35 protein-coding genes, 4 tRNA genes and 1 riboswitch are annotated in these 42439 nt (G+C 36.8%); of the genes, 28 read left to right on the plus strand and 11 right to left on the minus strand.

Going from position 1 to position 42439, the window contains the following annotated elements:
* Window positions 1–204 precede the first annotated feature (204 nt).
* Window positions 205–981, minus strand: coding sequence for an enoyl-ACP reductase FabI (gene fabI, locus SPD89_RS15360; protein ID WP_336262834.1), 777 nt, complete (start codon window positions 979–981; stop codon window positions 205–207).
* Between the two features lie 166 nt (window positions 982–1147).
* Between fabI and SPD89_RS15365 the strand changes: the two genes are divergently transcribed.
* The 12 genes from SPD89_RS15365 (at window position 1148) to glmM (ending at window position 12597) form a co-directional block, all read left to right on the plus strand.
* Window positions 1148–1219: transfer RNA gene (locus tag SPD89_RS15365), tRNA-Glu, on the plus strand.
* A gap of 9 nt (window positions 1220–1228) precedes the next feature.
* Window positions 1229–1301 (plus strand) — tRNA-Thr (locus SPD89_RS15370).
* Window positions 1302–1346: 45 nt separating this feature from the next.
* Window positions 1347–1428: transfer RNA gene (locus SPD89_RS15375), tRNA-Tyr, on the plus strand.
* Between the two features lie 22 nt (window positions 1429–1450).
* A tRNA-Gln gene (locus SPD89_RS15380) sits at window positions 1451–1522 on the plus strand.
* A 249-nt stretch (window positions 1523–1771) separates the two neighbouring features.
* A complete protein-coding gene (locus tag SPD89_RS15385; RefSeq protein ID WP_336262835.1) occupies window positions 1772–3061 on the plus strand; it encodes a hydroxymethylglutaryl-CoA reductase, degradative in 1290 nt (429 codons plus the stop codon).
* The gene (gene mvk, locus SPD89_RS15390) at window positions 3058–4023 is read left to right on the plus strand and encodes a mevalonate kinase (protein ID WP_336262836.1); all 966 of its coding nucleotides are present in this window, start codon (window positions 3058–3060) and stop codon (window positions 4021–4023) included. Before SPD89_RS15385 ends, mvk begins: the two co-directional genes overlap by 4 nt.
* A 646-nt stretch (window positions 4024–4669) precedes the next feature.
* Window positions 4670–5647, plus strand: coding sequence for a diphosphomevalonate decarboxylase (gene mvaD / locus SPD89_RS15395; RefSeq protein WP_336262837.1), 978 nt, complete (start codon window positions 4670–4672; stop codon window positions 5645–5647).
* Between the two features lie 13 nt (window positions 5648–5660).
* Window positions 5661–6764 (plus strand): phosphomevalonate kinase, encoded by a 1104-nt coding sequence (locus SPD89_RS15400; protein WP_336262838.1) that lies wholly within the window; start codon window positions 5661–5663, stop codon window positions 6762–6764.
* Window positions 6765–6843: 79 nt separating this feature from the next.
* Window positions 6844–7746, plus strand: coding sequence for an arginase (gene rocF, locus SPD89_RS15405; RefSeq protein ID WP_336262839.1), 903 nt, complete (start codon window positions 6844–6846; stop codon window positions 7744–7746).
* A gap of 1417 nt (window positions 7747–9163) precedes the next feature.
* Window positions 9164–9985, plus strand: coding sequence for a diadenylate cyclase CdaA (gene cdaA, locus SPD89_RS15410; protein WP_336262840.1), 822 nt, complete (start codon window positions 9164–9166; stop codon window positions 9983–9985).
* The gene (locus SPD89_RS15415) at window positions 9978–11198 is read left to right on the plus strand and encodes a CdaR family protein (protein ID WP_336262841.1); all 1221 of its coding nucleotides are present in this window, start codon (window positions 9978–9980) and stop codon (window positions 11196–11198) included. The genes cdaA and SPD89_RS15415 overlap by 8 nt, the downstream gene beginning before the upstream one ends.
* A 61-nt stretch (window positions 11199–11259) precedes the next feature.
* Window positions 11260–12597 carry a phosphoglucosamine mutase gene (gene glmM / locus SPD89_RS15420; RefSeq protein ID WP_336262842.1) on the plus strand — a complete coding sequence of 446 codons (1338 nt, stop codon included), beginning with the start codon at window positions 11260–11262 and terminating at the stop codon, window positions 12595–12597.
* Window positions 12598–12615: 18 nt separating this feature from the next.
* On the opposite strand, the gene SPD89_RS15425 is transcribed toward glmM, so the two are convergent.
* Window positions 12616–13503, minus strand: coding sequence for a TetR/AcrR family transcriptional regulator (locus tag SPD89_RS15425; RefSeq protein WP_336262843.1), 888 nt, complete (start codon window positions 13501–13503; stop codon window positions 12616–12618).
* A 158-nt stretch (window positions 13504–13661) separates the two neighbouring features.
* Between SPD89_RS15425 and SPD89_RS15430 the strand changes: the two genes are divergently transcribed.
* Both SPD89_RS15430 and SPD89_RS15435 read left to right on the plus strand, forming a co-directional pair.
* The gene (locus SPD89_RS15430) at window positions 13662–15128 is read left to right on the plus strand and encodes a DHA2 family efflux MFS transporter permease subunit (RefSeq protein WP_336262844.1); all 1467 of its coding nucleotides are present in this window, start codon (window positions 13662–13664) and stop codon (window positions 15126–15128) included.
* Window positions 15129–15428: 300 nt separating this feature from the next.
* Window positions 15429–16151, plus strand: coding sequence for a polysaccharide deacetylase family protein (locus tag SPD89_RS15435; protein WP_336262845.1), 723 nt, complete (start codon window positions 15429–15431; stop codon window positions 16149–16151).
* 70 nt (window positions 16152–16221) lie between these two features.
* Here the strand turns inward: SPD89_RS15435 and SPD89_RS15440 are convergent, their stop codons facing one another.
* Window positions 16222–16440, minus strand: a complete 219-nt coding sequence (locus SPD89_RS15440; RefSeq protein WP_442961180.1) for a CDGSH iron-sulfur domain-containing protein — start codon at window positions 16438–16440, stop codon at window positions 16222–16224.
* A 110-nt stretch (window positions 16441–16550) separates the two neighbouring features.
* On the opposite strand from SPD89_RS15440, the gene SPD89_RS15445 reads away from it, so the two are divergent.
* Entirely contained in the window at window positions 16551–17957 is a 1407-nt protein-coding gene (locus SPD89_RS15445) for a LysM peptidoglycan-binding domain-containing protein (RefSeq protein ID WP_336262846.1), read from the plus strand.
* 671 nt (window positions 17958–18628) lie between these two features.
* Window positions 18629–19219 (plus strand): lysophospholipid acyltransferase family protein, encoded by a 591-nt coding sequence (locus SPD89_RS15450; RefSeq protein WP_336262847.1) that lies wholly within the window; start codon window positions 18629–18631, stop codon window positions 19217–19219.
* A 226-nt stretch (window positions 19220–19445) separates the two neighbouring features.
* Here the strand turns inward: SPD89_RS15450 and SPD89_RS15455 are convergent, their stop codons facing one another.
* Complete coding sequence (locus tag SPD89_RS15455) at window positions 19446–20198, minus strand: DUF3891 family protein (protein WP_336262848.1); 753 nt, start codon at window positions 20196–20198, stop codon at window positions 19446–19448.
* Between the two features lie 613 nt (window positions 20199–20811).
* On the opposite strand from SPD89_RS15455, the gene SPD89_RS15460 reads away from it, so the two are divergent.
* The 4 genes from SPD89_RS15460 (at window position 20812) to moaA (ending at window position 24201) form a co-directional block, all read left to right on the plus strand.
* The gene (locus tag SPD89_RS15460) at window positions 20812–22062 is read left to right on the plus strand and encodes a molybdopterin molybdotransferase MoeA (protein ID WP_336262849.1); all 1251 of its coding nucleotides are present in this window, start codon (window positions 20812–20814) and stop codon (window positions 22060–22062) included.
* Window positions 22050–22547, plus strand: coding sequence for a molybdopterin-guanine dinucleotide biosynthesis protein B (gene mobB, locus SPD89_RS15465; RefSeq protein WP_336262850.1), 498 nt, complete (start codon window positions 22050–22052; stop codon window positions 22545–22547). The genes SPD89_RS15460 and mobB overlap by 13 nt, the downstream gene beginning before the upstream one ends.
* A gap of 68 nt (window positions 22548–22615) precedes the next feature.
* Window positions 22616–23206 carry a molybdenum cofactor guanylyltransferase gene (locus SPD89_RS15470; protein ID WP_336262851.1) on the plus strand — a complete coding sequence of 197 codons (591 nt, stop codon included), beginning with the start codon at window positions 22616–22618 and terminating at the stop codon, window positions 23204–23206.
* Window positions 23191–24201, plus strand: coding sequence for a GTP 3',8-cyclase MoaA (moaA, locus tag SPD89_RS15475; protein WP_336262852.1), 1011 nt, complete (start codon window positions 23191–23193; stop codon window positions 24199–24201). Before SPD89_RS15470 ends, moaA begins: the two co-directional genes overlap by 16 nt.
* A 257-nt stretch (window positions 24202–24458) precedes the next feature.
* Here moaA and SPD89_RS15480 read toward each other — a convergent pair whose 3' ends face one another.
* Together SPD89_RS15480 and SPD89_RS15485 are read right to left on the minus strand one after the other, a co-directional pair.
* Window positions 24459–24890, minus strand: coding sequence for a hypothetical protein (locus tag SPD89_RS15480; protein WP_336262853.1), 432 nt, complete (start codon window positions 24888–24890; stop codon window positions 24459–24461).
* A gap of 14 nt (window positions 24891–24904) precedes the next feature.
* Window positions 24905–25207 carry a PadR family transcriptional regulator gene (locus tag SPD89_RS15485; protein ID WP_336262854.1) on the minus strand — a complete coding sequence of 101 codons (303 nt, stop codon included), beginning with the start codon at window positions 25205–25207 and terminating at the stop codon, window positions 24905–24907.
* Between the two features lie 313 nt (window positions 25208–25520).
* Here SPD89_RS15485 and SPD89_RS15490 point away from each other — a divergent pair, with 313 nt between their 5' ends.
* Window positions 25521–26399, plus strand: a complete 879-nt coding sequence (locus tag SPD89_RS15490; protein ID WP_336262855.1) for a GNAT family N-acetyltransferase — start codon at window positions 25521–25523, stop codon at window positions 26397–26399.
* 294 nt (window positions 26400–26693) lie between these two features.
* On the opposite strand, the gene SPD89_RS15495 is transcribed toward SPD89_RS15490, so the two are convergent.
* Together SPD89_RS15495 and SPD89_RS15500 are read right to left on the minus strand one after the other, a co-directional pair.
* Window positions 26694–27821 carry a trans-sulfuration enzyme family protein gene (locus tag SPD89_RS15495; protein ID WP_336262856.1) on the minus strand — a complete coding sequence of 376 codons (1128 nt, stop codon included), beginning with the start codon at window positions 27819–27821 and terminating at the stop codon, window positions 26694–26696.
* An 85-nt stretch (window positions 27822–27906) separates the two neighbouring features.
* Complete coding sequence (locus SPD89_RS15500; RefSeq protein WP_336262857.1) at window positions 27907–28530, minus strand: FMN-binding negative transcriptional regulator; 624 nt, start codon at window positions 28528–28530, stop codon at window positions 27907–27909.
* Between the two features lie 126 nt (window positions 28531–28656).
* Between SPD89_RS15500 and pdxR the strand changes: the two genes are divergently transcribed.
* Window positions 28657–30036, plus strand: coding sequence for a MocR-like pyridoxine biosynthesis transcription factor PdxR (pdxR, locus tag SPD89_RS15505; RefSeq protein WP_336262858.1), 1380 nt, complete (start codon window positions 28657–28659; stop codon window positions 30034–30036).
* A gap of 472 nt (window positions 30037–30508) precedes the next feature.
* On the opposite strand, the gene fdhD is transcribed toward pdxR, so the two are convergent.
* Together fdhD and SPD89_RS15515 are read right to left on the minus strand one after the other, a co-directional pair.
* Window positions 30509–31321 (minus strand): formate dehydrogenase accessory sulfurtransferase FdhD, encoded by an 813-nt coding sequence (gene fdhD / locus SPD89_RS15510; protein WP_336262859.1) that lies wholly within the window; start codon window positions 31319–31321, stop codon window positions 30509–30511.
* A 12-nt stretch (window positions 31322–31333) separates the two neighbouring features.
* A complete protein-coding gene (locus SPD89_RS15515) occupies window positions 31334–33685 on the minus strand; it encodes an FdhF/YdeP family oxidoreductase (RefSeq protein ID WP_336262860.1) in 2352 nt (783 codons plus the stop codon).
* Window positions 33686–34606: 921 nt separating this feature from the next.
* On the opposite strand from SPD89_RS15515, the gene SPD89_RS15520 reads away from it, so the two are divergent.
* The 6 genes from SPD89_RS15520 (at window position 34607) to fdhA (ending at window position 40760) form a co-directional block, all read left to right on the plus strand.
* Entirely contained in the window at window positions 34607–35434 is an 828-nt protein-coding gene (locus tag SPD89_RS15520; protein ID WP_336262861.1) for an MIP/aquaporin family protein, read from the plus strand.
* A 25-nt stretch (window positions 35435–35459) separates the two neighbouring features.
* Entirely contained in the window at window positions 35460–36953 is a 1494-nt protein-coding gene (gene glpK, locus SPD89_RS15525) for a glycerol kinase GlpK (RefSeq protein WP_336262862.1), read from the plus strand.
* Window positions 36954–37056: 103 nt separating this feature from the next.
* Entirely contained in the window at window positions 37057–38055 is a 999-nt protein-coding gene (dhaK, locus tag SPD89_RS15530) for a dihydroxyacetone kinase subunit DhaK (protein ID WP_336262863.1), read from the plus strand.
* Window positions 38056–38070: 15 nt separating this feature from the next.
* Entirely contained in the window at window positions 38071–38694 is a 624-nt protein-coding gene (dhaL, locus tag SPD89_RS15535; protein WP_336262864.1) for a dihydroxyacetone kinase subunit DhaL, read from the plus strand.
* Complete coding sequence (gene dhaM / locus SPD89_RS15540; RefSeq protein ID WP_336262865.1) at window positions 38695–39066, plus strand: dihydroxyacetone kinase phosphoryl donor subunit DhaM; 372 nt, start codon at window positions 38695–38697, stop codon at window positions 39064–39066.
* Between the two features lie 482 nt (window positions 39067–39548).
* Window positions 39549–40760: a formaldehyde dehydrogenase, glutathione-independent gene (gene fdhA, locus SPD89_RS15545; protein WP_336262866.1), complete on the plus strand. Its 1212-nt coding sequence runs from the start codon at window positions 39549–39551 to the stop codon at window positions 40758–40760.
* Window positions 40761–40969: 209 nt separating this feature from the next.
* On the opposite strand, the gene SPD89_RS15550 is transcribed toward fdhA, so the two are convergent.
* Window positions 40970–41458: a QueT transporter family protein gene (locus SPD89_RS15550; RefSeq protein WP_336262867.1), complete on the minus strand. Its 489-nt coding sequence runs from the start codon at window positions 41456–41458 to the stop codon at window positions 40970–40972.
* Between the two features lie 8 nt (window positions 41459–41466).
* Window positions 41467–41511: riboswitch (PreQ1 riboswitch) on the minus strand.
* Window positions 41512–42439: the final 928 nt, after the last annotated feature.

A 42439-nucleotide genomic window follows, 5' to 3' on the forward strand; every position in this document is an offset into this window, starting at 1 on the left:
AAAAAGGGCAAGTAAGATTTACCTCGCTCGCCCCATTTCAGATAAAAGTTGGTTTAAAGGAAATATAGTGTTATCTCACGTGCTTTTTAGGGTGAAAGGAATCCAAAAGATAACTCGAGCATCCCCCAAGGGTACAAAAATGATATATGTCTTTGAAAAAAATTTTCTTAAAAGATCTTTTCCATACCCCGATAATTGTAGACTTTAAAGTCCCATAATATGAAATCCAGAATCGACATGGATCACTTCGCCAGTAATTCCACGTGCAAGATCACTTAATAAAAACATCGTTGCATCTCCTACCTGCTCTTGATCGATATTTCTTCTAAGTGGAGCTTTTTCTTCAATAATAGAGTGGATTTCATTCAAACCAGATACCCCTTTAGCAGATAATGTACGGATCGGTCCTGCTGATATCGCATTTACACGGATATCGTTCTTACCTACATCTTCGGCCAAATATCTAACGCTTGCTTCTAGAGATGCTTTAGCTACTCCCATAACGTTATAATTTTTTACAACTCTTTCCGCACCTAGATAAGATTGTGTAACAATGCTTCCACCTTCAGTCATTAATTTTCTTACTTCGTTTGCAACTGCTACTAAGGAGTAGGCACTTATTTCTTGTGCAAGTAAGAATCCGTCTCTAGATGTTTCCGCATATTTGCCTTGTAGTTCTTCACGATTTGCAAATGCAACTGAATGGACAAGACCGTGAATCGTCCCTACTTTTTCTTTAATTTCTTTAAAAGCAGCTTTAATACTTTCATCACTAGCTACATCACAAGAAACTAATAGTTTGGCTTCGATATTATTTTCAACTAATAACTTTTGAAGTTTTTGATAAGAACGTTCTTGTCTATTTGTAAAAATAAGGTTTGCTCCTTCGCGGTGAAGGGATTTAGCAATGCCCCATGCAATACTTCGTTGATTTGCAACTCCCATTACAATAATATTTTTTCCATTTAATAAACCTGACATTAATGGCACCTCCAAAATATGTACTTTCTTTATTATAACGATTTCACAATTTGTTTCATACTACAACCATTTTCATTATTATAATAAAAAAGTTTAACAAAACTCTTTACAAAAAAATAAAGCTTGTATATAATAAAATCTGTTGGCTTTTGAGCTGCTTACTTTTGGCCCGTTGGTCAAGTGGTTAAGACACCGCCCTTTCACGGCGGTAACACGGGTTCGAATCCCGTACGGGTCATTACCTAATGCCGGCCTAGCTCAATTGGTAGAGCAACTGACTTGTAATCAGTAGGTTGGGGGTTCAAGTCCTCTGGCCGGCATTTTTAATTGTTAGGAATAATTTTCTCCTAGACTGTAAATTATATGGAGGGGTAGCGAAGTGGCTAAACGCGGCGGACTGTAAATCCGCTCCCATCGGGTTCGGCAGTTCGAATCTGCCCCCCTCCATTTATATATAGATAAATTTGATTGGGCTATAGCCAAGCGGTAAGGCAACGGATTTTGGTTCCGTCACTCCTAGGTTCGAATCCTAGTAGCCCAGCTATATTTATAATATTTAATCTTGAAATTAGACAAAGATAAACAAGGGAGTGTAATAAACACCTTGTTTATTTGCATTTTTGTTAGGTTTTTCACATAATAGAGTCAATTATATGAATAAAAGTAAATAAACAAGCAATTTATAGGTGGTTTTTGGTATAATTATATAGTAGATTACGTTTATTATGTAATATATATTTCTTATTTAATATAATCGCATTATTGATAACACTTTCTAAGGGTGAATTGGATGGAGATATCTTCTAGAGTTCCTGGCTTTTATAAAATGTCGATTGAAGAGAGAAAGCAATATATTATTGATCTATACGATCTATCTGAAGAAGATGCGGTACAATTACTAGATCAAGTTTCCTTACCGGAGGAAACAGCGGATAAGATGATAGAAAATGTCGTTGGAACTTTTTCGCTACCTCTCGGTTTGGGGCTGAATTTCTTGATAGATGGAAAAGATTATATTATTCCAATGGCTGTGGAAGAACCTTCTATCGTAGCCTCTGCAAGTTATATTGCCAAAATTGTACGAGAAGCCGGTGGTTTCAAAACGGAAGCGACTGAGCGAATTATGATAGGACAAATTCAGGTTGTTGGTTGCCCTGATTTCGACAAAGCAAAACGAGCAATTTTGGCTGAAAAAGAAACACTGATTAGAGCTGCGAATGATGCTTATCCGAGTCTTGTCGCAAGAGGAGGAGGGGCTGAGGAGCTAGAAGTACGTATTATTAACGAAAGTGACTCAAAATATAATCAAATGTTAATTGTTCATCTGTATGTTAATACATGTGATGCTATGGGAGCTAATATCATTAATACGATGGCGGAATCCCTGGCACCGGTTGTAGAACATTTAACGGATGGAAAAGTATATTTACGAATTTTATCGAATTATGCGGATCGAAGCTTAGCAAAAGCAACTTGTACGATACCGCCAGAATTACTCGCTTCTGATGGATTTACTGGTGAAGAGGTACGTGATGGCGTTGTTCATGCATATGAATTTGCTGCTTCGGATCCTTATCGTGCTGTTACGCATAATAAGGGAATAATGAACGGCATTGATCCAGTTATTATAGCTACGGGAAATGACTGGCGGGCTGTCGAGGCAGGAGCCCATGCTTATGCTTCTCGTCATGGTCAGTATTCTTCAATGACTACTTGGTCGGTAGATGAAGCAGGAAATTTAGTAGGCGAGTTGGAGCTACCAATGTCACTTGGGATTGTAGGTGGCGCAAGTCGAGTACACCCTATGGCAAAGTTAGCTTATAAAATTTTACGTGTAGGTTCTGCAAAAGAATTAGCACGAGTGATAGTTTCTGTAGGTTTAGCACAAAACCTAGGGGCACTAAAAGCACTTGTTTCAGATGGTATTCAAAAAGGACATATGGCTCTTCATTCCAGGTCTGTAGCGATGGCAGCAGGTGCTTCGGGAGATTTAGTTGATATTATTGCTAAAAAGTTAGTTGAGTCGAACGAAATTCGTGTTGGTTACGCAAAAAAATTAATGGAAGAGTATGCAAAATGAGTGTAGAAAAAATTACCATACCAGAAAAAATTGCTACTGGTGTAGCACATAGTAAATTAATCTTGGTAGGAGAGCACGCCGTTGTCCATGGACAACCAGCTATCGCGATTCCATTTCCATTAATCGGAGTGGAATCAATTGTCGAGCGTGTTATTGGCAGTGTATATCTTGATAGTTCACTTTATCAAGGACCAGTAGAGTCTGCGCCTAAATCTTTAGCTGGTATCGTGAATACGATAAAACAAACATTAAAAATTTTAAAAATTCCTTACCGTGATTTATTGATACGAATAAAGTCCTCTATTCCACCAGGTAAAGGGCTTGGTTCGAGTGCATCCGTAGCGATTGCAATTGTAAAATCGTTATTTATGTACTCGAATGAACAATATACAAAAGAACAGTTATTACAACTAGCTAATATTTCTGAGAAATTTGCGCATGGAGCTCCGAGTGGGATTGACCCATTAACAATAACTTCCCATAGTCCTATTTGGTATAAAAAGGAAGAACCTATCGATTATATTGCACCAAGTGGAGAGTTTTATTTTGTTGTCGCTGATACAGGACGTATGGCGGATACAAAATCAGCAGTTAGTACTGTAAAGGATTTAATTAAACAGACACCTCAAAAAGTTTACGGTAAAATTGAACGAATTGGGGATATTACGTATCAAGCAAGAGAAGCTCTTGAAAAATCCAGTAAGCAACTTTTAGGTTATCTTTTAAATGAGGCGCAAAAAGAGCTGGAGGCGATCGGAGTAAGTGATTCTAGTTTAAATAAACTGATTCATTTTGCTAGAGAAGAAGGAGCTTTAGGTGCCAAATTGACTGGTGGAGGAAACGGTGGATGTATCATAGCTTTAGCGCAAAATGAAATCCATTCGAAACAATTAAGTGAGAAACTGAAAAATTTTGGAGCGCAAGCAGTATGGCCGTTCGTTTTAAAGAGTGAAACTGAATAAATGTACTAGGGAAATCGGTGAAAGGCCGATTTCCTGTCCGTTTAGGAACTTTTAAGCTATAAAATATAAAGGCTGTTTTCCAAAACATACTAGAATTTATAAACTGTACAGTAACTTAAGTTGATAATTTATCGGTCAACCTAGATGCTGCACCGTTGATTTTCGCCTCTGGGCAGTCGCACATCCTTAGGGCATGCTTCAGCCTTCGCTGCACAGGACGTGCTAGTGCCGGCGTTGGTCACAAATCTTTATGGTGGGACGAAAACGTAGCTACAGTCCCAGGACGTGACCGCTTTTAGCTCCGGCTCTAATCAACTATTGTGACAGTAGCAAGCTGCGTAGATGTTACCTTCACCATTACAGCGAAGGAAATACACGGAGACTCCTGTGGGAGGAAAGGCCTCGGTGAGACTACGCAGGAGCGAAGCGACGAGGAGGCTCATCAGCCGCCCACGGAAAGCGGAGTGTATTTCCGTAGCGGTATCTTACTTTGCAACTTGTCTACATTTTCGCAGAGGAAATCTACGAAGCTGTTACTAGTTTTTAAACTTTCACTACTGTACAGTTTTCTTCAACTATATATCAGATCTGACAGAGCGACAGTAAAACTTTTAAGAAAATAGCCTAGATTAAAAGGAGAAGTTTCATGCGTGCAACTGCGAAAGCACATACAAATATTGCTTTAATTAAATATTGGGGAAAAAGAAATGAAGAACTAATTTTACCTACTAATAACAGCCTATCTGTTACTTTAGATGGGTTTTATACAGAAACAACCGTTCATTTTAAAGAACATTTTGAACAGGATAAATTTATCTTAAACAATGAAACAATTTCTGGTGTCATGTACGAGCGTGTTACGAAATACCTTGATTTATTTAGGGAACACGCAAATAAAAAAAATCTTTATGCCGAAGTGATTTCAATGAATAAAGTTCCGACTGCAGCTGGATTTGCTTCTTCTGCTTCGGGGTTTGCAGCGCTTGCGGCAGCAACTGCAAAGGCGCTTGAATTGAACTTATCAAAACAAGATTTATCACGTTTTACACGACAAGGCTCTGGATCAGCTTGCCGCTCTGTTTACGGTGGTTTTGTAGAATGGGAAAAAGGGGAAGCAAATGATGGTAGTGATTCTTTTGCAATCCAAATTGCACCACAAGATCATTGGGATATTCGAATAGCAGCAGTTGTTCTTACGGCAAAAGAAAAAGATGTATCGAGCCGTGTAGGAATGAAAAGGACAGTTGATACATCAGTGTTTTATGATGGTTGGTTAGAAAGTTTACCAGCAGACTTACATGCAATTAAAGAGGGAATCAAAGCGCGTGATTTTGAAAAGGTAGGCTCTATTGCTGAAGCAAACTGTCTGAAAATGCATGCAACAACTTTGGGAGCAAACCCACCTTTTACATACTGGCAAGACAATACGATGACAGTTATGCAAGCCGTTCAAGAATTGCGAAAGGAAAATGTTCCAGCTTATTTTACAATAGATGCTGGACCGAATGTTAAAGTTCTATACTTACCAGAAGATGAAGAAAAAGTTCTCGAAAAATTACATGCCACTGAAGAGGTCTCTGACGTTATAGTAAGTAAGGTTGGGGAAGGGATTTCCTACGTGTAGGAGTGAATTTTAGTTGAAGACTTTTACAATTAAAACACCTGGAAAGCTAATGGTTGCAGGTGAATTTGCAGTTCTAGAGCCTAATCATCATTTGCTTGTGATGGCTGTAGATCGATTTGTTTATACGAAATTTCAAGCTTGTGACAATAATGTTGTTACGTTAAAAAACTTTAATTTAAATAATTTAGAATGGAAGTTTACTGAAAATAGAGTTGAATTTTCTACCTCTGATTCACGGCTATCTTTTATAAGGGATGCAATTGCAACAGTGTTAACGTATCTAAAGGAGAACGAAATTTTTCCTGAGCCATTTTCGCTTACTGTAAATAGCGAATTGGATGACGTTGAATCTGGCTTAAAATACGGCCTTGGTTCCAGTGCGGCAGTTGTAACTTCAATAATTAATGCAATCTTAATTAAGTTTCTTCCCGAACCTCCAAGCAGAGAGCTGATTTTCAAATTGGCAGCTATTTCCCATATTAAAACACAGGGGAACGGCTCGGGAGCAGATATTGCTGCTTCTACATATGGTGGTGTAATAAACTATACATCGTTTCAGGCCGAATGGTTAAACGAAGAGCTTAAAAGAGAATCAAGTATAGTAAAATTGGTGGAAAAAAACTGGACATATTTATCGATAGAACAGGTTAGCTTTCCAGAAAATCTCGAACTTTTTATCGGATGGACTGGAACCCCGGCTTCTACTGGTAGTTTGGTTAGTCATATTAAAACTCTAAAACGTACAAAACCTGAGTGGTATCATCTGTTTTTAGAAAATAGTGATTACGCTGTTGATCTAATCTTGGATGGAATTAATCAAAATAATAGAAAATCCTTTTTAGATGGAATTAGAAAGAATAGAATGACTTTATCTCAAATTGGAGAAGACGCAGGAGTAGAAATCGAAACGGAAAAATTGTATAAACTAAGTATGGTGGCAGAACAATTTGACGGAGCTGGTAAATTGTCAGGAGCTGGTGGGGGAGATTGTGGAATTGCCTTCATTCCATCAGATAAAGCATCTAAAGACCTATATAAAAAGTGGAAAGAAATGAATATAAAACCACTAGATATTAAGCTGTGTCCAACAGGGTCGACCATCATAACATCTGAATAATTATGCAGATTTGTGTCGAGTTGAGTCATCTCCTTTAAATCGGCTAGAATAGAATTATCTAGTTATGGGAGGTAGTGGGATGAATAAGGATATATCTTTAATTGGGGTACCGATGGACTTAGGACAAACACGTCGAGGGGTTGATATGGGTCCGAGTGCAATTCGGTACGCTGGAATAGTAGAGAGATTAGAAAAACTCAATTTTAATATTCACGACTTAGGAAATATAGATATTTCGAGACCAGATCGGAATCAACCGGAGAGAGAAGATAAATTACGTAATTTACAAGAAGTAGTAGAAGCCAATACAAGACTTGCAAATCTTGTAGACGAACAAGTGAAAAATAACCATTTCCCACTTGTTTTAGGTGGAGATCATAGTATTGCAATCGGAAGTTTAGCAGGTGTGTCACGCCATTATGAGAATTTGGGCGTGATCTGGTATGATGCTCACGGTGATATTAATACAACAGAGACCTCTCCTTCGGGTAATATTCATGGAATGCCGCTAGCAGTAAGTTTAGGCTACGGGCATGAAAAATTAACCTCAATTTTAGATGACAATCCAAAGATAAAACCAGAGAACGTTGTCTTAATTGGTATTCGTGATCTTGATGAAGGTGAAAAAGAACTGTTACGTGATTTAAATATTAAAGTTTTCACAATGCATGAAATAGACAGGATCGGAATGCCTCAAGTAATGAAGGAAACAATTAATTATTTAAAAGACCGGACGGATGGCGTCCACTTAAGTTTTGACTTAGATGGCATTAACCCTTCTGAAGCGCCCGGCGTTGGAACACCTGTTATCGGAGGGGTAACGTATAGAGAAAGTCATCTTGCTATGGAAATGCTAGCTGAAGCAGATATAATTACATCAGCAGAATTTGTAGAAGTTAATCCAATGTTGGATGATAAAAATAAAACAGCTATTCTTACGGTAGCCCTCGTAGGGTCTTTGTTTGGTGAAAAATTAATATAGTGATTAAATGCATACCCTTATTATCTGGTGTGCATTTTTTTAAATGAAATTACTATAAGAGGATGTTCAAAAAGTCCGGTAAAAATGACACTGCGAATTTCTTCGTTGGCTTGTTTCTCCGCCGCTCATGTATCTAAATGCATACATTCCGCTGCTCGAAACTGCGCCGCCTCGAACTTCTTGGTCCTTTTTATCCTCCTTTTTATACGAAAATGGGAGATAAGCTCAATTTTGACACAAAAAAGCACCCTCCCTAAAAAGTAAAATTACTTTTTTTGGAAAAAATTTATTTGATTAATTTGTTATATGATACTTTTTATCCCCCATTCTGTTTTTTGATTGGACTTGAGCTTATTAACTACCAAAATGGAAATCTGGACATTATGGATACTTTCTTCCACTAGACGCTCCGCCAGGGCATCCCTTAATGCGAGGAATACTAATCATCGAAAATGTTGTTTCCTATGGTAGAAGTGCTCGTCATAGAAATGTACGATCACCAAGCTCTGTAGTATCTATAATAAACAAAGTAATTAATTATTAAACGCCACACCCCCATTTTCATTCATTGCGGTGTCTGTAAAGACATAGGAGTTTTGAACACGCACTATAAGAATTGTAATTTAGCCTGAAATAAACGTCCCCATTTTGCTTCCGTTTTCCTAAAAACGGTCATGATTCTGTGTAAAACATGCCCGTTTTACCTGCGCTAACCTAAAAATGGTCACAATACTAGGCTAAACGTTCCCATTTTGCTTCCTTTTTCCTAAAAATGGTCATGATTCTGTGTAAAACATGCCCGTTTTACCTGCGCTAACCTAAAAATGGTCACAATACTAGGCTAAACGTTCCCATTTTGCTCCCGTTTTCCTAAAAACGGTCATGATTCTGTGTAAAACATGCCCGTTTTACCTGCGCTAACCTAAAAATGGTCACAATACTAGGCTAAACGTTCCCATTTTGCTTCCTTTTTCCTAAAAATGGTCATGATTCTGTGTAAAACATGCCCGTTTTACCTGCGCTAACCTAAAAATGGTCACAATACTAGGCTAAACGTTCCCATTTTGCTTCCTTTTTCCTAAAAATGGTCATGATTCTGTGTAAAACATGCCCGTTTTACCTGCGCTAACCTAAAAATGGTCACAATACTAGGCTAAACGTTCCTTTATTACTCTCGATTACTTACATGCGGTCGGATTCAGATGTGTTGAATTTCAAAATGCAGCTTTTTTCGTCACGTGCTATCAAGTTTTAAAACATAAAGAAGCGTAAATCTTCAAAAAGAGTTTCATCTTAAGGTTTTCTTAAACTTCCCAATCTTCATATAAAGTTCTTAGCTCTAACATGTCCATTAAGTAATATGTTATAATATGTTTCATATATCAAATACTTTTTCTTAGTCAAAGGAAGTGTCGGCGTGTTTGATGGGGGTTTTGATCTCGTTAATATAATCAGAATCGGCGTAGACATTACGATCGTCTGGTATGTTTTATATAAATTAATAATGATAATTCGCGGAACTAAAGCGATTCAATTACTTAAAGGAATATTAGTAGTTATCATCGTTTGGCTGTTAAGTATTCTATTTAATCTGCAAACGATTCAATGGCTTACGAACCAAGCTATCTTATGGGGATTTCTTGTCATTATCATTCTATTCCAGCCTGAACTACGAAGAGCGCTGGAGCAGCTTGGTAGAGGGAGTATTTTTTCTAGAGGAACTCGCTCGGAGGAAGAAGTAATTGAAAAGATAAGTACTTCCATCGTGACATCATGTCTGTACATGGCGAAGCGACGAATTGGTGCTTTAATAACGATTGAGTTAGAAACTGGCGTTGGAGAGTATGCTGAAACTGGTATTTCCATAAACGGAGAGTTAACGAATCAGTTGTTAACTAATATTTTTACTCCAAATACGCCACTCCATGATGGTGCAGTTATTATAAAAGATAATAAAATTGTTGCAGCAGCATGTTATTTGCCACTTTCAGAAAGTGCATCGATCTCTAGAGAATTAGGTACGAGGCACCGGGCTGCTTTAGGGATTAGTGAAGTTACTGATGCGTTAACAATTGTTGTATCAGAAGAAACGGGCGCAATTTCTTGTGCGAAAAATGGAGAACTAATAAGAGATATCGATGAGGATAGACTTTCAAATATTATACTAAAAAGTCTTTCACAATCAATTAAAACCCCTGAAGTTAATCCGCTCAATTGGAGGGGGAGAAAAAATGGATAAATTATTTCAAAGTAAATGGTTTATACGAATAATTTCATTAGTATTCGCAGTTTCTTTATATCTCTTTGTAACGGTTGAAACTGATACAACAAAAAATGAGTCACGGCTGCTTCCAGGTGATTCAAATGAAGTTCAAGTAATTGAAGATATGCCTTTGGATATCAGGATTGATGCGGATCAATACGTTGTAAGTGGCGTACCTGAACATGTAAAAGTATCACTAGAAGGAAAACCTAGTGTGCTGACACCAATTGTTAGACAAAAAAATTTCACAGTTTTTGTCGATTTACAGGAACTTGGTGAAGGGGAACACACGGTAGAAATAGAATATGAAAATATGCCGGATGATTTAACTGCATATATTGAACCCAAAACGATAGATGTTGTAATTGAAAAACGTGCTTCAAAGGATTTTGCCGTTAGTGTTGATTTATTGAATATAGATAGTCTACCACTTGGATACGAAATTGGTGAACCCGAAGTGTCACCAGGTTATGTAACAATAATTAGTTCTGAGACTATTATTGAACAAATTGCCATGGTGAAAATATTTGTCGATGTAACAGACCTTAAGGAATCAATTCGTAACAGAGAAGTTCCAGTTAGTGTTTATGATATTCAGGGGAATGAACTTAATGTTCTTGTCGAACCTGCAAGTGTTACAGTCTCTGTTCCAGTTGAACGCCCTAGTAAGAAGGTTCCTCTAACGATTAAAACAAAAGGAGATTTACCTGATGGCTTAAAATTGGAGAAATTAGAGGCTGAACAAGAAATTGAGATTTTTGGAAAACGAGAAATTCTAAATGAGATAACAGAAGTTTCTACAATTGAAATAGACATGGCGGATATTGATAAAACTGACACGTATGAAGTAGAGTTAGACTTACCAGAAGGTGTTGTAGCTAATAATGAATCGATAGATGTTATTATTGAACTAAGCGAGTCAAAAGTATTTAAAAAAGTTCCAATTGATAAAAAAGGCGACAATGCAGACAATGTCACTTTCGTGAATCCGGCGGAAGCAATTGTCGATATAACGGCCAATGGAAGTGACGAATTAATAAAGTCTTTGAAGAAAGAAGATATTACAACCTCGATAGATGTAGGTGCACTTGACGGAGGAGAGCATAAAGTTGAGCTAAATGTAAATGGCCCAGAAAACATCAAGTTTGAACCAGAATTCAATACCGTAACAGTTAGAATTGAAGACTAGGCAATTTATTAATCGCTCAGTTTGAAATTTCCTGGAATACAGGATAAAGGAGAGATAAGGATTGGGAAAATATTTTGGAACTGATGGTGTTAGAGGTATTGCAAATAAAAGCTTGACACCTGAAATTGCGTTTAAAATTGGGAGAATAGCAGGGTATATTTTTTCTAAAGAAGGAAAAACCCCAAAAGTGTTAATTGGACAAGATACGAGAATTTCAGGCCCAATGTTTGAAGGAGCGCTTATCGCTGGTTTACTTTCTATCGGAGCAGAAGTAATGCGTCTAGGAGTAATATCGACTCCCGGAGTAGCTTATTTAACGAAAGTAACAAATTCACAAATGGGAATTATGATTTCTGCTTCCCATAATTCATTTGAAGATAATGGTATTAAGATATTTGGCCCAAATGGATTTAAATTGACAGATGAACGTGAAGCGGAAATTGAACGTTTAATGGATTTGGAGGATAATCTGCCTCGCCCTGTTGGGAAAGATATTGGAGTGTTAAGTAACTATTTTGAAGGTTCTCAAAAGTATTTGTCTTATTTACAAGAGACTGTGGACAATGACTTTACTGATATTCATATCGCATTGGATTGTGCGCATGGTGCGACATCAAGTTTAGCAGCTCATTTATTTGCTGATCTTGATGCAGAAATATATACTATTGGAAATAACCCTAATGGTACTAATATTAATGATGGAGTCGGTTCAACCCATCCGGAAAATATTCAAGCGATGGTTAAAGAGAAAGAATTAGATATAGGTCTTGCATTTGATGGTGATGGTGACAGATTGATTGCCGTTGATGAGAAAGGCAATATAGTAAATGGTGATCAAATCATGTATATTTGTGCGACTTATTTGAAAGAAAAAAATCAATTAAACAAAGATACTGTTGTTACGACGATTATGAGCAACTTAGGATTCCATAAAGCATTAGAGAAAGAAGGCATACACGTAGTTTCCGCCGATGTAGGAGATCGTTATGTTCTGGAAAAAATGATTGAAGGAGAATATAATTTTGGTGGGGAACAGTCTGGGCATGTTATTTTCTTAAACCATAGTACAAGTGGGGATGGCATGCTAACTGCGATTCAACTTATCGATATTATGAAAGAAACAGGAAAATCATTATCCGAATTAGCTGAAGGTATGACAGTTTATCCACAAATATTAAAAAATGTCCATGTTATGAATAAAGAGCAAGCATTACATAACTCAAATATTGTCGCAGAAATTGAGCGTGTGAAAGATGAGTTGGGTGACTCTGGTCGAGTATTAGTTCGCCCTTCAGGAACAGAATCGTTAATTCGTGTAATGGTTGAAGCAGAAACAAAAGAAGAGTGCCAAAAATATGTTGATCAATTGTTAAAAGTAATAGAAAAATTTGCTTATTAATAAAAAACTGTTCTCTCATTAGGAGGGAGAACAGTTTTTTTCATTTATGAACTTGTTTAATTGAAGTGAAATATGATGAATCGACTTTTCATATTTCGTATTTGCTGCTTCGGTATTAATTACTTCTTCCATGCTGCTTAATAAATGTATACGGGGCTTTCTTAATTGTACTTCCTCGATTACAAATTCTATATATTCTTTTAAGGCTGGATTGTTAGTATCCAAAGTACTAATTAATTTATATAATTGAGAAAGTAATGTCTGTTTTGTTTCGTTTTTTAAGTTCGCTTTAAAAAAAGGATACTCGCTCTCGTTTAAAAAGATCTCCTTACTTTCAATCAAATCCTCTATGATAGTATCTATGCGACGGACAACATATTGTATCAGCATCGTAAGGTTTATTTTTTTCTTTGTAATGGTTTCCCAAGCAAAGTGCATATTTTGAACCATTCCATGCATTAACACAGCGCAATCAGAAACATATGGCATAGCTTTATCTCCATAAATATCTCCAAGTCGATCGGCTAACCAAGATAATTCTTCAATCAAACGTTTGTTTATATACCCTTTTAAGTCAACATCGTCGGAGTGAAATGCTGCTTCATAAATTGGGAGTAACGTAAATTCGTTCATTATTTCAACACGTACTAAAACCTGCTTTATGAAAATATCCTTGTTTGACCTATCATGTTTGTCCAACATGGACTCTCGCCTTGTGAATTCCTCTTCCCTCGCTAAATCCATATACGAGATTAAAAAATCATTTTTAGAGGAAAAGTAATTATAAAAAGTTCCTTTCGAGATATTACATGCTTCAAAAATATCTTGAACAGAAGAGGCTTGATATCCTTTTGTTGAAAAAACTTTTTTAGCAGTTAAAATAACATTTATTTTTCTCTCATCCATGGATTGTATCACCTTTTATACCTATAGTATAAATTATTTTATTATATTTTCACTTGTATCACAACATTTATAATAAGAATAAGTAAAATATTTGCAAGTTTTATACACTAGGTTTAAAATTGTAAGAGTGAGTATAATTGCGCTTTGGAGGAACGTAAATGGATATAAAGAAAATACACGAAAATCCACCATATGGTATGATAGCTATCTTATTCATTGGTGCATTTGCTGCATTGTTAAATAATACTTTATTAAATATTGCTTTACCGACAATTATGACAGAGTTTTCAGTTTCCCCTTCAAAAGTACAGTGGGTTACAACTAGCTATATGTTAGTGAATGGAATTTTAATCCCAGCCAGTGCTTTTTTTATTCAGCGTTTTACGAATCGTTCGATCTTTTTATGGGCAATGGGTTTATTTACGTTAGGCACGTTAGTATCAATGATAGCACCGAGTTTTTTAGTACTTATTGTAGGCAGGATGTTACAAGCATCTGGTTCAGGTTTAATGATGCCATTATTGATGAATGTTATATTAATTGCTTTTCCGGTTGAACGACGGGGAACAGCGATGGGAATATTCGGGCTTGTGATGTTTGTTGCTCCGGCAATTGGACCGACTCTTTCCGGATGGATAATTGAACATTATTCGTGGAGAACGTTATTTGCAATTATATTACCATTTGGAATTTCAGCTTTTGTATATGCTGCTTTTAGATTGAAAAATATTACACCAAATCGAGAAATTAAGTTAGATATTATATCCATTATTCTTTCCAGTGTAGGGTTTGGAGGACTATTATATGGCTTTAGTTCAGTTGCTGATAGTGGATGGAAGTCTTTTCATGTATACGGAACAATCATTATTGGTTCGATAAGTCTCATAATATTTGTTATTCATCAAATGAAATTGAAAGAACCAATGTTAGATTTTAGAATTTATAAGTACCCAATGTTTGCTTTATCATCCGTCATTTCAGTTACAATTTCAGCTTCTATGTTTTCTGGAATGCTTTTAACGCCCTTATATATACAAACTGTTAGGGAAATATCACCATTTCATTCAGGTATATTAATGTTGCCTGGAGCAATTTTGATGGGGATTATGTCACCAATAACCGGTAGATTATTTGATAAGTTTGGGGCAAGAACTCTTGCAATAACAGGCTTAACTATTTTGACTGTTTGTACGTATATGCTTAGTGATTTAACAATGGAAGATAGCTACTTTTATTTAATGGCACTTTATACAATTCGAATGTTTGGAATGTCCTTAGTGATGATGCCTGTTATGACGAATGGTCTAAATGAGCTTCCAATGAGAGCAAACCCTCATGGCACGGCGATGAACAATACGTTACAGCAAGTTTCAGGGGCAATTGGTTCAGCTATAATTTTAACAATAATGACAGTTCGATCAAATAATGCTGGTATTGAACTATCACAGGAAGTAGCATCAGGTGAGCTGATTACTAAATATTCAATTGAACATTTAGCGTTGTTAGAGGGAATCAATTTTTCATTTTTGATATCAACAATATTTGCAGTAGTAGCTTTAATTTTAGCCCTGTTTATAAAACGTCCTGTAGTCCCATCACAGGAAGTAACGTTAGAAAAAGCTTAAATAAGTTACGATCTAGAAAAAGATCCAATTTACCCTAGCACCAGCTAAGATATGTCGAGTCATTTTTGAGGGAAATCGAGTGGATTAGCAATAAGTCGAGTCATTTCCAGGGACGTCGAGCCATTCTCCAAGATGTCGAGACGAATAGAGTTTACAAAAAAATCGAGATCCGAGCTAGACATCATTTCAAATGATGTCTAGCTCGAATTTTTTCTGTGACCTTGGCTGATATTTTCGGTATAGTTGTCGATATATTACGTAAAATAATCAGTACATTATTGTTAGTGAGGGGAGATAACTGTGAGTAAATTTGGTCGTTTATTAATCATTATTTTCTCATTTTGGATTCTTTATTTACCAATCGAAACAGGGGCAACAACAGCATCCAATTATCCATTACAAATTAAATATCCTGACACAATGATATATAAAGCAGAAACAAATGAAAAAGTTATTGCTTTTACATTTGATGATGCACCTGATGAGATATATACCCCACAGATTTTAGACGTTTTAAAAAAACATGACGTTAAAGCAACCTTTTTCTTATTAGGTTCTCGTGTTAATAAATATCCACATATTGTAAAACGCATTTATAATGAAGGGCATATTATTGGGAATCATACTTACTGGCATCCTCAGTTAACAAAAACAGGAGTCGCAAACATGGTCTGGGAAATCAAGCAAAATGAAAAGGAGATAGAGTCAGTTGTTGGTTTTAAAACGAATTTATTCCGTGCACCATATGGAGCGTTAAATGAAAATATGGTTATCAAATTAAGGGAAATGGGATATCGGGGTATTGGTTGGTCAATTGATTCAGAGGATTGGAAAGGAATATCAAAGCAAGAAATTAAAGCAAATGTGCTTGATTATTTACACCCTGGTTCTATTGTCTTAATGCATGCAGCAGGTAATGTACGCGAAACAGCTGCTGCATTAGACGAGTTATTAACATATTTAAAACAAGAGGGATATTATTTTGTGACGGTAGAAGATTTGTGGAAATTAATGTATAAATAATAATAATTTGCGAAAATCCGCAAACCTTCTACAGGATAAATCTTTAGAAAGTAGGCGGATTTTAATAAGATTAGACTTCAACCATTAGCTTTTCTGCACGTGGTTCACTTTTAAAATTAATTTCTTCATGGGTTCCATCACAAAATGGTTTATTATCGGAGTGTCCACAACGGCATAAAGAAATATCATTTTCAACTTCATACGCATTTCCTTTTGCATCAATTAAATTAAAAGATCCTTTTATCTGATAAGGGCCATTGTCTTGTACTTCAATTGTGGGGATTTTCAATATTTTCACCTCCATTATTATTGTTTTCATTTTGTGTTTAAATATCAGTTTTAATAAATGGCACGTATAGCGCATAAATATGGTATTAGCATAAAATGGAGGGGATCTTTATGAGAATCCATGTCATAGAAAGTGGGGACACCCTTTGGCGATTGGCTAGAATGTATGACACGACGATTACCCAAATTGCATTAGCAAATCAGATAACGTCAGAAAATATATTAACTGTTGGTCAATCTCTTGTTATTCCAACTCCTAATATAGATTATGTTGTTGAACCTGGGGATAATTTGATCCGTATTGCCGAGCGATTTGGTGTAACTTTACAAGAGTTAATGGAAACGAATAATATAACAGACCCGAATTTAATTTATGTTGGAAGAATGTTACACATGCCATATTTTTATTATCAAGTCCGACCTGGGGATACCATTTTTTTAATTGCAAACAGATACGGCAGTACAGCCGTTCAAGTTAATGAATTGAATCAATTACCGATGAATGCGATAATTTATCCTGGTCAGCAACTGAAGATTCCAATTAAATCAAAAGAGGAGACAGAAGTAAATGCTTATACGACAACATTTAATGAGCAAGGAAGAAATGAAATTTTAGCTTTAGGCAGTTTTTTCACCTATTTAACCCCATTTTCTTATCAAATTAGAGAAGATGGAAGTTTAACACCTTTAAATGATGAATTGGTTCTTAATGCTGCGCAAATGACTAATACCTCTCCATTACTTGTAATAACGAATTTTCAAAATGGATTCAATTCTGACTTAGCTGCAGCAATACTTCGTAACCCGGATGTACAAGAAATATTAATAACCAATATTTTAAGAGAAATGGAAGCAAAGGGTTACCAAGGTTTAAACATTGACTTTGAATATGTTTATCCACAGGATCGTGAGAATTACAATGCTTTCTTAAGAAGAGTTGTCGAACGACTACATCCAAATTACTCCGTTTCAACTGCACTTGCACCGAAAGAAAGTAGGGAGCAACGTGGTACGTTATATGAAGCACATGATTACCAAGCACATGGAGAAATAGTTGATTTTGTTGTCTTAATGACATATGAATGGGGATGGGCTGGTGGAAGTCCGCTAGCGATTGCTCCGATTAACAAAGTGAGAGATGTACTTAATTATGCTGTAACTGAGATTCCACCAGAGAAAATGTTAATGGGTGTTCCACTTTATGGTCGGGATTGGAATATACCTTGGGTAGAGGGAACGCTCGCGCGTACACTTAGCCCACAGGAAGCGGTTCATCTTGCTACTCGTTACGGAGCACAAATTCAATATAATGAAACATACCAGTCGCCTTTTTTCTATTATACAGATGAACTGGGGCAAGCACATGAAGTATGGTTTGAAGACGCTCGTAGTGTCCAGGTAAAATATGATACCGTCAAAGCTTATGGCCTTCGTGGAGTCAGTTACTGGGTGCTAGGTAATGCCTTTCCACAAAATTGGGCAGTGCTAAGTTCAACTTTTACCATTAAGAAAAAATAGACTATAAAGTGTGTTGATCTAGGCAGGATTTTAGTAAAAATACGGCGCATGTACCTGATCCAGCGATTTCGCTTTTCGATCCAGCGATTGGAAGCATGAAATCAGTGGATATTGCGATTATTCGGCGCATTTGAACAAAAATTCAGCGAATATAGAAAAAATCCGGCGCATGTACTTTATTCAGCGAAATTGCTGTTCAATCCAGCGATTGGAAGCATAAAATCAGCGGATATTGCGATTATTCGGCGCATTTGAACAAAAATTCAGCGAATATGGAAAAAATCCGGCGCATGTACTGATTCGGCGAAATTTCTGTTCAATCCAGCGATTGGAAGCATAAAATCAGCGGATATCCTGATAATTCGGCGAATTTGAACAAAAATTCAGCGAATATAGAAAAAATCCGGCGCATGTACTTGATTCGGCGATATTGCATTTCAATCCAGCGATTGGAAGCATAAAATCAGCGGATATCGCGATAATTCAGCGAACTTGAACAAAAATTCAGCGAATACGGAAAAAATCCGGCGCATGTACTTGATTCAGAAAGTTTACAGTTCGATCGGATTACCCCTAATTATTCTATAGATTAATGAGTGATTTCCTCTCGACATATTTCGTGCTTATGGTAAAGTAGAAATGTAAAGATTGAATGTAAAGAGGGGAACTAGATGCTTTATTTCATTGCAGGATATTTATTAAAATTTATACTAAGTCTGTTTGGATTTATAAAGGTTTATCAAAAAGAAAATTTGCCTGATAAAAATGGGTATGTTATAGCTTGTACTCATTCAGGATGGGTTGATATATTATGGCTAGGTATTTCAATTTTACCGACAAAGATACACTATATGGCAAAAAAGGAGCTATTTCAATCTAGATTTTTGAAATGGTTAATGAATGGTTTGAATGCATTTCCGGTAGATCGGGAAAACCCTGGTCCTAGTTCTATTAAAATACCGATGCGGTTGATTAAAGAAGGAGAAATAGTAGGTATTTTTCCCAGCGGAACTAGAACGACTGAAGATGTGCCATTAAAGCGAGGTGCTGTAACAATTGCTAGTTATTCTAAGGCACCAATTGTTCCAGCGGCTTATGTAGGTCCGAATAATTTTAAAGAGTTATTTAAATGGAAACGACCGAAAATAATTTTTGGTAAGCCAATTTATTTAAACAAAGAATTACCGAAAAAAGAAGCATTAGATCTGATGGCAGAAGAATTAAATACAGCAATGAAAGATTTACAACAAAAAATAAGTTAATCTACAGACTCCGGGAAACTGGAGTTTTTTACTTTGGAAAAACATTGTTTAACGTGAACCTCTCTTTGTTGAAAGAGCACGAGCAAGGTGATGATCATCGATTAATTATTCCAGATCTCGTGGATCCAATCCAATCTAGTATAGCAGAGTAAGGAGCCAGTCGGCTGATGACCGAAAATAGTTTGCCTTATTGCATCAAGCGCAGCTGATGAGTCGTAACAGAAAATTATACAATTTTAAAAGGTACTTTTTCTATCTGTGTGCTTCTATACGTTTTTTGTAATCCATCCTTTAAAATATCTTCTTTAGATATTACCTTTTGTTCCAATTGTACTGGTAAATCCAGTTGAAAAAGTTTTGTTTCAAGTTCCAATTTATTATGCGAAATCCAGTTCAAATGTAGAATTCCATCCCCAAAATATTGTGGCAGTGATATTCCACTCTTAAAAAAAGGGTGCTCACTATCTTTTTGTACACCAGGTTCATTAAGACAAATATACAACGAGAGGTCATCAAAAAATTTTAATAATTCGTAATGTATATTAAATTGGTTTTCACTAAATCCAATAATATTCTTTTTTAATCGTTCTTGGCGATTTTTTTCATTTTCAATAAAATTTATCGCTAAAGGTGTCGAATCTCTCTTCAAAAAGGAAGAGTAATGTTTACTGCATAATAGAGCAGCATACAAAGATTGTTTTTCTACTGTATTAATTCCAATTTCATATAAAACAGTTTTTGGTTCCTTGGGGAAACTTGTAAAAGAATATGGAGCATTTCCTTTATCATCCCAAAATGGCGCTTTATCAAAAGGAACCCAACCACAGTCATGTTGAAAAATTGCAAATGCAATATCGTCTTTCCATTTTAAGTCTGGAACGAAATCTTCTATTAAATAGGTAAAAAGCATTCCAGAAATAGATGCGTGATGATGTTGTTCAATCATAACAAAATCTTTACTTCGCTCTCTAACTATCAACTTAATTTCCTCCTGCCTTAGTTTCCATAAATTGTTGCCAGACAGTATCTTAAAACGTGAACAACCTCTCCTTACTAGTCCTTAGAAGAATGGGCTTCCTAGTTCACAGACCTTTGCGGAATGGAGGAATCCCCATTCCGCAAAGGTCTCCACAGGCGTTGGTTATACTGTTCGGACATGACCTTGCCCTACAGTTTTATTGCTCCCTACTCGCGATCGCTCCCTGAGGAAGAAGGCTTCTTTCGGAGGGCTGTTACATACTTGTCATAGTCTTTCAAAGCCTTAAAAGATTAAAATTGTCTTAAAAGGTGCAATGAATGTTATTTTCATTAAAGTTTTCCTACAACAATATATCTTTTTAACCATTGTACTATATTTGTGTATTAGACAAAATAGAATATATGTAATTGGAAGTTAATGAAGTAGAAAGAAGTTAAATTAAATGGACAACAGTTCATAGCGTAGAACTAGAAGCACGCCATTTTAATGGCGCGGTAGTTTACTGATAGAACGGATTTATATAAAGGCGACCGGTATTTTTGCCGGGAGCCTTTCTTCATTTGGATAATTATAGTATAGTCAACATAAAGAGCTGATAAGGGGATGAACGGGGATGTTAAGAAAACCGATACCGGTGAAAGAAGCAGTGCAACTTGTCATCGATCATTGTGAATTAGTAGGAACGGAAACTATTCCTCTTGAGTATGCGTACGGTAGGATTCTTGCTGAACCAATTATCGCAGAACATGATGTCCCACCATTTAATCGTTCTGCTTATGATGGATATGCAATTCGGGCAGTGGACTCGGTAAATGCTACGGAGGAACAACCAAAAGCTTTTCATGTGATAGGAGAGATTGGTGCAGGCCATGTCGGAGAGCGGGCGCTTGAAGAAATGGAAGCTTATCGCATTATGACAGGTGCGATTTTACCTGAGAATGCAGATGCGATCGTCATGCTTGAGGAAACAGCAGAAACAGATGAAGGGTTTACCATTACGAAAGTCTATAAAAAAAATGATAATATTTCTTTTCAAGGTGAGGACGCAAAACAAGGTGAAATACTTATTGGGGAAGGATCTTTCATCCATCCAGGGACAATTGCACTCCTGGCAACATTTGGTTATGCAAATGTTCAAGTTTCTAAAAGCCCGACAGTGAGCATTATTTCAACTGGTACCGAACTGCTTGATGTAAGTGAAGCCCTTAAACCTGGAAAAATTCGAAACTCTAATGGCCCAATGTTACAAGGACAGTTAGCCCGCATGGGAATTGAATATAAATCTTTTGGTATGATGGAAGATGATTTGGAAGCATGTACAAAAGTCGTTGAAAAGGCATTGACTGAATCAGATATTGTCATTACAACTGGAGGTGTTTCAGTTGGAGATTACGATTATTTGCCAGCGATTTATGAACGTCTCGGGGCAAACGTGTTATTTGATAAAGTGATGATGAGACCTGGAAGTGTAACGACTGTAGCAGTGCTTGATAATAAAATTTTATTTGGGCTTTCTGGAAATCCATCGGCATGTTTCACGGGATTTGAATTATTTGCTCGACCTGCCATTTTAAAAATGATGGGCAGTACTTCGCCATTTATACCTAGAATGAAAGCTAGATTGGGAGAAGATTTTCCTAAAAAGAATCCTTTTACAAGATTCATCCGAGCAAAATGGGAAATGGGAGCTAGTGGGCCAATTGTTGTACCAGCAGGTTTCAATAAGTCAAACGCCGTTTCTTCCATTGCAAGAGGAAATTGTATAATTGTTTTGCCAAGTGAAACGGAAGGGTTTAAGAAGGGAATGGAAGTAGATATTTTACTACTCGGTCAAGAGCTTGGGGTGGCTACATGGGATCTGTAAAAACACTTCATATAGTCGGCTTTAAAAATAGCGGCAAGACGACATTAATTAATAGATGGGTGCGGCTCTTAAAGGAAAAAGGTTACAATGTTGCTGTCGTAAAGCATCATGGGCATGGGTCAAAGCTTGATATGCCTGATGCAAAAAAAGACTCCATGCAATATTTATACAACGGAGCAGATGTTTCTTTAGTGGCTGGTGGAGGCTTCACCCAGCATATGATCAATCGGGAAGCAAGTTTCAAAGAATTGAAGCAACTCGCTGTTTGGAATAATCCTGATGTCGTTTTAATTGAAGGGTATAAAGCAGAACAAGGTGAAAAGGTCGTCCTTGTTCGAAATGAGGAGGATTGGCAGGAACTTAAAAGTATAGAAGGAATTGTATTAGTGATCGGCTTGGAATCTACGAGTACATACCATCAAATAAAATCTCGCAATGAAACAAAAACTTTGGATGCCTGGCTGTTGGATTGGATTGCAACATAGCGTTTTCGCATAAATTATTTCAGCATGCAATATGGTAGATAGGAAGAACAATATAAAGGAAGTCTTATATGAGTAAAAAGCGTGTCGGTATTTTATTAGCCGGTGGATTATCAAGAAGGTATGGCTCACCAAAGGCATTTGCAGAAATGAATGGGAAAAAATTTCATGAACTTGTTTATGAAACGCTACATTCAGTATGTGATGAAGTAATTGTAGTTACTAGGAAAGAATTTATTGATTGGTTTCCGAAAGAATATCATGTTATTGTAGATATAGAAAAGTATGCTGGCTTTGGTCCGCTTGCCGGTATTTATTCTGCTATGGAAGAATTAGAAGCTGATCAATATGTCGTATTACCTTGTGATATGCCACTTGTAACTTCTTCAATTATGAAGCAGCTTATTAACTTTCATACAGAAGAAGTTACCTTAGCTAAATCTGAAGGGCATTTACAACCACTTGTGTCTGTATGGAATAAAAATGTAAAAAATAAAATACGTGAATCGTTAGAAAAAAGAGAATTTAAAATGATGGATGTGTTAGAAAAAACGGATATAACCCAAATAGAAGGAAGTCTTTTGGCGTGTTCACCCAATTTTTTTATAAATGTCAATACACCTGAAGAAGATAAGGAGATGAGAAAATGGAAGCCATTGTAGATAAGTTTGGAAGGCCGATACGTGATCTTCGTATTTCGGTTACCGATCGGTGTAATTTTCGTTGTACGTACTGTATGCCAAAAGAAATTTTTGGAGACAATTATGCTTTTTTACCGAAAGATGCATTACTGACATTTGAGGAAATTTCGCTTTTGGCTAACATTTTCGCGAATCTAGGTGTGAAAAAGTTAAGACTAACTGGTGGAGAACCACTTTTACGGAGTCAATTACCAGACTTGGTTAGAAAACTAACTGACATAGAAGGAATTGACGATATAGGGTTAACGACAAACGGTGTATTATTAGGTCGTTATGCAAAAGAATTGTATGAAGCGGGCTTACGCCGATTGAATATAAGTTTAGATGCCATCGATCCATTTGTATTTGGTGAAATGAATGGTCGTGGAACAAATCCACAAATTATTCTTAAGAATATTGAACTCGCTAAAAAAATTGGCTTTCAAATGAAAGTGAATATGGTCGTTCAAAAAGGGGTTAATGAGCATGAAATTTTACCGATGGCGATGCATTTCAAAGAGCGGGGGATAACGCTTAGATTCATTGAATTTATGGATGTTGGAAATGATAATGCTTGGAGTTTTGACAAAGTTGTTTCCAAAAAAGAGATATATGAGTTATTGCGCAGTGAATTTGATTTGGAGCCGGTGGATCCCGATTATTTTGGAGAGGTAGCTCAACGTTATCGGTATAAAGATAATGGGGTAGAAGTTGGATTTATTACATCTGTTTCTGAATCATTTTGTTCTTCGTGTACAAGAGCAAGGTTATCATCAGATGGCAAACTGTATACTTGTTTATTTGCATCCTCGGGATTTGATTTAAGAGAGTTAATCCGTTCAGGTAAGTCAGAAGAAGAGATAATGGAAGCGGTAACATCTGTATGGGCACAACGTACAGATCGGTATTCAGATGAGCGAACTGAACAAACCGCCAAAAATCGTAAAAAAATTAATATGAGTTATATTGGAGGATAATTGGCGACCAATAAACAGTCTACAAATCGGGGAAGCAAATCAAAATGATTGTTATTCTCCGATTTTTGTATTCAGAAAATGGGTAGGTAGATGCCTTATGCGTAGTCTCGTGATGATAACTGATTTACGGTGACTTGATCATACGTTTCTGTTGTCGAATTCGGGGGGTGCTCTTGTTCCCTGCTCAAAATAAAAAAGATACAAGGGAGGTAACTCGTATCTTTTATCTAACAATCGCGCTCGTTTGAAGAATAATTTTAATTAATTAACACTAAAAATGTTACCATAAAAACCCCGTACGCCCCCATCAAGCCAACCGATGTTTTAGTTAATTTTGGTTTAAGGGTTAAGCCTTCTCTTCCAAATTTAAATATGCTTACTACAAGGGTAACAACAGCCAAAAACAATGACAGCATAGCAATTAATACCGCAATCGTCGCAAATACTTCCACTTCAATAACCTCCCCTAATGGTTTTAATTTCAAAACAATAAAAACATTAATTATGGTAACTGCAACCAATATTTGACTTATACGATATCCGTAAATATATTTTTCATTTAGTTCTACATGCCAAGCATCAATTATGCCTATAAGTAGGTCAATTATTGTTTTTAATGATGTATCTGTTTGTTTTAATACATCAGTTAATTCATTACTATAACGTTTTCTCCAAGATTTAGGATACAAATAAACGAGCCACCTCATATTAGACCAAGCCTTTTCATGCCTATATTGGTTACCTTTTGAATTTCTTTAATTTGTTCTGTTAAATATATTTGTCCTTCCTCTGTTAGTCTGTAAGGTTTTTTACGGTCTTGCGATTCAACTGCACTTATATAACCGGCTTTTTCTAAACGTGAAATAGCTCCATATAATGTGCCTGGTCCCAATTTAACATCGTAATTTTTTTCAATATCCTCCATAATCGCATAGCCGTGACGATTTTGTTCAGCAAGACTTATCAAAATAAACAATGCGGGCTCTGAAAATTTACCTTTAGCCATATTCTCACTCCTTTTAAACAAACATTACGTTAAGTGTTATATCGTATAACGTAATATTAATATGTATTTTTAAAAAAGTCAATAAAAAAGCTACATTAAGCAATACGACCCAATTGTTGAGTTACTCTTTTATAAAATAATTTTTCCGCTCCCAATTCCACATTGAATAATGGAATATCCATCTTCATCTGCTTTTGCTTCATTCCATTTAACCGATATGGTAAAATTTTGTATGCTATTTAATTATCAGGTAGAGGTAAAATATCAATTAATATTGAAAACTTATAATGATGCTTTGAAGGAGGAGAAAATTATGGTTATATCCAATAAACCGCAGATAGAATTAGTCCAATTTGATAAATATGATATTCCAGGACTAATCGAGCTGTCTAGATCAGTTGGATGGGATTATGATGAAAATGAAATTGGAACTGTTCTATCATCAGGAACAATTTTCGGGCATAAAAACGCCGAAGGGAATATTGTGTCTAGTGCTGCAATAATTCCTTATGATACTTTTTTAGCTTCAATTGGTATGGTTATAGTGAATAAAGATTTTAGAGGTATGGGATTAGGGAAAGAGGCTACTAGGAAATGTATAGAGAGTGTTTCCAAGGAAACTGTCATTATGCTAATTTCAACAGAAGAAGGAAAACGCCTCTATGAAAAAATGGGTTTTAATACTGTTGATTTTGTTCATAAATATCTATGCGATAATTATATAACTAATACTAAAGCGAGACCTTTAAATAACAGTGAGATTATCATTGAAGAGTTTAATGGAGTCGATATTGATGAATTACTTACAATTGATGGCGATGCTTTTGGAGATAAAAGAAGTCGTTTTCTGATGAATAGAATAAAACAATCTGAAAACTGCTTAGTTGCAAAAGATATGAATGGAGCAATTGTGGGATATGGACTTTCCATTTTAGGACCAATTAATCTCATATTGGGTCCAATTGTAGCACCAGACTATCAAACGGCATTAGTTTTAATAGATAAATTATCATCAGAGCATCGAGGGAAATTAAGAATTGATGTCCCATCAGGTAATAAAGAACTTATGATGTTATTAGAAAATAGCGGATTTGTTAATGTGAGTCAACCACCAATAATGGTAATCAATTCTGATAAAATGCCATCTAGAAACGATACATTATTCGGGATTGCTGCTCAAGTTTTTGGGTAGGTTGTAAAGAAACTTACAAAAATACCGACACCATTAATCCGGCGCGTTATAAAGACCTCCCGCCTCTACTGGCGGGAGTTTAGTGACAAACTTCAAAATTTGCTTGCTAAATTATACTAAATTTTTTAAATCGTTGTTCGTCTTCACCGAGAACTTTTTCGTTTCTATAATCCTCTTGGTGTATATACATTCATTTTATTATTTCTAGCTCAAGGTCATCCGCAAGTCCCAAAGCCAGTTCGTGGGGCAGAAGTAGAATCAACAATCGCAATGTTCATTTTGAATATTTTTTAATCATTTCAGAGCCTGTGATAAGTCTTCTTTCAAATCGTCCACATTTTCAATACCAATGGAGACTCGTAACAAGTTATCTGGAGTCATCGTGTTATTTCCTTCCACGGAAGAACGGTGTTCAATCAGGCTGTGTGTTCCTCCCAAACTTGTTGCCCGGGTAAACAATCGTAGCTTTGCTGCAACAGCCATCGCTTCACGTTCGCCGCCTTTTACTTGAAAGGACAGCATCCCACCGGATGAGCTCATCTGCCGTGCTGCAATAGAATGTCCCGGATGGTCGGAAAGCCCAGGATAATGAACAGCGTCGACATTCGGATGCTCATTTAAAAACTTAGCAATTGCCTCTGCATTTGAACAATGAACCATCATACGAGGGGCAAGAGATTGCACGCCCCTTAGTGCGAGCCAACAGTCGAAAGGAGAAGGCACAGCCCCTTTTGTTTGTTGCCATGCTCGTAGATTCGTTAACATTGGGCTTTCCGATCTCGCGATAACAGCACCAATCATCAAATCACTATGCCCTCCGATATATTTCGTCACAGAATGAATCGAAAAGTCGGCTCCCTGCGTGAGGGGACGTTGTAGAACTGGAGTTGCCCATGTATTATCAACGGCAGTGTAAGCTCCAGCTGCTTGTGCTAATTTGGTGATAACTGCAATATCCGTAACTTTTAGTAGTGGATTGGACGGTGTTTCGATCCAAACGAGACCAGTTGGTGCACTAGTTATTGCATTCTCAACTTCATGAAGATCTGTCATGTCAACAATGACAACATCAAGTTTTGATCCAATATCAGTCTCCGAAAGAAGGGAACGAATGCCAAAGTACATATCGTTTGGCATAATAATCCGACGAGCTTTATCTGTGGGAAGGGCCTCGATTACAGATGTGATAGCCGCCATCCCTGATGAAAAGGTGACACAATCATACCCATCTTCAAGCGATGTAAGGCACTCCTCCAGAGCAAGTCGATTTGGGTTAGCTTCCCGACCATAGATAAATTCATTTGGATACGACCCATCCCCAGCTCGTTCGAATGTCGTGGAAAGATAGATTGGCGTAGTTACAGCACCTGTTGATTCATCAACTCGACGACCCGAGTGAACAGCTTTTGTTTCAAAACGCATAAATATTCCTCGCTTTCAAAAATTATTATTAAGATCTGTGATTTTAAATAACGGTTGTTAAAAAATGTGTATCTAAGAAAATGTGTTAACTTTTTAAGGTTTTCTTTTTTAAAATTGTTCTCATCTGAGCTGCAATTTCCTGTTCATTCTCGCTTGTAGATTTTTCAAGTTGTGAAATAACAAGCTTTAACCGTTCGGCGGAATGATGTTGACTCAATTTAGCTTTTCCTTCGATTTTTTCAATGTTGATTTTGAATCCAACGATGCCTTTTGCTTGCCCCTCTAAAAAACGACCATCCAAGTCGTTCCATTGATAGGAACTAGTTGGCTCTTCATATTTCAATACCATCTGATGAAGGGAATCCATCATTTCCTTTCCGTCGATGATTTCAACCTTTCCATATACATGAGCAGCTACGTAATTCCATGTCGGAACGGCTTTATTTGTTTCATACCAGGAAGAGGAGATATAGCAATGCGGTCCCTGAAAAACGGCAAGCACTTCCTGTTCTGCTATGTCTTCCCACTGCTTATTCGGTTTGGCAAAGTGGCTGTATAAAAACTTTTTTTCTTTATCTAAAATCAAAGGAAGATGGGTCGCATACGGACGGCCTTCGTATTGGGAAAATAATGTAGCAAAGCTATTTTTCTCAATAACTTCATAAATAATATCTTCATCTTTGATTTCAAAGTGCTTTGGAATATACATGATCATCACCTCTCAGCTAATTTCATGTTTGAAAATGTTTTATCGCTCTTATAAAATAGTATGATATAAAGTGACATTTTAAAAGATACAGTTTTGAATAAATAAGCATGTCAGGAGAATCCGAGTATGAAAAATTATCTTTTTGTCTTAAATAAAAGTTCTCCCAAATATAAACAAATCTACGAGCACTTTAAATCATTGATTGAACAAGGTAATGTAAAAGCGGATGAACAACTGCCCTCCGTTCGACAACTTGCGGAATCTCTGCAAGTAAGTCGTAATACTACCTTAACGGCATATAATCAACTTGTGGCAGAGGGGTATATTCGCGGGGAAGGACGAAAAGGATTTTTTGTTAATCCATTAGAGCCATCATTACATGAGGAACCACCAATTTTATCTAACAAAAAGAGGGTGGAAAAGAAAGCTTCCGTTCATGTCGATTTTCGGACAGATGCTGTAGATCAATCTCATTTCCCTTTAAAACGGTGGAGGCGAACAGCGAATCATGTCTTAACGTTACCGGAGAGTTTTCGATATGGAGACCCTTTTGGAGAAATGAGTTTGCGCGAACAAATTGCCATATACTTACTGCAATCACGTGGGCTAAGAACAGATGAAAATGCAATTATAATCGGAAGTAATACGCAACAAATTCTTATCAATCTAGGCCGCATACTACGGGAAGAATATTCAAGTATTATCGTAGAAGATCCAGGTTTCGATGGTGCTAGGGAAGCATTTCAATTCCATCATTTTTCGCTTGAATATTTTCCGGTATATAGAACAGGTGCAGATCTTTCGCAACTTAATCAAATGGATTCACGCTTAATTTATGTAACACCTTCTCATCACAGTCCGTACGGGGTAAGCATGAACATTCAACAACGACAAACCCTTATCGGGTGGGCAAACAAGATACAGGGATACATTATTGAAGACGACTATGATAGCGAGTTTCGCTATACAGAGCAGCCATTTCCAGCGCTTGCGTCTATTGATGCAACAAGAGTCATTTATTTGGGGAATTTCTCAAAGTCTTTTCTTCCGGGATTACGTTTAAGTTATATGGTGCTACCTGAGCCCCTTTTAACCCGATATAAAAATCAATTCCAAAATTTTGAAAGTTCCACTTCGATTTTTAGCCAACTAACTATGGCAAAATTTATGGAGAATGGGGAATGGAGTCGGCATATTAAGCGGATGCGTCTCGTTTATAAACGAAAAATGACATTCCTTGTTTCATTATTAAAAAAGCACTTTGGACAAAATATATCTATTATTGGCGAACAATCCGGTCTGTACGTGCTAATTAAGGTATATCTAGGGGTTTCGGAAGAATGGCTAATCGAGCAAGCTTTTCTTAATGGTGTTAGAGTGCGGCCTACTTCAATCTATTTCATAAAAAATCATTCGGATGATCCGATAATAAAAATAGGATTCAGCGGTCTTTCTTTTGATGAAATCGAATATGGTGTACATCTTTTAAAACAAGCATGGTTATGAAAATAAATTTTTTAAGGGATTTAAGAAAGATAAGAAGCAGTTACCGATCAGCGATCTATCTGAGTATGATGAAGTGTAGTCCGAGGACGTCGGCTCTTAGTCGGTAATGGCGCTTCCGCCTTTCTTCCGTGAATTGTTTGAGAGGGCGAGAGGAAGAAGAATCGTAATGAACGCTGGAACTTTCGCAATCTAAGGTGAGTTGGGCAGTCTTTGGAAAAATGTCAGCGATGATGGTTAAAATTTTTTACGAATTATTCTGCGTAGCAAGGTGAGAGTTGCTCAAGTTAAGGTTGTAGTTTTCGCAAGCTCAAAACAAAAATCACCTAAAGGAAAACCCTTCAGGTGATTTAACACTTTAGCAGCTTGGTAAATAATCTGGAAATATATTTGTACGTTCCATTTCTTTATACATGTCTCGTAAATTTTCTCTTAGTTTTATACTATACCGCGTAAGTTTTCCTTATTTAGACGATCAATCCTCTTTTTTAATTAGTGCCTTCGTTTCTACAATCCTCTCTGGATGTGTATACACATTCATTTTATTATTTCGTGCAAAGCCAATTGCGGTTATTCCAAGGTCATCCGCAAGTTCCAAGGCTAAGTTCGTTGGGGCAGAAGTAGAAATAATAATCGCAATACCCATTTTGGACACTTTTAAGAGTACTTCTGAAGAGATTCTGCCACTAAAAGCAATTAATTTATCTTGAACCGGAATTTTATTTTCAATAATATAACCGTAAACTTTGTCTAATGCATTATGCCTTCCGATATCTGTTCGGATTTCTAAAAGTTCTTCTACAGTACATAGGGCGGCATTATGGACGCCACCCGTTTTTTGAAAATGTTTGGAGTTAGCTTGTAGTTTTTTCATCAAATGTAAACATTGTTTCGTTGTAAGGCTTAACGGATGGTTAATCGTCTTTGCTGTTTGCACATCGCTTTTAAAATAAAATTGCCGACTCTTTCCGCAACAGGAGCCGATAAATCGTTTGGAATGATCTAAATTTGGGTGAAGCGATTTATGCAGTTCGATATGAGCAAATCCACGTGTTTTATCTACATGGATTGATTTTATTTCATCAATAAAGCGAATAACTCCTTCTGATGCGAGAAATCCGATAGCCATCTCTCGAATGTTCTGCGGAGTACAAACGATAGTAGCAAATTCTTTTCCATTCAACATAAAAGTTAACGGGTATTCTGTAGCCACAATATCTTCTGTATATGTGATCTCGTCTGCCACCACTTTAGTTGTCTTCCTTCTTTGATAAATGGAGTTATCCATTTTTTTCACCTTCTAGCTAGGTTCCATTTCTAATTCTTCAATACGTCTTTCCACATATTTCGTATCTTTATGTGCATAATACGTCTCCGCTTTTTCAACAATTGCTGCAGCATTATATTCTGGTATTCCAGCATATGTTTCATAAACACTTTCTGGAAGTAGTGAATTTCCTTCCGGCCAGTGAAGTGCGATATTACCTGCTTTTACAGGGGCAAATTTTGCACGCCCACTGAAAAACCCATGTTTATTATAGGCGACAATTGCGTCACCATCTTTGATATCATGTTTTTTGCCATCCGCCTCATTTATTAGTACATCGTACCTGTCTGCATCTGTAAAAGGATCTGTTTCTCCGTAAATCATCGAATTAAACTGTTTTCCACGGCGAGTGGAGACATAAAAATGTCCTTCTGGTTTCCGGAGTTCTGGTATCTCAACTGGGATTAAATTACCTTTTCCATCAGGTGTAGGACAATCTCCACCTTCACAAAGCCATGCTCCACCCCATTGGAAGACATCTCCTTTTTCTTTTAAATGTTGAATGCCGTCATAATTGCGATTTGTAAGAGCTATCTCTTCTCGTATAGCATCCGCATCTTCAAAATGGATAATATCTTTTTCTTCAGGTTTAACCCGTTTGGCTAGATCGATATAAATCTCCCATTCCGAGCGAGCTTCTTCGATTCTAGGACCTTTAATTTCTGGTGAAAAATAGACCATTCTCTCTGTTGAGGTGGAAGTGCCACCACCTGGTTGTTCATAACGAGTCATTGCTGGTAAGACGATAACTGCTTCCTTTGCATCTAGTAGAGTAGAGGTATTAAAAATTATATCTTGGTGGACACGGACATCTACATTTTCAAGACATTGTTTAACGAAATCCGGATTAGGCATTGTCTCAAGGAAATTTCCGCCTGACATATAATAGAGCTTTAAATTTCTTTCATGGTCATCAGGTAATAAAGCATTTTCAAGTGTTACACCAACAATATCACCTTGCCAATCAGGGATTTTGAAGTTCCAATACTTTTCTACTCGTTTTCTGTTTTCCTCATTCATATCACTACCAGGAAGTACAAATGGATCAGCACCCATTTCACCCGAACCTTGCACCCCGGAGTGACCACGAATTGGCATTAGACCACAATGTTCTCTCCCTAAAAATCCACGTAATAATGCTAGATTTGCAACTTGAGAAACATTATCTGTTCCAAATCGGTGTTGAGTTAATCCCATCGACCAGACAAATACAGCTGTTTTAGATTGTGCAAGTAATGTAGCCAATTCTTTCATTCTATCTTTTGATAGTCCTGAAGATTTTTCAAGAATTTCCCAGTCATAGCTCACAACCTTTTCTTGTAAGGCTTCTAACCCATTTACGTGCTTTTGAACAAACGTTTGATCAATAGCTGAACCGGGTTCTTTTTCTTCCATTTCAAACCAATGTTTCATGATTCCATGCATAAATGCAATATCTCCACCAATATTAACTTGGTAAATATCATCAGCTAATTTTGTTCCAAATAATGCAGACTCCATATTAGATGGGATCCAATATTTCTCCATTGCTGGTTCAAAATGAGGATTAATAATAATAATTTTTGTTCCTTTTCTTTTGGCTGCGTACATATATTTTGTAGAGACAGGTTGATTATTTGCGGCTACCGAACCCCAAAACAGCAAGACATCTGTACCGATCCAATCTTTATAATTACATGTCGAGGCACCGACTCCTACAGAACGATTTAATGCTGTTTTTGAAGGGGAATGACAGATGCGGGAGGCGTTATCAATATTATTCGTTCCTAAAAACCTGGCAACTTTCCCAGCGACATAATACGTTTCATTCGTTATACCACGAGAGGTCAAATAAAAAGCAAGTTGTTTCGGGTCAATATGTTTAATTTTATCAGCGATCATATTTAAAGCTTCCTCCCAGGAGATACGACTAAACTTCCGATCACCAGGTTTCCTAATTAAAGGATAAGGAATTCGACCGAGTTTTCTAAGCTCTGTACTGTCCATTTTTCTTAGCTCTTCAATATCAGCACGGAGTATATCTTCTTTCATCGCAGGCATTGTATTTAGCCTAAGCACATTTAGCCTTGTTGTACATAAATGAGGTCCTGACAATGTTTGGTCCTTTAAACCGGAAACCCCTAATGCACATCCATCACAAACCCCTTGAGTTAAAATTCGAGTAGCATATGGTAAACTGTCTTTGTTTTCCCAAGCAACTTTTATGGTATCTCGTAAGTGATGTGGTTTTATTTTGCCTAATCCAAAAGGAACTTTACTAACCCATAAATCCGGCCTAGGTTTCTTTGATAATTTAATTGGCCCAGTATGTTTTGTTTTACCCAAACGAATCTCCTCCATTCATATTAATAGCTAACTAGTATGATACATATTCATGCCCTATTAAGAATATAATAGTATAACCTTTTTGAGACGTTTCTTTACCGTCTCGAAGAAGTAGCAGTAACTAATTTGTATGAAGAATTGAATAATTGTAGGTTCCAATGTACCATAAATGATAGCATATATTTTTTAGTAAAACTATAAGCTTTATTTAGAAAATTCCTTATTCTTATAAAATATGAACATTAAATCACTCTAAAATCTAGTAAAATTATATACATTCTTTCTACTATATAACCTTGCCCCACACTCATTAGGAACTACTTAATAAAAAGTAATCCTCTCTAGTGTGGGTTTTCCACGCTAGAGTTGATGATTATAAAAAAGGCTGTTTTTTATAATGTATTTCAAACATAGTATCCAGAAACTGTGACATAAGAGTCTACTTGTTATGTTATGTATCAACTCCATATCCAGGGGGGCAACTCATATATTGTGAAACGACTCGACGTCTTGGAAAATGACTCGACATCTTTGGAATCGACTCGACATCTTGGAAATCGACTCGACATCTTTGGAATCGACTCGACATCTTGGAAATCGACTCGACATCTTTGGAATCGACTCGACGTCTTGGAAAATGACTCGACATCTTTGGAATCGACTCGACATCTTTGGAATCGACTCGACATCTTTGGAATCGACTCGACATCTTTGGAATCGACTCGACATCTTGGAAATCGACTCGACATCTTGGAAATCGACTCGACATCTTGGAAAATGACTCGACATCTTTGGAATCGACTCGACGTCTTGAAGGTCGAGTTATTCTTTCATAGTTACGTCACAGTATCCTTCAACTACGACAATCAAGGTGATACTTATGAAAGCGGCCTTAAAAAAGTAAAAGGGGAGTGTTTTACATTGTCAGAGTTTATGGGCGAATTGTTGGGTACAATGGTATTAGTTATCTTTGGTGTTGGCGTTGTTGGCGGAGTATTGTTAAAATGGTCAAAAGCAGAAAATGCGGGATGGGTTGTTATTGCATTCGGATGGGGGCTCGCCGTAGCAATGGGAGTTTACGTATCAGGAACAGCTTCTGATGCACATATAAATCCTGCGGTGACTCTTGGATTTGCTGCAATTGGGGAATTCCCATGGGCAAAAGTACCAATCTATATTGCGGGACAAATGATTGGGGCTATAATTGGAGCCGCAATTGTATTCTTTAACTATTTACCTCACTGGAGAAAAACAAAAGATCAAGCAGCGAAACTTGGTGTGTTCTCAACAGCTCCTGGGACATCAGATGAAGTAAAGAAGCCCTTACAAAATTTAGTAAGTGAAATGATTGGTACATTCGTTTTATTATTCGCACTATTATTTATAGTCGGTCCAAACAATTTCACAGAAGGACTGGCACCATTAGCAATCGGACTTTTAATTGTTGCAATAGGTATGTCGCTTGGTGGGGCAACAGGATATGCAATAAATCCGGCTCGTGATCTCGGACCTAGAATTGCTCATGCAATTTTGCCGATTCCAGGAAAAGGTGGATCTGACTGGGGTTATTCCTGGGTACCAGTAGTTGGACCAATCATTGGAGGTATATATGGTGCATTATTTTACCAAGCGGTGTTTGCAGGGCAGCTATCCGTTCTCTTTTGGATTTGTACATTAATCGTCGCAATTATTTTAATTACTGCAGCTATGAAAGAATTAAAAGAAGAAGTAAGTACTGAAACAAATTAAAAATATGTTAAGGAGTATGGTACAGATGAGTGAAAAGTATATTTTATCTTTAGACCAAGGAACAACAAGTTCACGAGCAATTTTATTTAATCACCAGGGAGAAATTGTTGAAACAGCACAACAGGAGTTTGAACAGTTTTTCCCAAAGCCGGGATGGGTGGAGCATGATGCAAATGAGATTTGGACTTCTATTTTAGCTTGTATTGCTGGCGTGCTAATAAAGGCAGATGTAGCTCCTCAGCAAGTGGCTGGGATCGGGATAACAAACCAGAGAGAAACGACTGTTGTATGGGATAAAAATACGGGGAAACCGATTTATAAAGCGATTGTATGGCAATCACGACAAACAGCAGAAATTTGTGAAGAACTAAAAGAACAAGGTCATGAAGAGTTGTTTAAGGAAAAGACAGGACTGTTAATTGATGCGTATTTTTCTGGAACGAAAGTAAAATGGATTTTGGATAATGTGAAAGGAGCTAGGGAAAAAGCAGAAAAAGGAGAGCTGTTATTTGGGACAATCGATACATGGCTTGTTTATAAATTATCCGGTGGAAAAGCACATATAACGGATTATTCGAATGCAGCGCGTACGTTAATGTTTAATATTTACGATTTAAAATGGGATGAAGAACTGCTTGAGATTTTAACCGTTCCTAAAAAGATGTTACCTGAAGTGAGGCAGTCTTCTGAAGTGTACGCAAAAACGATTGATTATCATTTCTTTGGACATGAAGTTCCCATTGCTGGAATAGCAGGAGATCAACAAGCTGCACTATTTGGTCAGGCTTGTTTTGAATCAGGTATGGCCAAAAACACATACGGTACAGGTTGTTTTATGTTGATGAACACTGGTGAAAACGGTGTTGCTTCGGAACACGGGTTACTGACTACACTAGCTTGGGGAGTCGATGGAAAAGTTGAATATGCACTTGAAGGAAGTATTTTTATTGCAGGATCAGCTATTCAGTGGTTACGGGATGGATTAAAAATAATTGAATCCTCACCAGAAAGTGAAAATTATGCTAAAAAAGTGGATTCCACAGATGGTGTTTATATGGTACCGGCTTTTGTTGGACTAGGGACACCTTATTGGGACAGTGATGCAAGAGGTGCAGTTTTCGGGATTACAAGAGGAACGGGTAAGGAGCATTTTATTAGAGCTACATTAGAGTCACTTGCTTATCAAACTCGGGATGTGCTTGAGGCGATGATTGCTGATTCTGGAATAGACTTAAAATCGCTTAGAGTCGATGGTGGTGCAGTTAAAAATGATTTTTTAATGCAGTTTCAAAGTGATATGTTAGGATGTCCTGTAGAACGCCCTGTCGTTCAAGAAACAACCGCATTAGGTGCTGCTTATTTAGCAGGGCTTGCCGTAGGATATTGGAATAGTAAAGAGGAAATAGCAAAACAATGGCAAATTGAGCATACGTTTACACCTGAACTTGCTACAGAGAAACGTGAAGAATTATACAATGGATGGAAAAAAGCAGTAGAAGCAACAAGAGTGTTTAAATAATTAATAGAAGATTAATTTTATTTGATTTTTGATAGAAAAGGTTTGAATATCATCATCAAATTCACTTAATATGAAGATAGAATATTAAATGGAGGAAAAAACCGTGAAAAAAATAATTAACGATCCACACCAAGTCGTTCAAGATATGATTTCGGGTATGATCCAAGCGGCACCAGATCAATTGAAACACATCGAGGGAACAACGGTTATTACAAGAAAAGATGCTCAAGTCGTAAAAAAGGTCGGATTGTTGAGTGGCGGGGGAAGCGGACATGAACCGGCACATGCAGGATATATCGGTAAAGGAATGCTTGATGCTGCAGTTTTAGGAGAAGTTTTTACCTCTCCATCTGTAGACCAAGTCTATAAAGCGATTAAAGCTGTAGATAGTGGAGAAGGAGTATTTCAAATTATTAAGAATTATACAGGCGATGTACTTAATTTTGAAATGGCAAGGGAACTTGCGGAAGCAGAAGGGATAAAAGTGGCACAAGTTGTCGTTAATGATGATGTAGCGGTTGAAGATAGTTCATTTACAACGGGAAGAAGAGGAATTGCCGGAACGGTTTTCGTGCATAAAATAGCAGGTGCAAAAGCAGATTTAGGGGCTTCTCTTGAGGAAATAAAGAAAGTTGCAGAAAAAACGGTCGCTAATGTGCGCTCTATGGGGATGGCGATCAGTTCGTGTACGATCCCGGCAGCAGGGGAGCCTAGCTTCACATTAGAAGAAAGTGAAATGGAAGTTGGAATTGGAATTCATGGAGAGCCTGGAATTGAACGTAAAAATATTACAACAGCCGATCAGATTGCGACAGAATTAACCGAGAAAATCCTTGAAGATATGAAATTAACAGAAAATGATGAAGTTGCTGTGATGATTAACGGATTAGGAGCAACACCACTTATGGAATTATATATCGTAAATAAAAAGGTGCAAGAAATTTTACAAAATAAAGGGGTCAAGGTTTATCGAACTTTTGTAGGTGAATATATGACAGCACTTGAAATGGGAGGCTGTTCAGTAACTTTATTAAAACTAGATGATGAACTAAAAAAACTATTAGACCATCCGTCAGACGCAGCTAATTTTCTAGTAAAATAACTAGGAGGAAAAAACATGAATTTTGACGTAAATGATGCAAAAGAATGGTTGAAAAAGGCGAATGAAAAAATCGCAGACAATAAACAATTATTAACTAAATTAGATCAAGTTATCGGAGACGGCGATCATGGAATCAATATGGCACGGGGATTTAATGAAGCAGCTCAAACCGTAAATGAAAAAGAATATGACAATGTTTCTGATGTATTTAAAGATATTGCAATGACGATAATGTCAAAAGTTGGAGGTGCAGCGGGTCCTCTTTATGGCACGGCTTTTTTAAGATTATCCTTTTCTTTAAAAGGAAAGGATTCTATTGACTACAAAGATCTAGTAAAAGGGTTATCGGATGGACTAACAGGTATAAAACAAAGAGGGCGATCTAAGGTAGGTGAAAAGACTTTAGTAGATGTCTGGGAACCAGTCATCAATGAAATGAGCGAAACAATAGAAGCACAGCCTCCGCAAATTAAAGATACAGCGAAAACTGCAATGGAAAAAACAAAAGAGATTATGGCGACAAAAGGCAGAGCCGCATATTTTAAAGAAAAATCAATCGGCCATATTGACCCAGGTTCGATGTCTTCATACTACTTGTTTTTAGCTTTAGCAGAAGTGTTGGAAGGAAGGCAATCCTAAATGGAATACGTTGGTATTGTTCTCATTTCCCATAGTGAAAAAGTTGCAGAAGGACTAAAAGAAATTATTCAACAAGTCATTTTGAATGTGCCAGTAGAAGTTGCAGGCGGCACAGATGATGGTGAAATTGGAACGAGTATTGAAAAAATCAATCGTGCAATTGACCGTGCCTACTCAAGTAAAGGTGTATTGCTTTTTTACGATCTTGGAAGTGCCAAAATGAATGCGGAGCTGGCAATCGAATTGTCTGAGAAAGAAAATATCAAACTAGTTGATGTACCTTTATTAGAAGGGTCTTACGTTGCGGCCGTTGAATCTAGTACAGGGAAAGATTTAAAGACGATTATTGAAAATGTAAATAAAGGATTTTAATTTTGTTAATGTAGGTAAGAGAAAACGTTCTCTTATCTGCATTATTTTTTTTGATAATAGGATTTTATAAACAACAAGATTGGGACAAAATAAAATAGTAGATTATGAAACACGAACAATATTTCAAGTTAGCGAAATAAATATACGGAAACTCCTAACCAGAAGAAAAGTTTCGATAAGACTAAAAAGACGAACCTGAAGGGGCTTATCAGCGCTGGCGGAAAGCGGAGTATATTTCTGTAGCGACTATTATAAACTTAACCATTCGTGTTTCAATAACTCTTTCTCGCTTATGTCCTAACCTCAATTAGTAATAAAAAATAACTATTGTAAATATATATATGAATAGCATCTATTATTTGTGGATGTTTGTTTACTATATTTAAGGGGGGACGGAATTATCTTGCTTAAGGTGGTCAAATAAAAATAAGCCCTTTTGTTTGATTGGATCGTCATGATAATATACGAGGAGGAAATTAGAAATGTCGAATCGTGGAGTTGTTTATATAGGACCAGGTAACGTACAGGTAAGAGATATTCGTTTTCCAGATTTAGTTTTACGTGAAGGACCAGGAGTTCCCGAGAGCAATGTCGGTCGTAAATGTGAACATGGAGTAATCCTAAAAGTAATTGCAACAAATATTTGTGGTAGTGACCAGCATATGGTGCGTGGACGTACGACTGCACCAGAAGGATTAGTCCTCGGTCATGAAATTACAGGAGAAGTAATCGAAATAGGACGGGATGTAGAGTTTTTAGAAAAAGGGGACATTGTATCTGTACCGTTTAATGTTGCATGTGGTCGCTGTATTACTTGTAGAAGACAGGATACGCATATTTGTTTAAATGTTAACCCAGAACGCCCTGGTGGAGCGTACGGTTATGTAGATATGGGTGGTTGGGTTGGCGGACAGTCTGAATATGTCATGGTTCCATATGCTGATTTTAATTTATTAAAATTCCCAGATAAAGATCAAGCGCTTGATAAAATTCTTGATTTAGCAATGTTAGCAGATATTTTCCCAACTGGATATCACGGAGCAGTTAGTGCAGGTGTTGGGGTTGGCTCAACTGTTTATGTTGCAGGAGCAGGACCCGTAGGACTTGCAGCAGCTCATGCCTCACAATTGTTAGGCGCCTCTGTAGTCATTGTGGGAGATTTAAAAGAAGAACGTTTAGCGCAAGCGCGAAGCTTTGGATGTGAAACGATTAATTTAATGGAACATGATGATGCTGGTGAACAAATTGAGCAATTATTGGGTATACCACAAGTGGATTGTGCGATAGATGCGGTAGGTTTTGAAGCATATCAGCACGGAACGGATCATGAAGAATCGCCTGCAGTCGTACTAAATACGATGATGGATGTTGTCCAGGCTGGTGGAAGATTAGGAATTCCAGGACTTTATGTTACAGAAGACCCTGGTGCAGTAAATGAAGCAGCAAAAGTAGGCTCTTTAAGCATCAGACTTGGACTAGGTTGGGCAAAAGCACACCATTTTGTAACAGGTCAAAGCCCGACAATGAGATACCATCGTGACTTAATGCATGCTATTTTAAGTGAAAGAGCTAATATCGCCGAAGTAGTTAATGCAACAGTTATTTCGTTAGATGAGGCACCAAATGGGTATAAAGACTTTGATAAAGGTGCATCAAAGAAATACGTGATTGATCCGCATGGAATGTTAAATTAATAATATTATAAAAACCTGATTTCTTTATAGGAATCAGGTTTTTGCTATAGTGAATTCATTTTAATCTCTTATTTTGTCGCAAGGATAAAGAATTCAGCGATTGAAAGGCTTATTTCAGCGGATTGATCGTTCAGCGAAATTAATAATAAATCATCCAGATTTCATTAGTTAATTCAACGAAATCGACAAAAATTCAAGGATACGAAATATCATACTAATCGCTCAAGATTCAGGCGTTTATTAATAAAATAAATGATGATAATGGCAAGTGCCATTGTCGCAAATTCACTAACTCCAAGCGTTAGCCAAAGAAACATAAATCCATCTTTTAGACCGGCAAATACTTTCAACATATATGCAATGATGAACATATTAAAAGAAAATACAACAGTATTTATAAACATTAAAATAATCTTTTGTTTAATAAACCGAGCAAATAACAGCGTAATTCCTAGTGAAATAGCAGTATGAAACACACCAAAAATAAGATCTGCTTTTGTCGGTGAAAAAATTAGATTAGATATAAAAACCCCGAACACAATTCCAAAGAAGTACTTTTTGTTAAAAACGATTAAATGGTTAAAAAGTTCAGATAGCCGGAATTGGATATTTAAAAATCCAAATGGTGCGACAAATGCTGTTACAACAAAATAAAGCGCTGCAATGAGCGCATTAACTATAAGTGTTTTAATCCTCATATTAACTACTCTCCTTAGTTTTTTATCGTGGGATGGTTTCGAACCACGTCTTACACACGCTTTTAAAACAAGCACCGCAAGCATTAATTATAACATATGTATAGAAATTGTATAGAAAATATTAAAATTGTTATTCAATCCATTTTTTGCATTTATTATTTGAACGCAATATATCATGTATGCTAATGATAAAAATAATCACGTGGGATTTTTTAAAACCTGAATCCGTGACATAAATCCTGTGAAAACACCCAAAACCCTTATAAAATAAGGTATAATGGATGTAAATCTATTTAACCAGAAAGGTGATTCCATGATAAAGTTTAAAATAGAAGAAATGATGAAAAACTAACTCCTCGAACTGGGCTTGGACTTGTTGGCGTACTGCTGAACTGTCATTCAAGAAGCACGCAGGAGTCTCAATGGGATAGTTTCTGAAAACATGGTTTCATCATTCCTATCCTTCGTTGTAAGATTGAAATTCATTTAATAAATCTCCTGTGTTTCATGCCGAAAGGCATTTATCACAGAACTTGTCGCGCGCCCGATTGCTTAAGATTATTAGTCCAGGTTTAATGAAACTTTTTAGGATTTTCAACCTTCATTGAAGCTACCTCACCACATTTTTTACATATAGTAAGTATTAATCGGGAACTCCCTAAAACCTTATTAGCGGGAGTAACGCTTGTAAAGCCACTACCTAATATTCCTTGAGAAAAAGTATCATTTCCACAAGTTTTACAAATTTGCGTTGTTGTCACTAATATCACCTCAATTTTAAAGATATTATTTTACAATCTGGCCCTTTTGCTGAATATTAAGGAGCTACCAATTCAACCTTTAATGTCTTCTCCCTTACACTTTGAGCAAATTAGGTTTTTCATTCGAGTACCCTCCCCTACAAATGTTTTGTTCAACAAAGGGCCAGTTTGTGTAATAAAGAAGTATTTTAAATTGAACTTTTAATCCTATTTTTACATA

The organism is Pseudogracilibacillus sp. SO30301A (assembly GCF_037072025.1).
Lineage (GTDB): Bacteria > Bacillota > Bacilli > Bacillales > Amphibacillaceae > Pseudogracilibacillus.

Excerpts from the sequence above, each read along its gene's own strand:
- fabI (WP_336262834.1), bottom strand. The coding sequence starts at position 981 with ATGTCAGGTTTATTAAATGGAAAAAATATTATTGTAATGGGAGTTGCA.
- SPD89_RS15385 (WP_336262835.1), top strand. The coding sequence starts at position 1,772 with ATGGAGATATCTTCTAGAGTTCCTGGCTTTTATAAAATGTCGATTGAA.
- mvk (WP_336262836.1), top strand. The coding sequence starts at position 3,058 with ATGAGTGTAGAAAAAATTACCATACCAGAAAAAATTGCTACTGGTGTA.
- mvaD (WP_336262837.1), top strand. The coding sequence starts at position 4,670 with ATGCGTGCAACTGCGAAAGCACATACAAATATTGCTTTAATTAAATAT.
- rocF (WP_336262839.1), top strand. The coding sequence starts at position 6,844 with ATGAATAAGGATATATCTTTAATTGGGGTACCGATGGACTTAGGACAA.
- SPD89_RS15415 (WP_336262841.1), top strand. The coding sequence starts at position 9,978 with ATGGATAAATTATTTCAAAGTAAATGGTTTATACGAATAATTTCATTA.
- SPD89_RS15425 (WP_336262843.1), bottom strand. The coding sequence starts at position 13,503 with ATGGATGAGAGAAAAATAAATGTTATTTTAACTGCTAAAAAAGTTTTT.
- SPD89_RS15430 (WP_336262844.1), top strand. The coding sequence starts at position 13,662 with ATGGATATAAAGAAAATACACGAAAATCCACCATATGGTATGATAGCT.
- SPD89_RS15445 (WP_336262846.1), top strand. The coding sequence starts at position 16,551 with ATGAGAATCCATGTCATAGAAAGTGGGGACACCCTTTGGCGATTGGCT.
- SPD89_RS15450 (WP_336262847.1), top strand. The coding sequence starts at position 18,629 with ATGCTTTATTTCATTGCAGGATATTTATTAAAATTTATACTAAGTCTG.
- SPD89_RS15460 (WP_336262849.1), top strand. The coding sequence starts at position 20,812 with ATGTTAAGAAAACCGATACCGGTGAAAGAAGCAGTGCAACTTGTCATC.
- mobB (WP_336262850.1), top strand. The coding sequence starts at position 22,050 with ATGGGATCTGTAAAAACACTTCATATAGTCGGCTTTAAAAATAGCGGC.
- SPD89_RS15470 (WP_336262851.1), top strand. The coding sequence starts at position 22,616 with ATGAGTAAAAAGCGTGTCGGTATTTTATTAGCCGGTGGATTATCAAGA.
- moaA (WP_336262852.1), top strand. The coding sequence starts at position 23,191 with ATGGAAGCCATTGTAGATAAGTTTGGAAGGCCGATACGTGATCTTCGT.
- SPD89_RS15485 (WP_336262854.1), bottom strand. The coding sequence starts at position 25,207 with ATGGCTAAAGGTAAATTTTCAGAGCCCGCATTGTTTATTTTGATAAGT.
- SPD89_RS15490 (WP_336262855.1), top strand. The coding sequence starts at position 25,521 with ATGGTTATATCCAATAAACCGCAGATAGAATTAGTCCAATTTGATAAA.
- SPD89_RS15495 (WP_336262856.1), bottom strand. The coding sequence starts at position 27,821 with ATGCGTTTTGAAACAAAAGCTGTTCACTCGGGTCGTCGAGTTGATGAA.
- SPD89_RS15500 (WP_336262857.1), bottom strand. The coding sequence starts at position 28,530 with ATGTATATTCCAAAGCACTTTGAAATCAAAGATGAAGATATTATTTAT.
- pdxR (WP_336262858.1), top strand. The coding sequence starts at position 28,657 with ATGAAAAATTATCTTTTTGTCTTAAATAAAAGTTCTCCCAAATATAAA.
- fdhD (WP_336262859.1), bottom strand. The coding sequence starts at position 31,321 with ATGGATAACTCCATTTATCAAAGAAGGAAGACAACTAAAGTGGTGGCA.
- glpK (WP_336262862.1), top strand. The coding sequence starts at position 35,460 with ATGAGTGAAAAGTATATTTTATCTTTAGACCAAGGAACAACAAGTTCA.
- dhaL (WP_336262864.1), top strand. The coding sequence starts at position 38,071 with ATGAATTTTGACGTAAATGATGCAAAAGAATGGTTGAAAAAGGCGAAT.
- dhaM (WP_336262865.1), top strand. The coding sequence starts at position 38,695 with ATGGAATACGTTGGTATTGTTCTCATTTCCCATAGTGAAAAAGTTGCA.
- fdhA (WP_336262866.1), top strand. The coding sequence starts at position 39,549 with ATGTCGAATCGTGGAGTTGTTTATATAGGACCAGGTAACGTACAGGTA.
- SPD89_RS15550 (WP_336262867.1), bottom strand. The coding sequence starts at position 41,458 with ATGAGGATTAAAACACTTATAGTTAATGCGCTCATTGCAGCGCTTTAT.